The organism is Methylobacillus draconifructus, assembly GCF_045984385.1.
In the GTDB taxonomy this organism is placed as follows: domain Bacteria; phylum Pseudomonadota; class Gammaproteobacteria; order Burkholderiales; family Methylophilaceae; genus Methylobacillus; species Methylobacillus flagellatus_A.
Map to the genome: position 1 here is coordinate 57,672 of NZ_JBJQIJ010000006.1, position 56,657 is coordinate 114,328.

62 protein-coding genes (2 of these 62 cut by a window edge) are annotated in these 56,657 nt (G+C 50.3%); 9 read left to right on the forward strand and 53 right to left on the reverse strand.

Annotated features, from left to right (window positions below):
- From ACKF11_RS13000 to ACKF11_RS13025, 6 genes are all read right to left on the reverse strand, one after another.
- On the reverse strand, window positions 1-137 hold the start of the coding sequence (locus ACKF11_RS13000; protein WP_407997392.1) for a class II aldolase/adducin head domain-containing protein. Its footprint begins 424 nt before the window's first position; only the first 137 of its 561 coding nucleotides appear in the window; its start codon is at window positions 135-137; its stop codon lies beyond the left edge, outside the window.
- A gap of 89 nt (window positions 138-226) precedes the next feature.
- The gene (locus ACKF11_RS13005) at window positions 227-2,248 is read right to left on the reverse strand and encodes an ATP-dependent helicase (RefSeq protein ID WP_407997393.1); all 2,022 of its coding nucleotides are present in this window, start codon (window positions 2,246-2,248) and stop codon (window positions 227-229) included.
- Between the two features lie 175 nt (window positions 2,249-2,423).
- On the reverse strand, window positions 2,424-3,701 hold the full coding sequence (locus tag ACKF11_RS13010; protein WP_407997394.1) for a replication initiation protein: 1,278 nt from the start codon (window positions 3,699-3,701) through the stop codon (window positions 2,424-2,426).
- Window positions 3,702-4,981: 1,280 nt separating this feature from the next.
- On the reverse strand, window positions 4,982-5,662 hold the full coding sequence (locus ACKF11_RS13015) for a hypothetical protein (protein ID WP_407997395.1): 681 nt from the start codon (window positions 5,660-5,662) through the stop codon (window positions 4,982-4,984).
- Between the two features lie 82 nt (window positions 5,663-5,744).
- Window positions 5,745-7,316, reverse strand: a complete 1,572-nt coding sequence (locus ACKF11_RS13020) for a hypothetical protein (RefSeq protein WP_407997396.1) — start codon at window positions 7,314-7,316, stop codon at window positions 5,745-5,747.
- A 214-nt stretch (window positions 7,317-7,530) separates the two neighbouring features.
- Entirely contained in the window at window positions 7,531-8,115 is a 585-nt protein-coding gene (locus ACKF11_RS13025; RefSeq protein WP_407997397.1) for a hypothetical protein, read from the reverse strand.
- 391 nt (window positions 8,116-8,506) lie between these two features.
- Between ACKF11_RS13025 and ACKF11_RS13030 the strand changes: the two genes are divergently transcribed.
- On the forward strand, window positions 8,507-9,163 hold the full coding sequence (locus ACKF11_RS13030; protein WP_407997398.1) for a hypothetical protein: 657 nt from the start codon (window positions 8,507-8,509) through the stop codon (window positions 9,161-9,163).
- Window positions 9,164-9,279: 116 nt separating this feature from the next.
- Here ACKF11_RS13030 and ACKF11_RS13035 read toward each other — a convergent pair whose 3' ends face one another.
- From ACKF11_RS13035 to ACKF11_RS13085, 11 genes are all read right to left on the reverse strand, one after another.
- On the reverse strand, window positions 9,280-10,872 hold the full coding sequence (locus ACKF11_RS13035) for a UvrD-helicase domain-containing protein (RefSeq protein ID WP_407997399.1): 1,593 nt from the start codon (window positions 10,870-10,872) through the stop codon (window positions 9,280-9,282).
- A 61-nt stretch (window positions 10,873-10,933) separates the two neighbouring features.
- A complete protein-coding gene (locus ACKF11_RS13040) occupies window positions 10,934-11,278 on the reverse strand; it encodes a prepilin peptidase (RefSeq protein WP_407997400.1) in 345 nt (114 codons plus the stop codon).
- Window positions 11,279-11,280: 2 nt separating this feature from the next.
- Window positions 11,281-11,739, reverse strand: coding sequence for a dUTP diphosphatase (gene dut, locus ACKF11_RS13045; protein WP_407997573.1), 459 nt, complete (start codon window positions 11,737-11,739; stop codon window positions 11,281-11,283).
- 71 nt (window positions 11,740-11,810) lie between these two features.
- Entirely contained in the window at window positions 11,811-12,461 is a 651-nt protein-coding gene (locus ACKF11_RS13050; protein WP_407997401.1) for a hypothetical protein, read from the reverse strand.
- A gap of 150 nt (window positions 12,462-12,611) precedes the next feature.
- Window positions 12,612-13,598 carry a ParB/RepB/Spo0J family partition protein gene (locus ACKF11_RS13055; protein ID WP_407997402.1) on the reverse strand — a complete coding sequence of 329 codons (987 nt, stop codon included), beginning with the start codon at window positions 13,596-13,598 and terminating at the stop codon, window positions 12,612-12,614.
- Window positions 13,579-14,259 (reverse strand): AAA family ATPase, encoded by a 681-nt coding sequence (locus ACKF11_RS13060; protein WP_407997403.1) that lies wholly within the window; start codon window positions 14,257-14,259, stop codon window positions 13,579-13,581. Before ACKF11_RS13060 ends, ACKF11_RS13055 begins: the two co-directional genes overlap by 20 nt.
- A gap of 466 nt (window positions 14,260-14,725) precedes the next feature.
- Window positions 14,726-14,935 (reverse strand): exodeoxyribonuclease VII small subunit, encoded by a 210-nt coding sequence (gene xseB, locus ACKF11_RS13065; protein ID WP_407997404.1) that lies wholly within the window; start codon window positions 14,933-14,935, stop codon window positions 14,726-14,728.
- Window position 14,936: 1 nt separating this feature from the next.
- Window positions 14,937-16,403, reverse strand: a complete 1,467-nt coding sequence (gene xseA, locus ACKF11_RS13070; protein ID WP_407997405.1) for an exodeoxyribonuclease VII large subunit — start codon at window positions 16,401-16,403, stop codon at window positions 14,937-14,939.
- Window positions 16,400-17,200 (reverse strand): class I SAM-dependent methyltransferase, encoded by an 801-nt coding sequence (locus ACKF11_RS13075; RefSeq protein ID WP_407997406.1) that lies wholly within the window; start codon window positions 17,198-17,200, stop codon window positions 16,400-16,402. The genes xseA and ACKF11_RS13075 overlap by 4 nt, the downstream gene beginning before the upstream one ends.
- 73 nt (window positions 17,201-17,273) lie before the next feature.
- Window positions 17,274-17,888, reverse strand: a complete 615-nt coding sequence (locus ACKF11_RS13080; protein ID WP_407997407.1) for an ankyrin repeat domain-containing protein — start codon at window positions 17,886-17,888, stop codon at window positions 17,274-17,276.
- 56 nt (window positions 17,889-17,944) lie between these two features.
- A complete protein-coding gene (locus ACKF11_RS13085; RefSeq protein WP_407997408.1) occupies window positions 17,945-20,842 on the reverse strand; it encodes a hypothetical protein in 2,898 nt (965 codons plus the stop codon).
- 169 nt (window positions 20,843-21,011) lie between these two features.
- Between ACKF11_RS13085 and ACKF11_RS13090 the strand changes: the two genes are divergently transcribed.
- Window positions 21,012-21,989 carry a recombination-associated protein RdgC gene (locus ACKF11_RS13090; protein WP_407997409.1) on the forward strand — a complete coding sequence of 326 codons (978 nt, stop codon included), beginning with the start codon at window positions 21,012-21,014 and terminating at the stop codon, window positions 21,987-21,989.
- Window positions 21,990-22,077: 88 nt separating this feature from the next.
- Here the strand turns inward: ACKF11_RS13090 and ACKF11_RS13095 are convergent, their stop codons facing one another.
- The 4 genes from ACKF11_RS13095 to ACKF11_RS13110 form a co-directional block, all read right to left on the reverse strand.
- Window positions 22,078-22,947 (reverse strand): hypothetical protein, encoded by an 870-nt coding sequence (locus tag ACKF11_RS13095; protein ID WP_407997410.1) that lies wholly within the window; start codon window positions 22,945-22,947, stop codon window positions 22,078-22,080.
- Between the two features lie 19 nt (window positions 22,948-22,966).
- Window positions 22,967-23,881 carry a hypothetical protein gene (locus tag ACKF11_RS13100; RefSeq protein WP_407997411.1) on the reverse strand — a complete coding sequence of 305 codons (915 nt, stop codon included), beginning with the start codon at window positions 23,879-23,881 and terminating at the stop codon, window positions 22,967-22,969.
- Complete coding sequence (locus tag ACKF11_RS13105) at window positions 23,881-24,279, reverse strand: hypothetical protein (RefSeq protein ID WP_407997412.1); 399 nt, start codon at window positions 24,277-24,279, stop codon at window positions 23,881-23,883. Before ACKF11_RS13105 ends, ACKF11_RS13100 begins: the two co-directional genes overlap by 1 nt.
- A 104-nt stretch (window positions 24,280-24,383) precedes the next feature.
- Window positions 24,384-25,184 (reverse strand): hypothetical protein, encoded by an 801-nt coding sequence (locus tag ACKF11_RS13110; RefSeq protein ID WP_407997413.1) that lies wholly within the window; start codon window positions 25,182-25,184, stop codon window positions 24,384-24,386.
- A gap of 116 nt (window positions 25,185-25,300) precedes the next feature.
- Here ACKF11_RS13110 and ACKF11_RS13115 point away from each other — a divergent pair, with 116 nt between their 5' ends.
- Window positions 25,301-25,996 (forward strand): CatB-related O-acetyltransferase, encoded by a 696-nt coding sequence (locus tag ACKF11_RS13115; protein WP_407997414.1) that lies wholly within the window; start codon window positions 25,301-25,303, stop codon window positions 25,994-25,996.
- 94 nt (window positions 25,997-26,090) lie between these two features.
- Here ACKF11_RS13115 and ACKF11_RS13120 read toward each other — a convergent pair whose 3' ends face one another.
- The 8 genes from ACKF11_RS13120 to ACKF11_RS13155 form a co-directional block, all read right to left on the reverse strand.
- On the reverse strand, window positions 26,091-26,333 hold the full coding sequence (locus tag ACKF11_RS13120) for a hypothetical protein (RefSeq protein ID WP_407997415.1): 243 nt from the start codon (window positions 26,331-26,333) through the stop codon (window positions 26,091-26,093).
- A 396-nt stretch (window positions 26,334-26,729) separates the two neighbouring features.
- Complete coding sequence (locus tag ACKF11_RS13125) at window positions 26,730-27,698, reverse strand: hypothetical protein (protein WP_407997416.1); 969 nt, start codon at window positions 27,696-27,698, stop codon at window positions 26,730-26,732.
- A gap of 124 nt (window positions 27,699-27,822) precedes the next feature.
- Window positions 27,823-28,455, reverse strand: coding sequence for a hypothetical protein (locus tag ACKF11_RS13130; protein WP_407997417.1), 633 nt, complete (start codon window positions 28,453-28,455; stop codon window positions 27,823-27,825).
- A gap of 68 nt (window positions 28,456-28,523) precedes the next feature.
- Window positions 28,524-29,375 (reverse strand): hypothetical protein, encoded by an 852-nt coding sequence (locus ACKF11_RS13135; protein WP_407997418.1) that lies wholly within the window; start codon window positions 29,373-29,375, stop codon window positions 28,524-28,526.
- Window positions 29,376-29,402: 27 nt separating this feature from the next.
- Window positions 29,403-30,239 (reverse strand): hypothetical protein, encoded by an 837-nt coding sequence (locus tag ACKF11_RS13140; RefSeq protein ID WP_407997419.1) that lies wholly within the window; start codon window positions 30,237-30,239, stop codon window positions 29,403-29,405.
- Window positions 30,236-30,769, reverse strand: a complete 534-nt coding sequence (locus tag ACKF11_RS13145; protein WP_407997420.1) for a hypothetical protein — start codon at window positions 30,767-30,769, stop codon at window positions 30,236-30,238. Before ACKF11_RS13145 ends, ACKF11_RS13140 begins: the two co-directional genes overlap by 4 nt.
- A gap of 11 nt (window positions 30,770-30,780) precedes the next feature.
- On the reverse strand, window positions 30,781-31,539 hold the full coding sequence (locus ACKF11_RS13150) for a ribonuclease H family protein (protein WP_407997421.1): 759 nt from the start codon (window positions 31,537-31,539) through the stop codon (window positions 30,781-30,783).
- A gap of 9 nt (window positions 31,540-31,548) precedes the next feature.
- Window positions 31,549-32,343, reverse strand: coding sequence for a DUF4326 domain-containing protein (locus tag ACKF11_RS13155; protein ID WP_407997422.1), 795 nt, complete (start codon window positions 32,341-32,343; stop codon window positions 31,549-31,551).
- Window positions 32,344-32,722: 379 nt separating this feature from the next.
- Here ACKF11_RS13155 and ACKF11_RS13160 point away from each other — a divergent pair, with 379 nt between their 5' ends.
- Window positions 32,723-33,103, forward strand: a complete 381-nt coding sequence (locus tag ACKF11_RS13160) for a LexA family protein (protein WP_407997423.1) — start codon at window positions 32,723-32,725, stop codon at window positions 33,101-33,103.
- Complete coding sequence (locus tag ACKF11_RS13165) at window positions 33,081-34,373, forward strand: Y-family DNA polymerase (protein WP_407997424.1); 1,293 nt, start codon at window positions 33,081-33,083, stop codon at window positions 34,371-34,373. Before ACKF11_RS13160 ends, ACKF11_RS13165 begins: the two co-directional genes overlap by 23 nt.
- A 23-nt stretch (window positions 34,374-34,396) precedes the next feature.
- Here the strand turns inward: ACKF11_RS13165 and ACKF11_RS13170 are convergent, their stop codons facing one another.
- The gene (locus ACKF11_RS13170; protein ID WP_407997425.1) at window positions 34,397-35,308 is read right to left on the reverse strand and encodes an adenine nucleotide alpha hydrolase family protein; all 912 of its coding nucleotides are present in this window, start codon (window positions 35,306-35,308) and stop codon (window positions 34,397-34,399) included.
- 203 nt (window positions 35,309-35,511) lie between these two features.
- On the opposite strand from ACKF11_RS13170, the gene ACKF11_RS13175 reads away from it, so the two are divergent.
- Window positions 35,512-35,787, forward strand: a complete 276-nt coding sequence (locus ACKF11_RS13175) for a hypothetical protein (protein ID WP_407997426.1) — start codon at window positions 35,512-35,514, stop codon at window positions 35,785-35,787.
- Window positions 35,777-37,171, forward strand: a complete 1,395-nt coding sequence (locus ACKF11_RS13180) for an ISL3 family transposase (protein WP_407997427.1) — start codon at window positions 35,777-35,779, stop codon at window positions 37,169-37,171. Before ACKF11_RS13175 ends, ACKF11_RS13180 begins: the two co-directional genes overlap by 11 nt.
- A 159-nt stretch (window positions 37,172-37,330) precedes the next feature.
- Here the strand turns inward: ACKF11_RS13180 and ACKF11_RS13185 are convergent, their stop codons facing one another.
- From ACKF11_RS13185 to ACKF11_RS13225, 9 genes are all read right to left on the reverse strand, one after another.
- The gene (locus tag ACKF11_RS13185) at window positions 37,331-37,690 is read right to left on the reverse strand and encodes a hypothetical protein (protein ID WP_407997428.1); all 360 of its coding nucleotides are present in this window, start codon (window positions 37,688-37,690) and stop codon (window positions 37,331-37,333) included.
- Window positions 37,691-37,842: 152 nt separating this feature from the next.
- The gene (locus tag ACKF11_RS13190; protein ID WP_407997429.1) at window positions 37,843-38,256 is read right to left on the reverse strand and encodes an ADP-ribosyltransferase-containing protein; all 414 of its coding nucleotides are present in this window, start codon (window positions 38,254-38,256) and stop codon (window positions 37,843-37,845) included.
- Window positions 38,257-38,262: 6 nt separating this feature from the next.
- The gene (locus ACKF11_RS13195) at window positions 38,263-38,703 is read right to left on the reverse strand and encodes a hypothetical protein (RefSeq protein ID WP_407997430.1); all 441 of its coding nucleotides are present in this window, start codon (window positions 38,701-38,703) and stop codon (window positions 38,263-38,265) included.
- A 56-nt stretch (window positions 38,704-38,759) separates the two neighbouring features.
- The gene (locus tag ACKF11_RS13200; protein WP_407997431.1) at window positions 38,760-39,332 is read right to left on the reverse strand and encodes an ankyrin repeat domain-containing protein; all 573 of its coding nucleotides are present in this window, start codon (window positions 39,330-39,332) and stop codon (window positions 38,760-38,762) included.
- Entirely contained in the window at window positions 39,329-40,132 is an 804-nt protein-coding gene (locus tag ACKF11_RS13205; RefSeq protein ID WP_407997432.1) for a hypothetical protein, read from the reverse strand. Before ACKF11_RS13205 ends, ACKF11_RS13200 begins: the two co-directional genes overlap by 4 nt.
- Window positions 40,133-40,151: 19 nt before the next feature.
- Window positions 40,152-40,652 carry a hypothetical protein gene (locus ACKF11_RS13210; RefSeq protein ID WP_407997433.1) on the reverse strand — a complete coding sequence of 167 codons (501 nt, stop codon included), beginning with the start codon at window positions 40,650-40,652 and terminating at the stop codon, window positions 40,152-40,154.
- A 31-nt stretch (window positions 40,653-40,683) separates the two neighbouring features.
- Window positions 40,684-41,034, reverse strand: coding sequence for a hypothetical protein (locus tag ACKF11_RS13215; protein ID WP_407997434.1), 351 nt, complete (start codon window positions 41,032-41,034; stop codon window positions 40,684-40,686).
- Window positions 41,031-41,468: a hypothetical protein gene (locus tag ACKF11_RS13220; protein ID WP_407997435.1), complete on the reverse strand. Its 438-nt coding sequence runs from the start codon at window positions 41,466-41,468 to the stop codon at window positions 41,031-41,033. Before ACKF11_RS13220 ends, ACKF11_RS13215 begins: the two co-directional genes overlap by 4 nt.
- 12 nt (window positions 41,469-41,480) lie before the next feature.
- Window positions 41,481-41,732, reverse strand: a complete 252-nt coding sequence (locus ACKF11_RS13225; RefSeq protein WP_407997436.1) for a hypothetical protein — start codon at window positions 41,730-41,732, stop codon at window positions 41,481-41,483.
- Window positions 41,733-41,874: 142 nt separating this feature from the next.
- On the opposite strand from ACKF11_RS13225, the gene ACKF11_RS13230 reads away from it, so the two are divergent.
- Complete coding sequence (locus tag ACKF11_RS13230; protein WP_407997437.1) at window positions 41,875-42,330, forward strand: hypothetical protein; 456 nt, start codon at window positions 41,875-41,877, stop codon at window positions 42,328-42,330.
- On the opposite strand, the gene ACKF11_RS13235 is transcribed toward ACKF11_RS13230, so the two are convergent.
- The 3 genes from ACKF11_RS13235 to ACKF11_RS13245 are packed head-to-tail and all read right to left on the reverse strand — an operon-like array spanning window position 42,322 to window position 44,233.
- A complete protein-coding gene (locus tag ACKF11_RS13235; RefSeq protein ID WP_407997438.1) occupies window positions 42,322-42,633 on the reverse strand; it encodes a hypothetical protein in 312 nt (103 codons plus the stop codon). The genes ACKF11_RS13230 and ACKF11_RS13235 overlap by 9 nt on opposite strands.
- Entirely contained in the window at window positions 42,633-43,439 is an 807-nt protein-coding gene (locus tag ACKF11_RS13240; protein ID WP_407997439.1) for a hypothetical protein, read from the reverse strand. Before ACKF11_RS13240 ends, ACKF11_RS13235 begins: the two co-directional genes overlap by 1 nt.
- The gene (locus tag ACKF11_RS13245) at window positions 43,436-44,233 is read right to left on the reverse strand and encodes a hypothetical protein (RefSeq protein ID WP_407997440.1); all 798 of its coding nucleotides are present in this window, start codon (window positions 44,231-44,233) and stop codon (window positions 43,436-43,438) included. Before ACKF11_RS13245 ends, ACKF11_RS13240 begins: the two co-directional genes overlap by 4 nt.
- Window positions 44,234-44,566: 333 nt before the next feature.
- On the opposite strand from ACKF11_RS13245, the gene ACKF11_RS13250 reads away from it, so the two are divergent.
- Window positions 44,567-45,160, forward strand: coding sequence for a hypothetical protein (locus ACKF11_RS13250; RefSeq protein ID WP_407997441.1), 594 nt, complete (start codon window positions 44,567-44,569; stop codon window positions 45,158-45,160).
- Here ACKF11_RS13250 and ACKF11_RS13255 read toward each other — a convergent pair.
- From ACKF11_RS13255 to ACKF11_RS13305, 11 genes are all read right to left on the reverse strand, one after another.
- On the reverse strand, window positions 45,157-45,798 hold the full coding sequence (locus tag ACKF11_RS13255; protein WP_407997442.1) for a hypothetical protein: 642 nt from the start codon (window positions 45,796-45,798) through the stop codon (window positions 45,157-45,159). The genes ACKF11_RS13250 and ACKF11_RS13255 overlap by 4 nt on opposite strands.
- 156 nt (window positions 45,799-45,954) lie before the next feature.
- Complete coding sequence (locus ACKF11_RS13260; protein WP_407997443.1) at window positions 45,955-46,473, reverse strand: DUF262 domain-containing protein; 519 nt, start codon at window positions 46,471-46,473, stop codon at window positions 45,955-45,957.
- Between the two features lie 16 nt (window positions 46,474-46,489).
- Entirely contained in the window at window positions 46,490-47,527 is a 1,038-nt protein-coding gene (locus ACKF11_RS13265) for a hypothetical protein (protein ID WP_407997444.1), read from the reverse strand.
- A 181-nt stretch (window positions 47,528-47,708) separates the two neighbouring features.
- A complete protein-coding gene (locus ACKF11_RS13270; protein ID WP_407997445.1) occupies window positions 47,709-49,652 on the reverse strand; it encodes a DNA cytosine methyltransferase in 1,944 nt (647 codons plus the stop codon).
- Window positions 49,653-50,156: 504 nt separating this feature from the next.
- A complete protein-coding gene (locus tag ACKF11_RS13275) occupies window positions 50,157-50,543 on the reverse strand; it encodes a hypothetical protein (protein WP_407997446.1) in 387 nt (128 codons plus the stop codon).
- An 11-nt stretch (window positions 50,544-50,554) separates the two neighbouring features.
- Window positions 50,555-51,817, reverse strand: a complete 1,263-nt coding sequence (locus tag ACKF11_RS13280; protein ID WP_407997447.1) for a DNA methyltransferase — start codon at window positions 51,815-51,817, stop codon at window positions 50,555-50,557.
- Window positions 51,789-52,187, reverse strand: coding sequence for a hypothetical protein (locus tag ACKF11_RS13285; RefSeq protein ID WP_407997448.1), 399 nt, complete (start codon window positions 52,185-52,187; stop codon window positions 51,789-51,791). The genes ACKF11_RS13280 and ACKF11_RS13285 overlap by 29 nt, the downstream gene beginning before the upstream one ends.
- Before the next feature lie 130 nt (window positions 52,188-52,317).
- The gene (locus ACKF11_RS13290) at window positions 52,318-52,857 is read right to left on the reverse strand and encodes a hypothetical protein (protein ID WP_407997449.1); all 540 of its coding nucleotides are present in this window, start codon (window positions 52,855-52,857) and stop codon (window positions 52,318-52,320) included.
- A gap of 66 nt (window positions 52,858-52,923) precedes the next feature.
- On the reverse strand, window positions 52,924-54,441 hold the full coding sequence (locus ACKF11_RS13295; RefSeq protein ID WP_407997450.1) for a hypothetical protein: 1,518 nt from the start codon (window positions 54,439-54,441) through the stop codon (window positions 52,924-52,926).
- Window positions 54,441-55,970, reverse strand: a complete 1,530-nt coding sequence (locus tag ACKF11_RS13300; protein WP_407997451.1) for a DUF6878 family protein — start codon at window positions 55,968-55,970, stop codon at window positions 54,441-54,443. The genes ACKF11_RS13295 and ACKF11_RS13300 overlap by 1 nt, the downstream gene beginning before the upstream one ends.
- Window positions 55,967-56,657, reverse strand: partial view of a hypothetical protein gene (locus ACKF11_RS13305; RefSeq protein WP_407997452.1) — the 3' portion only. 116 nt of this gene lie beyond the right edge of the window; 691 of the gene's 807 nt are visible here — the last part of the coding sequence; the start codon falls outside the window, past its right edge; its stop codon occupies window positions 55,967-55,969. The genes ACKF11_RS13300 and ACKF11_RS13305 overlap by 4 nt, the downstream gene beginning before the upstream one ends.

Consider the following 56,657-nt stretch of genomic DNA (forward strand, 5'->3'; position numbering starts at 1 on the left):
TAACCTGTCACATCAGGCATATTTTCCTTGGACTTGTCCAGGTTCTTCCATAGGGTCAAACCAACATTAGCGTCACCCGCTTTGATGCCAGCAGAAGAGCTCAAAAAAGGAGCTGCGTTTTTAGCGCCATTAGCCATTTCCATACCTCCAAATTAATTGATGGAACAATCAAGTGAATACCTACTAAACGCTTATAGTATATCACATAAGCATTTTTTTGGATATGTTACATCCTTGGGCCTGATTTCCTGAATGCTGCCAAGCCTCCGCCCTGCTGCACCTTCTTGGCATGATCTGGCAAATCAAACTTCCTCATCCTGCAGGCCGATTCAGGGATTTCCTCGATAAACCTTGATGGATCCCTTTCCTCGTTTTTTCCAAAGATATAGCGGTTGTTCGAGAAGCTGGCCACCAGGCTCTTTTTGGCGCGCGTGATTGCTACATACATCAGGCGGCGCTCTTCTTGCAGCCCACCGTCTTCACCCAGGGCGTTCTTGTGAGGCAGGCTGCCATCCTCTACACCATTCAGGAACACATGCTCGAATTCCAGGCCCTTGGATGCATGGATTGTCATCAGGGTAACGGCCTTCTTGCGGTTTTGCTGTCTTTCCTCTGCCGGAGCATCTTCCAGCGTAAAGGTGGACAGGAAACTGCCCATGATTTCCCGGGCACTCTCAGGAATAATATTGAGCTCATCCTCAAAGCGAGATGCCAGGCTGACCAGCTCCATCATGTTATTCAGTCGGTTTTCGCTGTCCTCTTCATTCTCATAGAATTTCAGCAGCCCAGACATCTCAATGACGTATTCAAAAAAATCAGGCAGGCTCATCTTGCCCATGGCCATATTAAATTCCATGATCAAGTCAGTAAACTGCGCGATCTTTTCATTGCCTTCATGCGCCTGGTCCATGGCCACATCCATATAGCTCTGCTCAGATAACTTGGCATACTCATAGATTGGCTGAAGGGACTTGGCGCCTAGGCCACGCGGTGGATGGTTGATCACACGATAGAACGCGGAGTTGTCTTCAGGCTTGAAGGCCATGCGAATGTAAGCCAGCACATCCTTGACTTCCTGCCTTTCAAAGAACCTTGTGCCTCCATGAATGACATAGGGAACCGCCATTTCGAGCATTTTCTTTTCCAAAGATGCCGACTGGTGATTCGAGCGATATAGCACCGCAATTTCACTATGCTTGACCCCACTATTCAGCAGATCCTTGATTGACCTGGCGATAAACTTGGCTTCCTGTTGATCATTGTGGAATTCAACCAGGCTAACTTGTTCACCTTGCCCTTGGTCGGTACGCAAAGTCTTACCAATCCGGTTGTCATTATTCGATATGACCCCGTTGGCAGCCTCCAAGATATTCCCGGTAGATCTGTAGTTCTGTTCCAGCCTGATGATATTGCCCGAGGCAATATTCTTCAGGTACTTGTTCATGGACTGTGGATCAGCCCCGCGGAACGCGTAGATGGATTGATCATCATCACCCACGGCGAATAGCTCAGCACTCTCCCCCTTAATGAGAGAAAGCCATTTGTATTGCGCTGGGTTCGTGTCCTGGAACTCATCCACCAGGATATGACTGAATCGGGCGCGGTAGTAATCAGCCATGCCGGCTGTATTCGCAGACAACGCCTCATTCGTCTTCATGAGCAGATCTTCAAAGTCCATGGCGCCTTCCTTCTTGCACGCAGCCACGTACTTCACATAGACCTCTTCAACCAGATCGCCTTTGCGATTGGTTAAACGTCCACCGTGTTCTTTGATTTTCGAGATCTGCGCCACAATCCCACCCAGCGTCTCCTGGCGGATTTTAAGATCGTCATTAGTGACGTTCATATCCTTGAGGATGCGTTTCACCAGAGACTGCTGATCAGTAGCATCCAGAATGTGGAAATCGGGATTGATGCCGATCTTCATGCCAAATTGCCTGAGCATCTGGTTACAGATGCTATGGAAGGTCCCTACCCACAGATCCTTGGGAGGCTCACCCAGCATCGTGGCAATACGCCCCTTCATTTCCTTGGCCGCTTTGTTTGTGAACGTCACAGCCAGGATGTCGTTTTGGTCCACGCCTTTCTTGATGTTATAGGCAATGCGACTGGAGAGAACCTTAGTCTTACCCGATCCAGCGCCAGCCAACACCAACATGGAGCCAGGCGTGACAACCGCTTTGTATTGCTCGGGATTTAAGCCAGTCAGAAGATCTTCAATGCTGGGAACAGGCGTGGTAGTCATCATGATGAAAGACCGCTATCTAGTATTAATTGCTTATATTATACCACATAAGCGACATACCGATTTTGAGCAGTGTTTAGATGGGCATTTGCCCGGGTAAAACCAAATCATCACATGATAGAAAAGGGGAATGATGTGAGAATTTGGTATGACACCAAATCCTCACACAATGACAAGATCAAACCAGACCGTGAGAGATGATGTATTGGCGTACAGCAACTTCAACGCGCTTGCTGGATAGCCCTTTAGATTTGATGTCTTTGGTCATCATGGAATTGCCGCTGTGCTCCTGGGCGACCAGGGAAAGCAAATCTGCCAAAGCTTGGGCATCAAGCCCTTCCAGATACTCTGCAGCAGCCTTGTCGGCCGCAGTCGGATTCTTCCTGGGAGCTGCTTTGGGCTGATCAAAGTCCTTGGTTCTTGCTTTGGGCTTGGATTTAAGCTCAGCTTCACTGAGTTTGTGGCCTTTCTTGATCGCTTCCAACAGATAGAGCGCTGGGTATTTAACCGTGGTTTTCTGCATGCGGTCGCGTGTGAAGTGGACTGCATCCAGTATCCTGGCATCCGTGTAGGTCTTACGGTTGGCCATGATGTCGTTGAGATTGTCTTGGTTTAGACCAAACTCCGTGACCAGGATGTCATAGACTTCTTTGAGATCGAAGCGCACGCCACGATACAGGTTCAGAGCTCCATTCTCATTCCTGGTGACCTTGAATTTAATATGGGTGATTCGCCTGGTACCTTCAGTGCACTTTGTCTCCAATGTCACTGAAATATCAGTCAGTTCATTGATTTGCTCAATGCTTGGTGTCAAAACATACCGCTTGAAATCACCATACTTTTCCAGCGTCTTGACCCCAGAGGCGCCTGCGTACTCGCGCGCGTTCTCAACCGTCATCCACTCGGTACCACCTCGGAATAGCATGGAATTCAGCTTCTCATAGAGGGTCAAGGCGTACTGGCTTGTCAGGGCTGAGGAAATCCGCAGGCTCAGCATAGTGTAGGACTCTGGGTTCTTCACATGCTTGATCACATCATCTGGGACCTTGAAAGCCACCTTGCCATTGGCAATACCCGCTGCACCCAGCAATGGGACTGAAGCCCAGCTGTCTTTATCGGACGTCTCCCCGATGACCTGAACCTGCATTGCAGACTTTTGGGCATCTCGAAGTGATTTCTTGAGGTGGCTGAGATTGTTGGATTTATCGAAGTTGATGAGCCACTTGAAGTAATCCAGTTCTACAAGGTAGGTGCCCTTCTCATCGGGATGCATAGTGCTGGCGATGTAGAGGGCAGCATTGAGAGAGCGTCTGGCAATTAACCCAAGCTCTGATAGGTCTATCAGTAGGTTGTTCTTTGCAAACGAAATATCGACGGGGCTTTCGGTAATACTTCTACCAGTTAGCTTCAATTCATCAAATATTTGGAGCGCAAGTTGTTGTGATTGCTCGGCCATAGACCGGACATTAGGCCGATTGATTATGGGAGTCAATGCCAAATACTCACATAATAACGAACCTCTTGGTTTGAGATTTTGGGGAACTTACAGCAGGGGCTAGCTATTTAAAAAAATCAGCAAGCTATTATGAGCGTGTAACCCACTGATTCTAAGTGATTATTTCTCACCAAAATGTGATTTTTTGGTGCCACTATGTGAGTTCTTGGTGTCAAAGCATACCAAAATGTGATTTTTTGGCTGCCCCATTATGTGATCGGTTGGTGGCAGTGTGTGAAGATTTGGTCAAACACATCAATATCGCTGATTTGCAGACATACTACATAGTATCAATAACTTAACAACAATTATGTGATCATTTGGTGGGCACTATGTGATCATTTGGTTTACCAAATATTCCCATCATCACCAGCTCTGCCGGGTTAAACGTGGATCCATTATGTGATCGGTTGGTGCGCAAACCCGCATGCAGCCTAGTAACCATACCAGCCTCGCTCTACCTGAGCAAGGGTACATCCAAATTACTTCCCTTACTTGCCAATGACTTAGCAACGGAGGTCTGATGCCGGGTAACCATTATGTGAAGATTTGGGGGAAAGCCACCATGAGGATGGAGATCAATCGATCATGGCTATGATGTGATGATTTGGTGAGCTGCAGGCAGTCGTATGCCAGGCCCATCAGAACCACCAGGATCATTATGTGATCTTTTGGTGGGGAAATGGATGTGAACTATCAAACAATTTACGTGAGGAAATGACTATAACCACCTGAATATAATATATCGAGGTGGCTATTATGTGAGCGTTTGGTATAGGCGTAGATGGGCATCCAACCACCAGAATTCGGCCATTATGAGACCCTTTGGTGCTGAAAATGGGCAGAAATTACGCCCATTATGTGATCGGTTGGTGCGCTTAAACCGCTCCCTGGGCACCATTATGTGATTGTTTGGTGCGTCTCTGGAGTTCTGATGGAATAGGCATTATGTGAATCCTTGGTACGAAAACGCGCCTTGAAAACCATCAAAATGTGATTTATTGGTGCGATTTCCCTCAGCCAATCTACCCAAAATGTGAGTTTTTGGTGAGTTGCAATGGATTCAGCTACAAACACTATGTGACCAGTTGGTTTTATGGTGCTCCGCAAGCGGTGGCAAGATGTGAATAATTGGTTTAGATCCTATCCTTTAATAGCGGGATGACCAGGGCTGAATTTATCTGCCTGGTCATCATGTGATTATTTGGTGTCTCTTGATGTGAGAATTTGGTGAGCCTAGCTTAAGCCACCTTGTAGCCGGCAATCATCGAACGCTCGATGACGCGCTGTTCAATGTCCGCCCTCACCTCTTCAGGGTTAGCAGCGCCAACATTGCACCAGTAATTGAATTGGGGGCCGCGCTGGAATGCCTTGGCATCCAGATACACCGCAGAATCGGGTGCATTGGTGCACAGCAGTTTCACCAGGTGATCAATAAGATTGGCGAAGATTGCCTCGCCTTTTTCCGCTTTCCAGCGTGCATACATCTTGGCCCACGAACGGCGAACATGGATATCCGCATCTAAGCCCAGGACGTTCGCATATAGCACCAGGCGATCGGTGCTCAAGAACATGAACCCATCATAAGCATCGGGGACTTCGCTCTGGAACAGCCCGGTTTTGGAATTTGGGCGGAAGAATGTTGCCGGCATTGAATCGCTGATTGCCTGTGAGATGACTGAGCAGATCAGCGCTGCAGAGTTTTCCACATTGCTGAAATCAAGGCTGTCGACACTGGTGGTTTGCGCCATGCGTTGATGCATGTCGGTGAGGCTACTTGTTAATACGGTATCATATAAGCGACTATCACTTGTATGATGAAGCTCGGCTGGAGCTGCTGCCTCGGGGGAGGCCTGAATAAGACTCAGGAAATCAATCTGCATCTGGCTTTTGAACATCATTGGTTCAGCTATCGCATTCATTTGGGCACTCCCCTATTGGCAATATTTGATAGCATTATATCCAGCCCACATTGCGAAGTCAATACCACATACGCAATTAATATCACATTCTCAATTTGGTCCTCTGTTTTGGCTGATGTTCTATGTTCTGTCTGGCTGCATGCTGCGCAACGATCGACGCGGCTAGCGCCTCGGGGATAATGTCCATGATTTCGCCCTCACGCATCCTGGTGGCCCCAATCTCGTAGAAATCACTCAATACGCGCTCTGCTGCCGATGGGTCTTCATCCATGAGTTCATTTACGGCCCTTGCTTGGGCATGCACTGCCAGCGCTAGGTCGATTGGGTAGCAATCTGCTGTAGGGAGAATGTCGTTCTGTTGGACGCCCTGCTCTGCCAAGAAGCGGCACATATCGATAGAGTCAGACGCATCCGGTATCAATGCAGCATAGTGCATCAGGCTGACTGCACCGAGGGATTCCCCCTGGACCATGCCTGGCAACAGGCTTTTCTCGACCCCCCTTGCCTCCCAAACGTCAGCAAGGGCACCATAGTTACCATTAATGCTGTGGTAGACCAGTTGATACTGATACATGGCCTCGCTGTACAAATGATCAGCAGCAGGCATTGGATTTCCCTCGGCAACACTGACATAGCTAGATGGGAAATCACCATGGATTTTCTGGATCCCATATCGATAAGCCCTGTCATCAGAAACATCTATATCAGGGTTCTTTAGTAAATCCATAGGAATTGTCATTTCAGAGTTGGCCACAAAGTAGTCGCCTGCCCCGTTAATAAAATCGATCGCAAACAAACCAAGCTGCTTGGCTTTCAGGTGGAATGGTTTTTCATCTATGGCGGCCTGGTTGATTGCTTCCAGGTCTTGCCAGCTCAGACTGAATGCCAATCCAAAATCGTAACCCGGTTCGTAGTCCAGTAACTCTATGAACCTCATTGCAGAGATGGTTTGTTCTTTGATGTGATCTTTGTACGAAATGACCGGTGCCTCTGCATCTTCATCGTCCACATCAAATTCAATGGAGGGTGCGGCAAATAGAGCAGCATTGGCCAAGAAATCTTTGGGCTGCAGGTTTTCCAGCAATGCAGTGGTGAGTTTGTACGTATTTATATTGCCATCAAAAGCGGCATACTCGAGTATCGGGAAATGGGGCAAATTGGCAGTGCTGCACAGCATCAGCATTTTTGAGGCCCAGGAGTTGTAGTCATCCTTATTAGAAGTGAAATTCAGGACTACATGTGTGTGACCCGAAATGTCGAGATTGACGCTGGGCTCATCTCCTACCTCGTAATTATTGATGGCATCATCAAGCTGGGATTCAACAACATCAGAATCGTAGTTTTCATCGTCCCCAAACTCGATATCTAGCTTTGTCATCACTTGCTTGGTGCAGATTTCGAGAATAGCGTGACGCTCATCGGCCATGGCTTCACTATGAATTTCATATAGTGCGGTCTCTACCTTCTCATAGAGCTTTCCTTCCAGGGCGTGCTTTAAAGCGGACGCATAGGGTTCATCGTTGAACTCAACCTCCACGTCAATCTCAGAATCACCCCACCGACCGAATTCATGCTGCAGTAGCTCGATTGCCCTGATGAGGTAAGCGGATTTGGTGGGAGTGGCAGGAGTGGTCATGAGCGCGGCCTTGAACATTGAAGGATGCTTATATTATACCACATAAGCACCCGTTGCGGCCTGAATGCCCCGCGCTATGGGGTCACCTAACGCTTGTAGCTCTGGGCTCCCGACACTTCCAGTGCGTCTGCTGGGTAATCAATTCCCGATAAGGGACAGCATCATCACCCAGTTTACCCTCCTCCAAGCAAAATAAAACCGCCACGTAGGCGGTTTATTGGAGATTAGTGAGTTAGTCCACTGGTTCTGTTTGGTCTTTTTGCGCTACAGCTTTTTGAGCCTTGGACTTGACGCGCTTAGCCTCGATCACAGGATTCACCCAGCGACCGTCCTTAAAGATGTCGCGTGCGCCGCGATTTAAAGATTCAACCAATACCAGGTCTCGGACTGTTTGCATCGCCTTGGCAACGCCAACTTCATCAATCAGCGAGTATACTGTATGTGCCAGGCGGTAAACGCTAGGAGATGCGCGCTTGCGGCCAGTGGTCCAGCGATTGGCCGAGGTTGAGTTGTTGCCCATTAATACCGAGAAGTCGCGAAGGGTGATTGTGTGGCCTTCATTTCTCAGTCGGGCAAGTAGCTCTTGTGGTGACTTGAATTTGGGGATGAACATCAGTTTTTCATTTGCATCAATCAAACGGCACATGAGAGCGATGGAAGCATCGCGGATTGGCAAATCCTTCTCTTTGGTGGCCATCGTGAAATAACGATTTCTGGTCGTACCGCATACAAAACACATGTCATCAACGGTGTAACCGAATTTCTGCCTGAAATCATCCAGGTCGCGGCCAATAAAGGCTCTGTCATAAGGAATCATTATTCTCTCCATTTTGCACCCCTAATGAGCGGGGCACATTGCATGCAGCTTTAGTAGCTGGTTAACAGTTTTTCTTATTCGATTTAATTACTTGTAAACACTATAACAAAACAACATTGATAAAATGCTGCAATGATTGACAAGAGTATACGATAAGTGAGAGTATTTAAACAATGATTTGTCAACTTTATTTACATAATTCATTGATCACAAATATTTACAACTTTTCCTTATGTGGCATTAGGAAAACCTGTTGAAACTACTGTAGAATCAGTGACAACGTATGAAAAGTCATTGCTCATTAATGACTGGTAAAGTTGCAATCTAGCAGGAATAGAAAATCTAACTTGATGCTTATGTAGTATCATATAAAATGTACTGAGAGGACAATATGTCTCAACAAACAACGAGCAGCATTGCTAAACTAGCTCTTATTCATTCATTTAAACATGGCGCTAAGCCCGAGGTCGTCACCGTGGGCAATGTGGATACTCCCGGCGTGGTGCTCCCTGAAGATTGCCTTGTCGGATATTACGGCTTCTCTCAGTCCCGCGAAGAAATCTCTGATTACAAGCGCGAAGCGGACGCCAGGAAAGAGTACACCAACTCCGTCAGCGTCAGTGTCGAGATTGGCGAAACAATTGGGTGGGTTTCTCCTGAGCTGCTTCCTCAAACCAGACTGCTCAACTTGATCCGCATGACCAAGTCCCTAGAAGAACAGGTTGTCCGTGTTTGGAAGCTCGCGATGAAGGAGCATGGCATTGATGAAGCTCTTGTAAATGCTGATGGTAAATACTGGAAGAAGCTCAATTACATCCACAAAAACACATCCTTGCTCGGCGAGCTGCGCAAGCATGAAAGCTTTGCTCACATTGATGCAATTGTTTTCCCTTACAACAATCCTAAGTACGAGCTGGAAGGTGGTAGCCTTCGTATTGCCCTTTTCAGCTACGATCATGTGGTCGCAGTCGAATCAGACACCTTCCCAGAAATCAGGGTTGAGCTTCCGAAGCTTGGCCAGGGCCACTCTCATACACCAAAAATGTAATTAAGTCCTGAACCAATAAAGCAAGCCATACATTTATTTTACATATCACTCAGGAGTATGTAATTTTTATATGATGCCACCTTCGGGTGGCTTTTTTGTTGTCACTACAGTTTGTTTTAAAGAGACCTGGCTCTCCTGTTGGCCATGTGCCTCTCAACTTCAGGGCTTGTTTGTTGCATATGGCTCATAGAAGCAACTTGGGCCACAAGCTGCCTAGTGATGTTGATGTTTTCATATAGGATTCTCGCATTGAATGGAAGGATGAGCTTATTCTTCGCGCGCGTAATTGCCACGTAAACAACATTGGCCTCTTCAACGTCTTGAGCGGACCTGAGCAGTTTGGGCTCACCCGATGAACCGAAATAGTGATCCTTGGAAAAGCCCTTAAAGTCTTCAGACAATACGACGGTATCCATTTCCAAGCCTTTGGACTTATGTGCTGTGGACATCAGGATCTGGGCTTCATCTTGATTTTCGGTCGTTGCTTTCTGGACCAGTTTAATCATTTCAGGCAGGTCATTGGGATAGTGTTCAACCAGGCGGCAACATGCTTCCATATCAATATCATTCACTGCATACCGCTTCAAATCCTCATAGTTTTGGAATTTGCGCAAAAATGGATCAGCCGGGATGCCCTTTTTGAAGAGCTTGTAAATGTCATCCAGGCGCGAAAAGCGGTAACTCTTGATATCACCGCAGAAGCTGATCTTCCTGCCTAGCTTTGCCTGAATAATGGCTTCAGCAAACAAGTTGAATGCACCGCGCGCCAGGTACATGATCCTCTCATTTTCGCCCACCAGATTACGCCAGGCATCCTCCCTCTCCTGGAGCAATACCTGTCCACCATTACCCACGCCGCGGATAAAGTCATCACTGCTCTTGAGCAACAGAATCCTATTGGCCGCCATCGCAATTTCAGGTCCAAACCTGAAGGAGCCAGATAGACGGTATTCAGTAGCGTCAGAGAATTGCTGCAAGGCATCTACAGCGCCACGGAAACCATAGATGGACTGGTTGTTATCCCCTACCAGGATAAATGGTGTATTTTGGTTTACCAGGATCTGCAGGGTGACAGGGTTGGCATCTTGCCCTTCATCAAAGAGAATTCTGTCATACCTGCCAATGCTAATTTTCTCCAGCATGAAAATCTTCAAGTAGCCATCGTGCAGCATCGGCACGCTATGATCGTCGGGATTGGTCATCTTGTCCCAGATCTCGTTTGCGTGTGCCAACAAGTCGAATGGCTTGAAGTTCTGGCGCTCGATGGGGTCAGATAGATTCATCTGTAGATGGGAATGCCCAATGTCTTCATCTGTAGACGCCAGGTAACGATTGATGATGTCCACAATCTTCTTGGCATAACGTGCCATGATGGGTGTAGATAGCACAAGGCGCTTATCCAGGCCCAATGCTTCAATGACTGTTTGTGGACGTAGCGAGTCAGTAAGCTTATGGCTGAAATATTTGCCGACCTCGCTCATGGCAGCGCCATGAGAGGTTTTGATGTTTACATTAGCTGGGAACCGACCATCGGCCTCTTCTTTAATCGCCTTGTTGTAGGCCAAATAAAGAATACGCTCTTTAGGGTGAGCTTTGGCATATTCAACCAAAGAGGTAGTCTTGCTGGCGCCAGCGCCTGCTTTGATGACTACCTTCCTATCGTTGGTGGAGACAATTGCTTTTTGTTCGTTGGTAAGTGTCAGGGCCATGGCAGGTATGAAAATTCACACATAAGATGCGAACATTATACCACGTAAGCGATCAAGGCCGTTAGCGGGTAAGCAGAACCCAGATACCGAGGAAGACCAGACCGGTTACGAGCTCCACCAGGAAGTATCTAAAAGGGATGCCAACTTTACAGGTGCGGCATTTGCCCCTAAGCGCGATATAGCTGATCAGGGGGATGTTTTCAAACCACCTGATCTTGTGATGGCAATGAGGACAGTGAGAAGCTGGAAAGCTAAGCGAGAACGTCTGGCCAGCTGGAGTATCTCTGGGAGGCTGCTTAATACCTAGCATGATAGGTAGTCGATAGATGACCACGTTCAAGAAGCTACCTATGCAGATCCCCGAGAAAAATACGATTGCACTCCATTCTAGCCAGCCGAGGATCATGACTATTTGCCTGTATGGCCAAAGCCACCTTCGCCGCGGGCAGTGCTGTCTTCGAATTCACTGACAATTTCGAATTCAGGTGTGGCAATAGGTAGGAATACCAGTTGTGCTATGCGGTCGCCAGGCTCGATAAAGATAGGATCTTTGCCACGGTTCCAGGCGCTGATCATGACCACGCCCTGGTAGTCCGAATCGATCAAACCCACCAGGTTGCCTATTACCAGGCCATGCTTGTGACCAAGGCCAGACCTGGGGATGATGAAAGCACCAAAACCAGGATCCTTGATATTGATCTTCATGCCAGAGCTGATGAGCTCAGGTTTTGTATCTGGCATCAAAACCAGGCGATCATTGATGCATGCCACCAGGTCAAGGCCGGCAGAACCAGCTGTAGCGTATGCGGGTGATGGGAATTCCTTTCCCAGTCTCGGGTCGTCAAGGATGACTTTGATTTTATCCAGGGACATTAGGTATCCAATACTATTAAAGATGCGAATAGTATACCCAATGCACGACCAAGATCAAGAAAATGCTAAAGTCGGCGTGAGATTTTAGGTGAGGAATCTTGATGTGTGTTGCTATAAGCTATGAGGGTTGCCCATAAGCTTTTCATGGCCTGCTCATTGACTCCCCTTGCCGCCACCCTCATCAGGATGGGCTCTGATTTATCCTCGGGGATGGCATTGTAGAAAGCATGCATGCGCTGCAACCAATCTGGATCACCAGGATTCTGACTGTTGGATCTGAACATGGACACCATGGCCGCAGCCAGCAGGTCCACATCGAGGAATTCAACCAGCTCCCCTGCCCTATCGATGTTTGGCCAATCAATTTTGGCTGCTAGCACACCAAGGGCCAGCGCATTGGCTTGTCCATCAGTGTTTAGGTATTCAAGATTGGGTCTGAGGTTATCCAGGCACAGGTTGAGTAGATCAACATTGCCATTGGATGCCCATTGGAGCATTTCTTTGATGCCGCCTGTTGCTGTTTTGGATAAGCAGGCCCCGCGCTGGAGCAACAGGCTGAATAGCTCTGTATGCTCATGATAAGTCGCGGTCGTTAATGGGTGGAAATACGTACTGTTGGCTTTGCCAGCAGTTTGATTGGGATTGATGCCGGCATCGAGTGCAATTCTTGCTGCCTCGATATCCCCAGACTCAGCAATGACACTGATGACGCTCACGAAGGTGGCCGGAGATCCACCGGCCTGGTGCATTACAGTAGGAGAGTCATAAGCTGGGCCGGCAAAGAGCCTTTCAATGCCCTCGTACCTTTCCTACTTTAGCAGCTCATGAATCTCGTACATAGCATTTAGTATACCAGATAATGGATTTTACTCTGTGATATCCATTTCCTTCTTGATGAGCTCAAGGATTTTCTTTCGTTTCTCATCGTCTTGAATTTTGACGTCCAGCACTACCCTGCCATTGCCCCAGTCCTTCAGTGATCCGCTCACGCCGGTCATCCTGGTGATCTTGAATTGGCGAGACATAGCATGCGTACGCTTTGGCTTCTCAACCAGGCGCTTCCTTTCGGCCTCAACATCACGCTTGCCCCAGCCTTCAGTAATGACGTTTCTCAGAAGCCTTTCCGTTAGGGGCTCATTGTTTTCGCTCTGCCTGAAGTATTGGACCACTTCGTATGCAACCGACTGGGAAACCTTGTCAGGATTTTCTGCAATCAGGTCCAGCAGGGTTGTAGGCAAATAAGTTAGGGAAAGGATTTTGTTGACCCAGCTCTTATGCACCATGGTGACATGAGCAATCTCTTCTTCGGTCCGGCATATACCGTCATCGATCAGCTTTTTCCAAGCCAGGGCGTTATCCAGTGGCGTTTGCCCGCTACGATGGTCATTGGCAGCGAACGATAGTTTGTATTGCTCCAGGGGACTTTCAGCATCCACGATCCTGACCAGGATTTCTTTGCTGCCGAGGTGCAATAGAGCGCGCTTACGGTAATGACCGTCAATAAGTTGGTAACGGCCATTTTTTAATTTTATGACTGTTACCGCATTGGTTTGACCATTGGCCGCTATCGATGCCGCACGTTCAATAACGATATGCTCTTGATAGATGGTCCTGGCGTTGTAAGGGTTATCGTCTACCAGGTTAATCGGAATATACGCGTGCTCAGCTGTCGACTTGTCGGTGGCTTCATCAACAGCGGCAGTTACTGGGGCTGGTGGACTGACCTTCTCAGCAACCGCTGTCTCACCGCCCTCCCCTGCCTCGGCTTTTTCCAGGCGTTGAAATCTGCCGGCTAAGGGATCGGGGTTTTTGCTGATGGATGCGCTTAACTTACTACCCAGCTTTTTTACCATTTTTCACTCCTAATATTGACAGCACCTCATCGGTCAGATGATTAACCTCATGGACGGCTTTTTCATTGCCCTCCTCAGAATGAACGGTAGTGCCATTAATGACGCTAGTTTGGAATGCAACCCGGCTTCCAAGCTTGGCTTTGAAAATGCCAACTTCTGTATCTGATTGCAAAATATCAAGAATTTCCTTGCCCACGCTACGATTGGTATGGACGTTGTTGGCCAGGTATTGAATCGTCAATTCCGGATTAAATTCTTTGGCTTCCAGCGCAATTGCTTTGGCTGCATTAGATGCCCATAGATCTGGCGGCGTGAGGTTGAGGGGAATGATTGCCAGGTCGGAAACCTTCATTGCGTTATCCGGCACCTTTGTCTTCTTGCCTGGTGGACAATCAATAATGATGAAGTCGTATTGATCAATGTATTTACCGATCTCGCGGTGCATCTTGTCGCCCATGTGCGATAAGTTGGTGACGATCGCCGGGAATTGGTTGTCATCTTCCGCTTCCGCGACCCACCTGGTGGCCGTGCCTTGGTCATCGCAATCAACAACCAATGTCTTGAATCCACGCATGCCGAGGGTGCCAGCCAGATTCATTGTGGTTGTGGTCTTGCCCGCGCCACCCTTCTCATTGAACACGGTAATAATCTTGCAAGACATATAATTCCTTTAATATTTATAGGATTGTGTTGCTATTTTAATTAAAATATTGAGAATTGCAAGGCTTGAATCAAATTGACTATAGATATTCATAGTTGATTTCTAGAATTGCCGCCAACAAATTCCTGATAACCCGGCTCATGCGCCCTCCCCTGCCGCTCTTGGGATAAAAGGCGATCATGGCAGCATAAGTTTCCCCGGGGAAACTAACTGGTATCAGGCACTTAGCTTATGGATTTAGCCGTGGCAGTATGTGCACGCCATGTGGCCTGTTTGATTGGTGGTCTTGTAAGTGATTGATATGTCGTGGTTTCCCCGGGGAAACCTCAGATAACTGCCTGGGCGAGGTCGGTGGAAGTGGTGGCTATCCAGAGAGGATACAAAGAGGGGTGCTGTAAGGTGATGAAAGATATGGGTTTCCCCGGGGAAACCCGTATTGGAGAGCCAGTGGGTGGCTGCTTGGGCACTAGGCGTTGTCAATTTCCGTGGGCAGCTTATCACCGAGGATGGCTTTGACCTGGGCGATCCGCTCTTTGCAGAACTTGACCGAGGCGAGGGCGCTGTCAACCAGGGGTACGAGTTGGTCAATATCAGGTTCAGTTTGATTTCTGATTTTCTCAGAAATACCTTTTAGATTTGAATAATGGTGTGCATAAGTTTGAGAATATGTCGTCATTTTAATTTTCCTTTATTACTTCTAATTTAACTAAACCGTCGTGCATGTCCAAACTTACGGAGTCCTGGTCTTTGATTGCCTCGGCCGAGGTAAGAGGGCGCCCAGATGGTCCGCGGACAATTGCATAGCCGCGTTCCTGCGTTTTCTTAGGCGATAGACCGATTATTTCCGCCATGGTGGTATTCAGGTATTGGTCAGCCCGATTTAACGCGCTGTGGGCGCCTTCCTGTAATTTCACGACCTGCATATCAATCTGCGATTCAGCTTTTTGAAGGGTTTGCATAGCATCTGAGCGAATTGAGCCCATGAGCAAATTCAATTTACCCTCAGTCATTGCAATTGCACGGCCAACCCCTGTAATGATGGCAAGGTAATTGTTGGCAGCGTTTTCAGCATTGGTCACGATTACGCTGGTGATGAAAGCTGAAACCTTGGAAGGGGTGTCAAAACGTCTGAAGCTGACTTCATCCAGGATCGTGTCATCAATCTGGTGGCCAATACCTGTGAAGACGGGTAGGGGCATTAGGGCAATGCCTTCAGCAAGTTCATAATCATTGAGCCAGGCCAAATCTGCTGCAGCACCACCACCGCGAATAACTACTAGGGCATCAAAGGGGTTTTTCGTGTGCTCATCTAGCATCTGCCTGAATGCGCGCCGAATGGACTCAGAGGCATCCTTGCCTTGGAAAACTGCTGAGAAGTAAGCAAATTCACATAGGCCTGCATCCTGGAGGATCGTGGCTTCCCTGGTAAAGTCAGCCAGGCCGGCAGCGTTCTCAGGGCTGATGACAGCTACGCGCGTAAAGTCTACCGGTGCAGCGTGTTTTTTGTTCTCACCATAAATGCCAGCTTTGATCAGGGCTTCCCTGATGGCTTTGACCTTGGCTTGCATATCGCCCAGGGTATAAGCTGGATCGACATCCTCAATGGTGAAGCCAAAGCCGAACTGAGGTGCAAACTCAGCTTTCAGCAGGAATAGCAGCTTCATGCCATCGGCAATGTCCGAGCCTGTGACCTTTTTAAACTTATCAAAGATTTTATTCTTTTTACTGGACCACAAAGAAGCGCGAGCCTTGGCCACTTCCTTGCCAGTGTCGTCATATTCCACCAGGTCAAAATAGGCATGCGCCGACCTGTTATTTACCTTGCTAACCTCAACCTGGATCCAGGTAGGTGCTGTGAAATGTTTGCTGATGACCTGGCCAACGGATCCAAGGAACGCTGAAAGGGTCTGGTGGTTGTCATTTGATTGAGCGGCTTGCCCATTGCCTCTGCCATTGCTTGAGATCGGGGCAGGGGAGGGTGGTGTTGCAGGCTGTTGCGCAATGGCACCAGCCCATTTTGCAAACGCCGCTTGGTCTATGCCATCAGGGACATACCATTTGCTAGCCTGGGAGTCCCATCTGGCCCCCAAGGCTTTGGCCTCATTCTTTTCGGCATAGGGTACCTGGAGGAAGAGTTTACTCATTGGGCCACCAGCGCATAAGTTGCATTGCCAACAACCTTGAACTCATCAGGGTTGAGACGCAGGGTTTGCCTGATTTTCTCGCGCCAAAACTTGGTTGTAGTAGGGCGGTTGCCTTCAATTTCACCATAGATTTGCTGCAGAGAAGCTTCACCACCAAGCATCTTGATAGCCGTTTTACATACGGTCTTCCAGATGGAGCCTACACTTGCGGACAAGGCGTCACGGTAGGGCTTTGCAAGGCGATTCTTGTCATGGGTCTCAAAGTAGAGCGCCATGCCCACCAGCACGCGCCTGGTGTCCTTTGTGAACACGCTAAACACCAATGGCTTGCTGAGGCCCGGGAAAATGTTCCTTGGGATCATTTCACTCAAAATGGACCACCTGGAGGAATACTCAGCAACGCGGCCTGCAGTCTGCAACGCATAGGCGGGCAAGATGAAGCCAACGCGGCCGTGGGGTAGCAAAATGTCATGTGCCCTTACCAGGAACTGGTCAATCACATCGAGAGAGAAGGGCGGGTTGCCAATAATCAGCGAGGGCTCGAATGGAATGTCGACCTGGCTAAAGTCGCCCAGGATTACCTGGCGGCCAGTATGCTGAGAGGCAAGCGCTGCTAGTGCAGGATCGATTTCAACGCCTACAACCGGGACTTGGCTTGGCAGCACGGATAGAAAGCTACCAGGTCCACACGAAGGCTCTACAATGCCGACCTCGGCATCGATATTCGGGAAATATCGCTCAAGAATTGCTTCAGCTGCCCAAGTGGGGGTGAAGTATTGGCCTAAATCTGGATTCATCGGGTTTGGGCATGTTGTTACAAATTGCGTTTAATATACCACAAACACGATTAAAAGTCAATTCATATTGGCGCTACGGATGCATTCTGGAACGAGGTTTTTGCTCATCAATCCCATGCCCAGCCGGATTATGCAGGGATTCTTGAATGCAACGAATGGTAACGGTTGAAGCCATTGGATGCCTGGCTTTGAGATCATCAATTGTGGCGCCATATTTGGCCAGCAAATGGAGCATTTGTTGGTCATCATAGGCTGTAATGAATGAATGCGGCATGTTGATGTTACTGGCATTGGGATCAGCGCCTGCATCCAGGAGCATTTTGACCGTTTCGTGTTGGCCAAGATTGACTGCAGCGCCCAGGGCAAACAACTTGCTATCATAGGGGCCGGTGCTCTCATTTACCCTGGCGCCAGCCTCTACCAGCTTCCTGGCTGCATTTTCTTTGCCTGCCTGGATTGCTGCCACCAAGGGAGAAGCTTTGCCACCGCTCCATTGGTTGGCTAGCTGATATCCCGCCATCTTGCGATCGTGCTGCAAGTGGGATAGAGCATAGGATTCAACAAAGCTATCAAATTCTTGCTCGAATAGATGATCGGGGCACCGGCTAATGAGTGAAAGAATGTCTTTGCGCTCATCGCCGGGCTTGTAGAAGTTTTCCAACAATTGACGTGCGTTGTGGCCACTCATGACGTTTGCCCCGATTGTACAATGCATACATTATACCACATAAGCGATATATGGTTTCAGGGTCGTGGGCGGTTCACATTTTTTGATGAAGTTTGTAACTCTGGACCCATGACACAGCTTTCTACTGTATACATCTTTTCAATCAGATCCTTCAGAGTATCAGCATCAAATGTGCTATCTGCAGCAAGGTAGCTTTCGTTTTTCGGCCTTATGTCCCGGCTTAATAGCATCAGCCTGTCACCATCCTCATTCTCTACCAGACGAACCTTATCATTCAGATCGAGGATGCTGACAGTCACGGTCCCATGTCTCAGCTTGCCATTAGATTCAGTGAGCATGCCCCTATGGAAATATTGGGCGACCTCTACCTGCAGCACAGCCATATAAATTGCACGTGACTCACCTTCATCATGGTGGAAATGACTCCGGGAAGTGCACAAGGCTAGTGGAATGGCAACATGTTGATATTCCCTACCAATGTTTTCACCGAGCTTTTTGTTAAGTTCCGACAAGGCAGCTTCCTGTTCCTCACGGCTACCCAGAGCGCGCGCTTCTTCAAGCTTTGTGGTGAGCCAGTCGTACTTTGACAGGTCTTCAAACAAAGCCAATGCTTTGCTTTTGGCTCCTGGGCGGTAGTTGCATGTACCCAGTTGCATTGATTGCCAATGCGCATACAGCTCGGCATCAACATGCAATCGTAATTGAGCGAGATCCGCTTTCGGCAAATATGAAATCTCAGGTTCAGAATCCAGGTTGCCTACATAGCGCAAGTTCTCGTTGTCATCCAGCAGCACATCGTTTCGATCACCTTCAGCCTTGGTGGAATAAATGGTCAAAACGCCCATGCCGTCACACTCAACCAATACCAGGCTCTCTTCACGCTGTTCTAACGTGGACGCAAAGGTTCCGTTTTTGACGGCCTCCAGGCCCTCAGCAAGCCCACCAAAAGAGCGCTTCAAGGAATCTTTGTTAGCAGGGTTGATCGTGAGCTTGATACCAGGATTAGCAATACGCCAAGAGCGAATCTGGTTGCGTACCAGCTTTGAATCATTCAGGACACCCATGCCCATGGCAGTAGCCATCGCATAAAACTCAGCGTGCTCACGTTCATGCGCAAGGGCATGATCCCTGGCCAACTTAAAGACCTCGATGTATTTGCTGTAACCCTTTCTGGATTCGCGGTGACCTATGTATGTCGTAAGCTCTTCAGGCAACACAGCATCAAGATTCAAGAATGGAATGCCAGACCCATAACCACCGACCTTATCCATGAATACAGTCGAGTTCTGGATGGTATCTCGCCATTCATGCTGGGTTTCCACCTTGGTGATGAGCTCGCCATTTGCCGTGAGGACTTTGCTCACTCCGAAAATCTCGGTAGGCCTACGCCTGAAATGACGGCGCCTGTCACCTTCCCACACTACAGCCGAAGGTGTGCTATCTGGACACATGAGCTCATTGGCGTTCCAGGCGATGCTATGGCCTGCAGCCGTATGCTTGTTTACGGCAAGGGCATATTCACGGAAAGTGCTGATTTTCTGGCCTGGCAGCATGTCATTGCCATCCAGATCATGAACGAACTTCATGTACTTGTTTTGGGCGCCTTCGCTAACAAAAGCCAGGGCATCGCGATCGGAGCAGATCGGGCCAAATATTTTGTGCCTGGTCTGCAAGCCACCCAACAACACTAGCAAGCGCTTGTAGACCGTGGCGATCTTTTCATGCTGCTTCACTGCCTTCGTGTAGGAGAGGTCACGGAAAGTGATGGTCGCACCACTGTTGTCCGCGGCATAAATCTTGTCGATCTGGCTTTTTGTGGGATACAGGGAAGGCAGTACCTTGTGTGGCCAGAGAGGGGAGTCCACCACGAACAGATTTTCGCCATCCTTGATCAGCAGGAAGCGCTCATAATTGGCAAGATTGACCTGCATGTTTACCAGGCTGTCACCAAAATCCAGTGAGTCTTCGCGCATACAAACTGCGACTACTCCGCGCTCAGCTGGAATCATGGCTGACAACAATTCAGGTTTTTCATTGATCGCTTTAACGAACTGTTGGAATTCGTTAATGCTGAATTGGTTGTGGATGCGGAAGAACTGAGACATTTCAGGCGCTACCTGTAGCACCTCCTGGTACACATGAATGGGAATAGAGGGGTCAGCAGATCTGCCCTCACGGATGGTGTAAATTTCCACACCCTTGCCAATCCAGAGATCCAGGGTTTGAACGCCATCCATGATGATGGCAGCATTACTGGTGCTTTCACTGACCTTGGCGATAGCCACATTAGCCAGCTCTTCGTAATAGGGAGTCAAGTTCTTGACTGCATCTGACAACTTATCTGCCAGGCCTGTGATTGTCGTGGCAGCAAAGGTGATGAGATCCTTGCCGGCCTCAACCTGGCGCTGGAATTGTTCGATCTCTCCACTTTGAATGGCGCCAGTAACATCAGCGACGATACGGCCAGGCATAACCAAGGCAGGCAAGGTCTTGCCTTCGGCCTGCTGCTTGAGCATGTACTGGCGCTGAAACTCGCTTGGGTTTTCCTGAAGCATGCGCATTTCATCCTGGATCTCGGCAATGCGCTTCTCAGCCTTGGCGCGCTCCATAAGACGAATCTCTTCTGCATCCATGGAAAATTCGAAGCTGGCAGCAAAATCATCTATGAGGAATTTGATCTCTTGATCAATCTTATAGCCGCGGTAATTATAAAAATTGATCCAATCGGGGTGCGGCAAGAAAATGACAGTGTGCGGTTTTTGATCGATGTGATGGACATCGGCCACCAGCATGACGGTTCCTTCTGGTATCACCTTGGGATGACCCGCTTCCCCAAGAGTGTGAGAGAGGCGGTCTGAGATGTCGATGTCATGTTTGGCACGGAAATACATGCCCGCCTGGACTATGCCGTTCTCGGATGTTATTTCGCTTGAGTTGGTCCGCACGTTGGTCATCAATTTGCCCCGCTATATCAGAGTTGGTATTGGCTTCCAGGCGTAATGTCCTGTCTGCCAGCTTAAAACTGCGAAATCTTAATGTCCACATAGGAAATTTGAGATTCATGTGGATAATCTAAAAAAATGCGAATATAATACCACATAAGCAATTACAAGGATTAACAAAATGATCAAGAATTTCATTGCAATCAAGCTCTCATCCATCCTGACGGCTTCCATGGTGAACGAGTTAAACGATGCTCTCGAAAATAAGCATTTCGTGCCATGTGGGGCCAATGATGAGTTCGCTTTTGGCTTCCTACCCCACCCGGATTCAGAAAAGTACCTGCGCACAATCACGCATCTGCACGTGATCAATTTTGTATTCGAAAAAAAGTCAGTGCCAGCCAAGCTGATCAACACCACGGTTGAAGAAATGCTGCTGGAGTACAAAGAACGCTCCAACGGTCGTGATCCATCCAAGGAAGAAATCAAGGAAATGAAGGTGCTGGCCAAGGCCAAGCTGCTGCCTCGCGCATTCCCCAAGCGCACTGATGTCATGATGTGGATTGATAACAAAACCGGCTTGATCTTCATTGAAGCTTCATCCGTGAAGACTGCGGAAGTGGCCATGGCCTCGCTGCGCAATGCTTATTCCAGCCTGCCAGCAGGTACATTCCTCAATACCCTTACCACGCCTTCAGCCCTGATGACTAAGTGGATCCTGGATCAGGATATCCAGAACTTCACCGTCGATGACCGCTGTGAAATGGTGTTGCCAGTGGATCGCAAACCCACCATCAAATATGTGAACCACACCCTGAGCGGTGAAGAGATCAAGGACTTCATTACCGATGGGCGTACGGTCGTCAGCCTGGGCCTGACTTACCAGGACAAGGTGTCCTTCCAGTTCACTGACAAGTTCATCTTCAAAAGCATCAAGTACGGTGAATTCCTGTCACGCCAGTTTGCGGAAGATGGTACTGATTGGGCTGGCCAATTCTTGGTGCTGTCTGCAGACCTGGCCGCAATGCTCGACTCGCTGATCCTTCACATGGGTGGTTTGCTGTCTCAGCAGGCTGAGGATGCCCTGGGCGGTGATCAAGGTGGTGGTGAGCAAGGCAATGGAAATGAAGACGACACCGAGTTTAAGGATGCCGCCTAATTAGCCCCAGAGGCTATAGCGCCTTGGAGCCTATAGCCTCATTCTTCTGGTTTTATTCTGCAGTTCGCTCTCATTTTGGATTGCCTGCTCACATCCTTCTCCTGGGTGACCCACCAGCCGTAGCGTCTTGCTTGTGATCCAAACTAGCAATGGTGGCCAGAATGGCTCGTATCGTATTTTCCTTGTGGTGCTGGGGAATATTGATCTTGAGTATGGCTTCAGTCAGTGCCTGGCCTTTTGGATCTTTGTATTCCGCGCCCAGCGTGATCAACGATGGAAAGCAATCCAAAAATTCAGTGAGCCAATAAGGATCGCCGTTGAAGTCCCTTTTAAGCGTGCTTAGGATGCAATCGAATGGACCTACGTTAGTTCGCATTGGCAAGCTGAACCAAGCTTTCCTGGGGCCATCAGGGATGACATCCAGTATCCTTGAAAGAATGAACGCATGGAAAGGCGCTTGCTTGAGGTAATACCCAAAGTAGTTCGATGGGAAGATTTTATGCAGGTCCTGCTTTTGCTCCCAGAGCAAAGCAAGCATGGAGCGCCTGAATTCCAGATCCTCGCCATCCCAATTGAAATCTTTTGGGTTACTCCACTGGGTAATGTGGTTCACGGCATTGGAGGACAGCAGGAAAAGCTGAACACCAGGTGCAGACTGCGTATTTCCTTCAGGGAATAGGCTGGCTCCCGCATCCAGCATCAACCTGGCAACAGCTATACGCTCGGGCAGGGGGTGAGCCTGCCTATAGAGCAATGAGGTCAATGCAGGAATTAGGTTGTTTGGGCGCTTACTCACCAGGGATGTCGCCATCTCGCCGGCATGCCCTTGGAAGGCTTTGCAATCAGAGCTCACCTTGGCGTTTACTTTGGCACCCATATCGATCGCCTTGGCTACGACCGCAGGCTCACACCTGGCAATGCCATCTTCCAACAAGGTCTGCTCGAATGGTGTTTCCAAAAAACTGCGCTCCATTTTGTTAAGGCTTGGGCACGCTACGTACAGGCTTGCCCAGCAGGTTGGCATCTTGCAGCAAACGGTCGCTGACTTCCACCGGCATAGCTGGGGATTTGTGCTTACCTGCAATCATGGCCACCACCTTGCCATCGTCTACTGCCATTACATACGTGGCATATCGACCCTTGCCCTGGTGTAGCGTGGAATTAGGATGGACCTTTTTTACCAGGCTCAGATTCTGGGCGTCAAATGCGAATGGCTTATTGGGCATCCAGGCGGTATTCGATTCAGTAGTGTGGCCTAGCACCTCAACTTCATCTCCAAACTCAACCACCAACTCGAATTGACCGCTATCGGAGTTGCGATTGGTTTTATTGATCACTTCTTCCAGAGTCTGGAACTTGTGTTCGTTTTTGGATGGTTTAAAGCCAAACGTGTCATGCAACAGCATGAGGTGCGCATCTCCTACGAAGCGGCGGCCATTGATCAAAGGCGCATCGGAGACATCCGTGACCCTGCCTACTTTCTTAGGCAAGCCAGGGAGCAGATCCACTTTGGGGTCACGCTTATAGAGGTAGTCATGGAATATGCCACCGTTGTCCAGGTAAATCGCCTGGCGGTGCCTGAGCTCCAGCTCATCCCAGCGGTCTACCAGGTCATCCCATTCTGGGGATACTTCACGCATCAGGTTCAGGTTGGCTTTGAACTCTGGGACGGCTTTCAGCAATTTGAGGCAGCGGTGGAAATCGCTACCGTCGTGTGGGTGACTACGGTTGCCGTTCTGCAGGTTGAGCATACGCGTGACGATCGCACTAGAGGATGCGCCGACATGCTCACCGGTTAACCAGCCGGTAACGCGCTGATAACCATCCTGGCCTAGCTTTACAAGCGGTTCTGGGACCAGAACAATGCCATGTTCAAGTGTGGTTGTAGTCATTATGGTTTCAATCCTTTCTTGGGTGACGGGATGAATTGGCTAGCCAGACCCCATGCTTGGGCGCCAGCCTGTTGGAATTTCTCAAGGAAGCCATCCAGCGAGCGCTGGTGGGCGCCTTGTCGCAATGGCTTAAAGTCGACCGTGACCTGATCTAATGGCATGCCGCGGGTGATGTTGGTGACCAGCTCATCGAAATAGCCTTCGCTGTCCACCTCGATCCAGGTGGCACCCACGGCAGCCGGCAACTTCTCGGCCACCAGGTGAATCGCCTTCTCGACGGTATTGGTGAGGGAGGCGCCTTTATTGCCTGCCTGCATATCAATCAGCAACACCAGATTGTCGCCAAGATGATCGATGTGAATTGCCGTAATCCATTCTTCGTCCACGGCTGCAGACATAGGATTTGGGAATCCAAATTGCAGAACGTGGGCAGGAATTGCGGTCCTGGAAACAATTGGAGATGTCATGAAAAAAGCACTCTTGTTAGAATGCTTATATTATATCACAAACGCGATATTGGCTTTTTGGGTGCCGAGCTGACAAGCAGGTCCTGGGCATCCATTTTTCCTGCAGATACGGCAATCAACCTGGCGATTTCTTCATGGCCAAGGTTACCGACCAGGTATTCATGAATAGGCTTCCGGTCGACATAATAGGGAAGCTTGATATCACAACTGATATCCAAGCCACCCTGTACCAGGTAGGACATTATGTCCGAGAGGTTTCTAAGATGGCCAAGTGAAGCTTTGTAGAGAATGTAGCCAAGTGTCGAAACATGGGAGTGTTCCTCAAAGGGCAGTTCAAGAAGCATCGCTTCTGTCACCTCCGCTGGATCCAGATGATTGCTTTTAAGCACATAGCCCAGCGCATCCATGTTGTATCCGTCAGCAAGCCACATCAGGAATTTCGGCATACTTTCCCATTGCGGGTGTACAACCTGGGCGCCATGATCCATCAGCAAATTAAAAGCATCAACATGCTTAAGCCCAAAGTCGACCCTTGAGCCCAATACCAGGTCAACACAGGACATTTTGCCGCTTGGTGTTTGGGCTCTATAAGTGTGCAGCTGATTAACGTCCGCTCCCTTACTGATTGCAATCCTGCAAGCCCACAAGATCTTCCATGCACTCACTGATGACTCACCATTATCAATAGCTCGTTGAATCATGAAATGAAGAATAGGCGCATTCGAAATTTTGAAATGTCCTATGGAGTCATCAGCCGCTTTCAATGCTAGGAGCATTTGATCGCTGCTTGCGTGGGAGAGCAGGGTCGCCAGTTTTCCGGGTGTAGCTATGGTCATTGTTTGCCTTGGTATCGATGCAAGCCACGTCGAATATGGCTCAGCGGGAGTTTTACCCTCGCTATTTGGTTAACACTAATTTACAATTTTAAGGACATGAAGAAAGGAGCCTCCCCATGTTGACGCGCTTTTGGCAGATCCCGTTCTGGCGCCGTCATCTAAAGCAGCACAATATCAAGCTTGGAAACCTACCCAACAAGTTGGATTCCAAAAGCTCCCTGGTGCTTGAAGACCACGCCTCCCTTAAGTCAGCGGATATCACTCAAGCCAGCTTGCACCTTGGAGCCTTCAGCTACATCCGTTCAGATGCCTTCCTCACCGGCAAGATCCAGATTGGCCGTTACTGCTCGATCGGCAACCGGGTGACCATTGGCATTAACCCGGCACAGCACCCGTTGGATTGGGTGTCTACACATCCCATCAATCGCCACCATGAAGCTGAGTACGCTAAAACCGTCACGCCACTACCAACCGTGATTGGCAATGACTGCTGGATTGGCCACGGCGCCACCATCATGTCAGGCGTCACCATCGGAGACGGTGCGGTCATAGGTGCCAGCGCACTGGTCACCAAGGATGTACCACCCTATGCGATTGTCGCCGGCAACCCAGCCAAAATAATCCGGTACCGCTTTGCCCCTGAGCTCGCTGAAAAACTCACTCAGCTCAGCTGGTGGGGCTGGATCGCGATTTTATCGGTGATTTACCCCTGGATAACCCTGAACGTTGTATCGCTCACCTGGAGGGCGTGGCGCATACCGCACCCAAGGCCGACTATGACAAGCTCCTGGTCACCAGCAAGGGCATCATAGAAATCTGAATTTAAAAAGTTTCCCCGGGGAAACCTGAACCAAGAACGCCTGCGCAGGTCACCTCCAGACTATTTCTCCGGTCGGTTTTACCAACCTACATCCTTAGAGCTGGGCGTTTAGACTGGTTGAATTCAAACCCCTCCGCTTCAATCTTTTGGACTGTACTGCGCGCGAGCATGTCAGGAGGGGGAGAGTAGGTATCTCCCAGTCTGTTTCTGATCAGCTCAATTCCATTCCCTCTTGGCGTTTCCCACAGCAAATTGATGTCGAATTCTTCGCATTGCTCATAGAACAGGGGTAGGTCACTGATCCGTAGCCCATTGATCAGTTGTTCCATGATCGTCCTGCTATCTACCTGAGTGAGCATAGTCTGAGCGATGTCACTGGCTGGTACCAGGCCAGTACGGAGCAGATCGTGCAATTGAACAGCTCATGAGCTGGTGAGTATTTTGTCTCTACCTGGCGGTTTATATCATCCTCATACTCAAGCAGGAGTTCGAATACCTCCCTCACCTCTGGAGTGCTAGCGCACTCTCGTAACTTATTCGCCGCATAGAAGAGTAATGACTTTTCCCCATCCAGGTGGATAGGGGAACTTGCTTGTATATGTCCACGGACGGATTCAACATCTTGGGAAAGTACCGCTTTCCTGAATGAGGTATAGCTTGAGTCTGACGAACGTTGCATTGAACAACCTATAAAGTGACCGGGAGGGGGTTTGTCGGGGTTTCAGTTAAAAGCTGGGGCCGCGCCTTGCAGGCCTGACAACGAGCTCACCTGAGTCCATCCAGAACGCGTGCGAATCGATGACATAGCCTTTTTCATCAAAGTCGACATGGAATGAGATCTTGCTGGTGTCTTCCTGGCCTTCAACTTCAGCATAGGCCACCAGGATCAGGTTATTGCCATCCTCCTGCCAGCCATCGCGGGCGACAATCTGCACATCTTGGAAATCAAAGCCTTCAAATACCTGGTCAGCCAGCGTCCTTTTGCCAGTTGCCAGGGTGGGGGTGATATCCATGATCGTCATGAGTAAGCCTTCAGCAACCAGGTGGGTGTTACCCAGCGGGAGATCAAATTTAAGGTTGATGAATTCAGTGCCTATGGTTTCATAGTCACTCAGTACCGCGCCATGGCCTTTGGCCAGGAAGGAAACCTGGGAAACCAGTGCCGAGATGAATTCCGCGTGCAATGCAGGGTCCTCAGGGCGATTCAGCAGGGGATGGGATACCACCAGCTCGGGTAGGGTGTAAAAACTTTTGATCCCGTGCTGCGCGAGCTGGCGCTCCAATGCAGCGGCTGGCTTGATGGCCACGCGATCGGGGATATCCAGCTCAGCCTTGTAAGCCGCCTGCAGAGAGGCATTATCAAAGACATCCAGCTCGAACTTGTCAGTCAGCATGTTCGTGAACTGACCCACAGTCATCATGGATCCAGCCTGAATCTTGGCCAGCCTGTCAGCACCCAGGTTTTCCGCCAGCACCAGGTCATCAGCAATCACATCAGCGAGCACGCTGGTGGATGCGTGCCTGGCCAACATTGGGAGTAGGGTGGATGCAGATTTTGGCTGCGCGCCCTGGATCACCGCCTTGGCTTCATCCAGCAGGGCAGCAGCAACATCCGGCTGGTCATTGGCCGCCTGTAGCGCCAGGGAGGACATGCGGATTTTCAGGTGATCAAGGTTGGCTTCAACGGTGGGCATGAGCGTGCTTTCAGGCTTTATGGTAGTTTATATTATACCACATAAGCGACATGCCATTTTGGATGGTACGGACGCAAAAAAACCGTTACCACAAGTGATAACGGTCAAGTTGCTGCTCGGAGAATTACTGGGTGACGGTACGCAGCTGGCCTTGAGCCATTTGCTGAGGTTGTGCCTGGCGTACAAGCGCTTGAGGCTGTTGGGGTGCATATTGTGGCTGGGCCATTGGATGCACTTGCTGTTGAGGCTGGGCGACCTGTACCGGCTGGTGAACCTGGGCAGGCTGCTCAAAATAACTCATAGGCTCAGGCTGGTACTGTTGAGGCTCTGGCTGGGCTTCCTGGGCATACGCGATTTGCTGGCGATTCTGCGCAGCTGCAGCGTTGTTCAGGCGGTTGTTGGCATGCTTCACAGTCATGAACAGCTCGGCCTTGGCTGTCAGGAGGTTGCGATCACGATCAGCGTTCATCTGGCTATCAATGAAGCTCTCGATCTTTTCCACAATGGGACCATACTCATCGTAGGTGATCTTGTTGTCAGCACTGGCCAGGCGGACAATTTCATGGATGGGACCACCTTCAGGTTCCATCTTGATGGCCTGGTTGATCACATCGTAATAGCTCTGCGCGATTTCAGCAGGCTGGCCCTTGAGATTGGTTTCAGTATGCTTGGCACCGGCACTGAATGCGCCATACAGTGCAGCACCAATTACAGTCACTGCCAAAACGCTATAAATACTCTTTTTTGCACTGCTCATGATGTCACACCTTTGCTTAAGAAGTGCGAACAGTATACCACATACGCGATTAATGTCAATAGTAGTTGTTACATTCTGCGCAGAGTGGATTTTTTCTCAAGCTGGTGTTTGCCCTGGGCACTGGCGACCAAAGTAGCCAAACGTGCGCTAAGCACGCCAGGGTTCCTGGATCTGGTTTCCAACATTTCAAGGATGGTGGCCGGATCTGCACTTGGCTGGCAGATGAATTGGAATGGTTTATCGATGGGCACACCCATCTGGACCGCGCGATTGATCACGTAGAAAGCACTGCCCGTTACTGGCGCCAAATGGTTTAACTGAGTCAATGTCTTGTACAGAATCTCAATGGCAGAAAAACCATGGTCGTTGGGCGTCATCCACATGCTCAACTTCTCTTCAGCGGGTAATGAATCAACCCAATCAAGATAGGCTTTCCCAAATTCATCGCCCTGGTCTTCATTATCCTCACCCAAAACGGCACCATGAAGGACGGTGTCCACAAAATAATGGAGAGGGATGACCTTCTGGGTTACCAGAGGCTCACTAGCATTGAGGTGACTCAGGTCGACATCGTAAAAAGTGGTTCCCAAATCCACCAGCCCCTGAATGACGCGGTTTGCATTCGCGTGATGAATGGCACGATAGATATCAAGCAGCCTCAGCGGGCCTTGGCCTTCATGGTCGGAAAATAACGGGTCTCCGCCAGCTTTCACCATCTTTTCAATGATGGGAAGGGCATCAGGACCAACTTTCTGGCCAAGGTATGCAATCAGATTGGTAAATTTGCCACCAACCAGGACGGACACATTGGCTGGCGCCCCAGCATCGAGTAAATCTGAGATCAAAGGCAGGCTGGCTTTTTCAGCCGATAAGATCATCAGTTTTTCCAGGGACTCACGTGTAAGTTGAGGTTTGGACAAAGCTCGGGACTCCGAAAGTAGGGTGGGTTAAATCCGTGGCTTGCGCGGAGGCGCAGCTGAAGGGGTATTTTGGGCAGCAGCAATCAGAGCGGCTGTTCTGCTGGCAATGCGATTCAAGCCACCCGTTCTCGCTTCCACAACCTGAATTAATGAGCTTTCTTCAGGTTTCAGCCAATGAAGCCTAACAAGTGGTTGATCTATGGGTATCCCCATGCTTGCAGCGCGCACCAGGATGGCGAATCCTAGATCGGATAATTGTTTACCTATGACGCCATCTTTCGCCTGGATAATCTGCTCAAGGACGTTGGTGTTATAGCGGTCATTGCTGTGAGCCCTTTCGGTCCACATGGTGTAAACCGTTTCCCGTGGCAGGGTATCCATCCAATCCATGAGCGCCTCTCCGATTTGTTCGGTGGTGGTCATTTTGGTAATGGAGACCATTACAACGCTCGCAAAATGAAACAGAGGCGATAGAGGTTCGGTTTTACGGCTACCCACCTTAGGCACATTGCGGGTCTCAAAGGTCAAACCACTGTCGACTGCAGCGCGCACCATGGCGTTTGCATAGTTATCTTGGATTTTGGAGTACGTATTGAGCAACGCGATCGCCAGTGCCGTGCCACCATCACCAAAGTTCACATTGGCGCCAGCATCAAGCATGGGCTGGAAGCATTGATTGAGCAGGTAGGGCGACTCTTCACCAACATGTGCAATGAACGGCACTTTTAACGGTGTGAGAAAATCAACTGGGGCACCTGACTGCAGCAATTTATTGATGGTCTCATGCTTCTGTGCTTTAGCGGCATCCAGAAGCAATTCCTGGGCAAGACTCTCGCTGATCTTGATTTGACGTTTTGTGGTCACAGCCTGGGCCTGGTTGGTATCCTGGTTAGCGCATGCTGAATCGCCTGCGCTGGCAGATCCAGTTTGCTCTTGATGATTTCCATAAACTCGATAAAGCCTGGAATCAATTCTGCCAATTCCTCGGGTTTGCTGATTTCATCCTCAAGCTTACCAACTGCACTCAAGATTATGTAGGCTTTCCTGGGGTCAAGATCACCCTCAGCCTGTTCCGGGTAGGAAAAGAATTCCTTGGCGTAATAGAGGGACGGGGTAAAGCTGATATCACAGCCACACTGCCCACAGCTACGCTCGGTATCTGACTGCTCAACACCTTCAAAAACGTAGCTATATTTCGGCAGCGAACCGGTGCTGGTCTTGTTGAGGTCCTCACATTTGCCGATAGCGCATGATTCGCAGAATATATCGCCCTCGACATCCTCCATGCCATCCCAAACCGTATGGGCATAGCTGCCCTCACCATCATTGCCCGGGCCGTCACCGGCAGCAATGATTTCCAGCTTGGCCTTGATATCAGGATCTAGGAGATTCATTGCTAGCCAGCTTAGGGGGCCAGGCTCTTGGTTTTATTGCTCAGCTGATCCAAAGCCAGATTACGCAGGCGCTTGATCAGTTGAGTTTGGTGGCGATCCAGCTTCTTGATCAGGTCGGGTTGATTCATGTTCTTGGCATCCGTCGCCGAGATGATGACCGAACCAGTTTCAATGTAGTTGGCCCATAGCATCAGCGAACGCATGATGAGCTCGTTGTCGCTCATTTCATCCTCACCCAATACCTGGGCTTCAGGCTTAGCAATGGGCTGAGCAGCAGGCTTCGCAGCAGCCACAGCGGGCTGGCTGATAGCCTTGGGGTTGGTGACGCCCATGTTGGCCAATTCATCCGCGCGTGCGTTGCCCTTGGCCAGGAACGTTTCATTGTCCTGGTGACCCTTTACCCACTTGATTTCAACATGGCGGTTTTGTTTCCATAGCGCGTTCAGCTCCATCCACAGATCTTTATTGAGGACTGGCCCACCAGCAGAGGTTTTCCAGTTCTTCTTGATCCAGCCGCCAATCCATTGTGTAGCGCCTTTGACGACATATTCCGAATCGGAATAAATGGTCACCTTGGTGCCACTATGCGCACTGCAGAGCTTCAGCGCTTCAATAAGGGCTGTCAGCTCCATTTGGTTATTGGTAGCAGCGGGGGAGCCCCCAAATTTGCTGCCAGCCTCTACTTGGCCCTTATAGAGCACCACACCCCAGCCGGCACGGCCAGGATTCCCTTTGCTTGCGCCATCGGCGAAGAAAACAATATCAGTCATGATTGGGTCCTAGAATAATTTGGGTTGAGGGTTGCGTGGCGCTTCTGGCTGCACTGTGGGTTCCTGATCAAAATCAGGGCTCATCCCATGAATCAGGCGCCAGGCACGCTCAACTGCTGCGGCCGCAATCACGTGCCCATGACAGGGCTTGGGCGCACACCAGCAATCCAGGCAAACGTTTTCACCGCGAACCAAACGGTCTGCCAGGTTTTGGACTTCCTGCAGCATTGGCCCACCAGCCAGCATGTCTGCATATAATTTCGATGAGAAATTGTCGATTACCTTGTAGCGCTCGCGATCATCATTCACGTTCTTGAGGATGAATGGGTTGCCCAGCACTGGGTTGGAGCGATCAACAGCGATCAGCACCTCATCGGCATCCGGGCGCAGGCTGCTACCAGCACGCTTATTGGTGACCCTGACAAAGCCTTCGATATCCAGCAGCATGATGCTCTGGCGAATCTCCCATAGCTCTGTTGCCTGACATGCACTACCTGGCTGGCCAAACATATCGGATAACCCGCGCGCTGAAAGCAGCTCGGGCACCAGATCAGGGTTTTCTTTGATGTATTCCTGCCACAGCGTGGAGTACAGCGCCCGCACCTGCATGATGTTGACGGGGCGTTTACTCTTGGCCTCACGCCAGTCCAACCCGGTGGTCCCATCTTCAAAGACCTTGGCGGCCTGGTAGATGGATTCGATGGATTGGTTACCACGGGCCTTGATGCGAGCCTGGAATGCGCTGAATCTGGCATCACCCTTGCTGCTGCATTCAAGATAAGCAGGAAAGCCATGTTTAATCATGTAGCGCCTCTACAAAGCCAGGATAACCCTCAGTCAATTCTAAGGATGCCTTGGAGTTAGACCATCCATTTAGATCTTTGTGGTAGTACCAGCCGAAAGCTGGGCAAACTGAACCACCCCATTAACAAATGCTTATAATATATCACATAAGCATGCCATTGTCACTAAAAGTTCCCCGGCTAAGGGAGGTAAGTCGGGGCCGAAAGCATCCTATTAGCATACCCTGGAGCCAAGTAAAGGCAAGGGTGCCAAATGGTTTGGTATCAAAAAATGACATAGTTTGTAGTACACTGTACGAACGTACACTATAATTTCACCCATGAGTAATTGCCATTTTATTGGGGCATCACACCTCAATCTAGTTTACCTACCTTTACCCTTGGCCATCCAGGTTAGGGCTGGCTTATCACATTTCCCAAGTCCTGCGCAGGACTACGAAAAGAACAAGGTTGACCTCAATCTCAAGCTGATCAGGCACCCTGCAGCTACCTTTCTGTTTGAAGCGGTGGGTGACTCCATGATGGGTTCGGGTATTTTCTCTGGCAGCGTGCTGGTGGTCGACAAAGCCGTCAAGGCGACCAATGGTTCCATTGTGATTGCTGCGTACAATGGGGAGTGGCTGGTCAAGCGCCTGCAGATACTCTCAAATGAGGTGAGGCTACTCTCTGAAAATCCTGCATTTGAACCCGTGGTGCTAAAGGAAGGGGAAGAACTGCAGGTATTCGGAAAGGTGATCCATGTCATCACTACCCTTGGGTAAATCTGTCTATGCGCTCTGTGACGCAAATTCCTTCTACGCCTCATGCGAGCAAGTGTTCAGGCCTGACCTGAAGGGTAAGCCCGTTATCGTGTTATCGAATAATGACGGCGCGATCGTAGCGCAGTCCAAGGAAGCAAAGGAGCTGCTTGAGATATGGATGTGTCGGCCATACTTTGAAGTGGAAGAAGAAGCCAAGAAACTAGGCGTGGTCCACTTCAGCAGCAACTATGAGCTCTATGCTGATATGTCCAATCGCTTTACTGAAACCCTACGGCAATTCACTGACCGCGTGTCCGTATATTCAATCGATGAATCATTCCTGGACGTCAGTGGCATGCGGGGTAGTTATCTCGATCTGGGCCGCGAGATCAAAGACCGTGTACTGCAATGGACAGGCTTGGGGATAGGAGTTGGCTTTGGCCATACCCATACCCTGGCCAAGCTCGCGAATCACTGTGCCAAGCGCGTGCCTGGCTTCGATGGCGTATGTGACCTCACCACCATGCCGCTGGCAGAGCAGAAGCGCATATTCGAGGTCATGCCAGTGTCCAAGGTGTGGGGCGTTGGATCTAAGCTGGAGGAACGCTTAAACGCCCTGGGGGTGAAGGACGTGTGGCATCTCATGCGGGTGAATCCAAAGCGCGTCCGTGATGAATTCGGGGTGGTGCTGGAACGTACCGTGAGGGAGCTTAAAGGCGAGCCTTGGGTTGAGTTCGGTGATTTCCATCCTGAGGCGAAACAGGTGATGTCCAGTCGATCCTTTGGGCAGCGGGTAACCAGTCTCAAGGAAATGCAGGAGGCCGTGGCCTTTCATGCGTCCAATGCCGCCCAGCGCATGCGCAACAAGGGGCTATTCACCAGTGCGGTCTACGTGTCGATCGCAAACGGGTACCATGACCAGGCGGAGTTCTACCATGGCGGCCGGTACGTCTCTTTGCCGTCGCCAACCAACTGCAGCATGCAGATCACCAAAGCTGCGCTCTGGATACTCGGTACCGTGTACCGACCTGGCATCTATTACGCGCGCGCCGGCGTCATGCTCGATGAGTTGGTTACCAGTGAAGGGCAGCAGCGGGATCTCTTTGGCTTCTCCAGCCAGGATAGCAAGTCCATCACCCTCATGGATATGGTCGACAAGATCAACAGCAAGTATGCCCGGGGCACAATCAAGCTGGGGTCAGAAGGGATGGAGCAGGGGTGGGCAATGCGCAGGGACTTCAAAAGCCCCAATTACACGACAGATTGGGATGACATGCCCAAGGCCAGGTAACCCCAGCCTGACATGTACCGAGGTTAGAACTTGTTGGCACACAGGTGCCCGTGGGACATCCTGTATTCTTCCAGCTCGGCCATGGTCATGTGGCCATACTTTTCCTTGGCTTCAGCCAGTACCTGGGCAAGCAGCTTCTTGCCATTGACCCCAAAATTGGATTCATCAGGGGTACCCTTGGCGCGCCAGGTTTCAATCTTGTTCTGTTCATGCTGTTCCCACTCGGCGTACTGAGCCGGGTAGGCGTGATGGGTCCAAAGGATCTCGATCTGGCTTTTGAACGGGCAGAAGATGCAGTTGCTGGGAGGCGGTACCGGCTCACCTATTGCGCGCAGGTAATCCTGGCAGTCGCCGCGGTTGAAGCCAATATCGATGAGGGGGTATTCCTTCACCAGCGCTAGGCGCTGCCACACCTGGGGATCTTCACCACCAACACGGCGCTCTTCGCCACGGGCAATGCCCAGGAGCACGCGGATCTTGCCCACCTGAGCGGCCAATTCCTTCAGCCCCTTCTTGCGGGCAGCAGCAAAGCCATAGTGCTTTTCGACATAGTCTTCTAGGAAGCGGTATATCGGCTTGATCTTTAGGTTGTCAGTGCAAGTCTTGTTGTACGCCTTGGACGCGATGTTGCCCTTGCTGGAGAAATAGAACTGCAAGGTTTGCCAAGGGCCAGAGTGGTAGCCCTTATCAGCATCCAGGTGGACATACTCAATGCCATGGCGCGCGCAGAATTGCTCGGTATAGCGTTGATGTTCGTAGGTATCAGGGTGCTCGTTGCCAGTGTCAGCAGAAATCACCAACAGGCGGCCAGGGGCGTACTGTTTGCGGAAAGCCGGATCAAGGGCAAGTTTGACCAGGATCGTCCAGCTATCCTGGCCAATGCCGTAGGACAAGACAGTGAGAGGCTGGTGGTCAACAGGAGAAGCATCGCACATTTGGGGAATCCAACTTGCCAAAAGATGCGTTTAGTATACCACATAAGCATTCGTGGTCAAGATTTAGGGTATTCGTAAAAGTGGGTTGTAGAGCGCCCTGCTGCCCGTCGATGCGCAAGCATCAACATTCGTAAAAGAGTGTTGCTTTCTACTGAAAGACGGCGTATAGTTATACCATCAAAAATCGCAAAATGGTGTTGGTCATGAGTGCAGAAATCAAGTCTCTTGTTCTGGATACTTGGGCAGGCCGCCGCTATTACGCCGTCGAACTGGTTGGCCAGACTCCTAAGAAAGCGCGAGTTCGTGTTCTCACGCCGGGCGGCGTCATGCTGCCCGGTCGGCGCTACGTCAATTGTGGCGAGACTGTTTTGGTTCCCAAGCACGCAGTTGTTGATCCCCCCAAAGATGCTCACAAGGTCGAACAGGGGTACTACGACGGCCATTTAAATGGCTATGGAGGCGTGGTTGATGCCCGCTAATATCCTGAACCTCCCGCAGTACCGCGTGCTGCGGGTTGAGGAAACCGACCACGATTACCACGTCACCGCCGAGCCGGCGGACGTGTCATCAAGCTGTCCGCACTGTCAGTCCGACCGCCTGACCTCGTGGGGCACCCGTCAGCAGGTGTTCAAGGACTTGCCCATGCACGGCAAGCGCGTGGGCATCTACATCGACACCAAGCGGCTACGCTGCCAAGCCTGCGGCAAGACCTTCTCCCAGGCGCTGCCAGTGCTGGCCGAGAACCGGATGATGACCGACCGGCTGGTGAAGTGGATCGGGCAGCAAGCATTGAAACGCACCTTCACCTCGCTGGCCGACGAAACCGGCGTGGTCGAAGGGACGATCCGCAACATCTTCCGCGACTACATTAACGAGCTTGAGCAGACCGTCCGCTTCGAGACGCCGAAGTGGATGGGCATCGACGAAATTCACATCATCAACAAGCCGCGCTGCGTCGTCTCGAACATCCAGAACAACACCATCGTGGACATGCTCCAAAACAGGAACAAGGACACGGTGGCGAAGTACCTGTTCAAGATGCCGAACCGGGACAAGGTGCAGTATGTTGCGATGGATATGTGGACGCCCTACCGCGATGCGGTGGGCGCGGTGCTGCCAGACGCCACCATCGTCATCGACAAGTTCCATGTCGTCAGGATGGCGAACGATGCGATGGAGAAGGCCCGCAAGGGGCTACGAGGCGATCTGACTATCAAGCAGAAGCGCGGGCTGATGCACGACCGCTTCGTGCTTTTGAAGCGCGAGCGCGACCTGAACGACCAGGAGCGGCTGCTCATGGACGGCTGGACAAAGAACTATCCAGCTTTGGGAGAAGCCTACCGGCTCAAAGAGGACTTCTACGGCATCTACGAGGCCGGGACGCCAGAGGAAGCCATGCGGCGCTACGAGGCGTGGTACAGGGCAATATCGACCGAGATCAGACCCTACTTCACCGACCTGATCCGCGCCTTCACGAACTGGCAGCCCTTCATCCTCAACTACTTCGAGCACCCCGTCACCAACGCCTACACCGAGAGCCTGAACAGCCTGATCCGGGTGATGAACCGGCTGGGGCGCGGCTACTCGTTCGAGGCGCTAAGGGCCAAGATTCTCTTCACCGAGGGCATCCACAGCAACAAGCAGAAGCGACCACGGTTCGAGCGCAAGCGCGAGGCGGAGCCGGTCGAAATGGGATATGGACTGCCGGACGATGCCATTGGCTACGGGTTGCCGGTGATGGAGAAAGTGCGCTCGATGCGTCCGCCCGAAGTCTACGACCCACACAAGCACGAGAAACGGGAGAAGAACTACGGGGCGGACATTTCAACACTCATCCGCATGATCGAGGCGGGGGAGCTTTGACCCCCGTTCCAACCCGCTTTTACGAATACCCGTTTTTTCTTGCTTGCTTGGCTTTAGGTTCATCAGGATTCAATGTATCCAATGCTCTAGTTGCATCATTAACAATGTGTTAAACAGATATAAATATGTATATTGACTACATAAATATGGTTTTTGAAATCAATTCCAATCGATGGATTGAATGATCCCAGCCAGGTCTTTGCAGGAGGCAGAATGCACAACTGCGTCATCAACATCCTTAGCAGCCTGGAAGCGCTCCAGGAAGTATTCAGCATATGCCTCAACGAGCGGCTCTTCTTCAGCAGAAAAAAGGCTGACCAGTAGCTCTTTAGCTTCCTCAGACAGCTCGCCAGGCGCATTGAGATCCAGGGATAGGGTAATGTCACCAAAGCAGAAGAGTTTGCCGTCCAGCACGATAGATTGGACTTCCAGGCCCTCATTGCTTTGCTCAATCGCAACTGGATGCTTCAGCGATTGAAGATACTCGATGACAACCTTATGTTTGATTTCTACGTTCATCTGGATATTTTACCCGGATACCCGGCTTATGGCTGAGGTGTAGCATTCAAATTTAATAACCCGGGCGGCTTGCTAAGTGTTCCCGTGTGCGTTGCCTCCAGCTGTAGGATGATACTTCCATTCGCCCGTAAAGTATTTGCCAGCCTTCAGTTTCATGGTTTGCGCCTTGTAGGGGTACATATTTCCCTATTCATGATCACAATGGGCAGGGCGTCTGGTGTGGTCAAAGGATCAAACATCACGTATTGTTCAGGCTGGCCTGGTTCTTCGAGTGCACGATCTGGCTTGATTGCCTCAACGAGGATGCTGTCAAAACCCTGCGCGCGGATCTGGTCGACAATCGCACTGGCAGGCATGGAAACCGCCATAAAATCCAGTTCTCGCCTGGTAGTCCGATAGGGCTTTGTGAAATTGAGCTCGCAAGTTAAGACTGTGGAGCCGTACTGCCTTGCGTCATCCTTGGAGGATGTAAACCAAAAACCGATCGCAGCCCTGTCCGCCATTTGATTAATGACTGGCTTCTCAAAGGAATCAAAATCGTGATCCGTGCCGTGGTATGCGATCATGGTCTATCAGGCTTTCTTGTTTTGGCCCCCCAAGGGCTTGCAGAAATCATACTGGGCATCCATGTAACCCGACTTTTGAGCGTCACATGGGTTCTGCTTGGGTTGCCAGGCAGTATCCCATTCAAGCGAAGCTTGGAAAACATCCCGAGCAAAACTGGCGCCATTAGTTGCTTTGGCTTGCGAGATGGCATTGGCCATGCAGACCCTGTGATCACCCAGCGCGCAAGGCACGAAATGCTCGGAAGCAAATTGGTAAGCATCACCCTTGGCGGCAAAGGCCTGGAGTTGATCTTTCATGTAGCGCTCATTGCCAGACAGCAGCTGTGCTTTACCGGCCTGTGGCGCCGGAGGGAATGCCATGGTCAATGGCTTGAGAGCGGCCCAGGTAACCATCATGGAACCCAGGAATACGAGTGCTGTGTTGCGAACTTTATGCTGTAGCTGCATAGATAATCCTTTATCAATATGCTTATATGGTATCACATACGCATACATTAGTCACCTCAGAGCCTGCGGAATGGGGTTTTGTCCCGTTCTGATAAGTCGTGATTATGGTTTGAAATCTCTGCAATTACCTCTGCATAATCTTCTAGCTCCATATCCTTTTCAAGGATTGTCATGGGTCCCACACCGAGCTTATTGGGGCTGGATAAATCAATCCCACGCTCCTGGAGGTATCGCATCCAGGATATGATCTTTGGCGCATCGAAATTCAATCCGCTGAACTTGTTGTGCAGCTCCTGGGCTGCATAGTGAGCCACGGTGTTGCCATCAGTATCCCGGGCATTGAAGTCAAATCCGGCCTGACCCAGGTATTCCACCATGTCCATGCGTAAGTTTTTACCGGCTAGCATCAGCAGGGTGATGTTCTGCACCCGGTGCCCTTCGGTTGTCTCGGAAAAGAATTGGGTTTGCCGCAGCAACGACCCTTGCCGGCGCGCAGCTTCCAGCAGGATCTTGTTGCCAGCATGCGCAGCAGCAACGATGAGATAGCTGTTATGCCAGTCATCCTGTAGAGACATCCATGACTGATAGGCCACCAGCCTCAGACGATCTTTGGCAGCCTGCAGCATCATGGCCGTGGTCTTGATTGATTGCCAGCCAGTAAGCCTTGGATCTCTGATTCCAATGCCGCTTTTCCGGTCTTCCATTCCGGAGAGGCCAGGTATTCCGCCTTTCCTTTCTGGAATGCAGTCAGGCTGCCGAAGGCATCAGCCGGTAGCATGGCATCCAGGCGCCTGCCCAGCTCATGATTCATGATGAACTCAACCCGACTATCCATGCCGGGCTGGTGGGCTTCAATGGCGGCCATATTCATGACAGGGCGGAAGCCATCTTCTATCAGCGTGATGGCCAGGCTGTGCTTGGCAATGATCCCATGACCCAACACTTCGTCCCATTGTTTGCCGCGGGCACGCCATTCCGCTTCAGGCACATCATCAGGGCGGTCAGAGGATGTCCAATAGCTGTAGTCAGTGAAACCTTGCTGGTCATCCAGCATGCTCATGACCTGCTGGTTCTCTGCGAATGGGATTACCAGGAATTCCTGATCGTTGACCGGGAACAGGGAAAGGGAGCAACCCCAGTCAATCTCAGGATCACGCGAGCCCTTATCCTTGATCACCTTGAGCCTGTTACGTACGTCGCCAGCAGCTTCTGCCATGGCAGCTTCAAGTGTAATGGGCTGCATATCACCATGGACTGACTCCCAAATTGCGATGTCATGCAATTTGTAAGCAGCATGTGCGATGGTTTCCTGGGCAATGTCAGTGACCTTGGGACGCATCGCCTGCCCCAGGCAAACCAGGTGTTGCAGCGTGCCTTTGATACCAAGGCCTAAGTCGAATTTCCGGCCATAATTTATTTCGGTCGACATTAGGGTACCTTGGGATATCTTAGGGTTTTGGTGCGCCTGGGGTAGGCTGGTTTGAGAAGTGGGCGAGCAAGTCAGCCGTGGTGGCGTCGACATCACCAGCACTCACCCCATGCAGGGTAATCAAATGCCGCTTACCATTGACGATGGCGATATCGTCATCATCATGGCCATCACAGTCGGCATCCAGTACCACGACATCCACTGGCATATTGCTGGAGACAACTTCAACCACGCCGCCCTCTACAAGCACGGACACGGTTGGCACTAATCTATCCTGCAGCTCGACATCGAAATCGACGCCACCAGCTTTCGCTATCATGTCCGCAAAGGACATTTGCAGGGTGCTAATGTAATGGGCCAGTTCTGGTGGGCTCATCCCCTGGTATGGCTTGGCCACCACTTGCGTTTCATGGTCAATGTTCTTGTAGATGCTGCCCAGGATTCCCTGAAAGCTCATGGATCCAAAACCAGCATGCTCTGCTAGCACCTGGGATATCGCTTGGTATTCAGATAATTTCATCGTGGCGCCTCGAAATGTGGGGTAGCTGGTTTTAGAGGGAAGGCGAGCGGGAGTGCTGCTTGGCTTCTATCTGGGACTGTACGCGGCCATACACATCTTGCTCAGCCGATTGCAGGGCATCGCTCAGCAGGTCTAGTCTGCCGTTAATGCGTTCAAGCAAGCTTGCGTCGCTTGTCTTGTGGTACTGGCTGACCAAAGCGCTCACCTGCTCCTTGAGGCTTTTGGCATCTACCAGGTCAACGGGCAGAAAATCCAAAATCATTGACTTGGTGCTGGAGTGCGCCTTGATGATCTCACCAGACTTGATGATGGTCAGCACGCCATACAGTACAGGATCTTGGCCATAAAATCTTATCGACCGAGGCTGGGGTATTGATTTCATAGTTTCATCCTCCTAGGTGCGTTTCTGTGGTTCTCCGGCACCATGCGTTCCGGGATATCCACTTCAAGTCCCAGCCTGGCTTCTACCAGGCAGCGGATCACAGCAACGTGTAAATCAGGCGCCTCAGTCACCACCAGCTGGTTATCTGCAGCACTGAGCATCGAGCAGCGGACAACAACAGGGACGGTCTGGTCTATTGAAATGCGACCATTAGCAATGAGCTTAACCAGCTCATCGCCATCCATTGAAGGCCAATAAGTGCCAATATTCAGCAGCGTGATGCTGGACTGGCAGGTAATCATCCTGACCCCTGCATCGGTCATCACTGCAACCGAACCAGGTGATCCTTCAAATTCGCCTGAGGGGAAGCCCATGGCCTTGGCGGCAGCATAGTCAAGCATTCTTCCGGTCAGGGTGTTGGTCAGTATCTTCATACGTGGATCAGCTTAGAACCTGGGGGAGGGGGCTGGAGTTATTTCAGAGTCGGTACCACCCGTGTCTAATATCAGCTTCTCGAACACGCCTTGCGCTGCCTCGATGAGAGCGGTCACATCCTCACTCTCCATATTTGAGTAAGGCCCGTATATCAGGACATCGTCATGATCCTCTTCAACCGCGGTCAATACTTCGTCATAAGACATACCTTCCGGGAATTGGGACAGGTGTTGGCGTATTGCAGCATTCTCAGAGTGTTTCATGACATAACCCCATCATTAAAGATGCGTATATTGTATCACATAAACGATAGTAAATTATTCAGGATCAGGCACATGGTAGGCGGTTAATTGACTTTGACATGCGTTTAGAGTATACTAAACGCAATTATTGAGGAATGCGGATATGCACGAAGTGATGACGATATGGCAGGCAAGCAAGCAGGTGCCACATACAGAGGCACTCATGGCTTCTTTGCGCAAAGCCAAACTCCCACTCGCCTATGCAGGTCAAGAAGGACCGGAGGAAGGTTCTGAGGATAGCCGGATCGTTTGTATCGCCTCGGTTAGCACAACAGGCATTGATGCTTTGATTGTCAGCCCGTCAGGACTGGCATACAGGTTGACCGATGAAACCTTGGATTTGGATTTCTGGAAGTTCGCCGCCGAGTATTACTACCTGGTGACCGGCAACATGGGAGATCGTCAGCATATTGCCGAACTGGTTGGCATTGAAGCCAAGGTGATCAAGGGTAAAACCCTCGCTAGAGGGAAGGGTGCTGAATTAAGCGCTCTGGATCTCGAAGATATCCTCGACCAGCTGAATACCTCGCTCAACACCTCTCAATCCAGTTTATTCTGATTTCTTCCCCGGGCTTGGATCTGGCATTTGGAAGACAGTAAGGATGGTCTCAGGCTGCTCAACCACAAACACGATCCTTTCCCTGGTGACCTTGTAATACCGACCAGCAAAACCGTCCGCCATCCATCTGGCATATGGCCCCGGGCACAGCAGCTTGATCTGCTTTCTGAATTTACTATGCTGGCCCACGCGCTTGGCCAAGACATACTTGCTATCGAGGTCTACGCCAGGGAATCGCTCCTGGGCTTTTTGGCGCGCATTCTTGGTCCACTTGGGAGGGGTGTTGGCATCTCTCACCATCATTACATCTTCAGCGATGATGAGCGACTGTCGGCCTGGCCTTTGACGATTTTCGCAATATGCTCTTCGCGGATATCCACCAGCTCTTTAGGCATTGACCCTGCAGGAAACACCAGGCCAGCATCATGCATTTGCCTTAAGAAATCCATAAAGTCAGGATCGAACGTAGGTTGGCCGTATTGAAGAAGGGTTGGGCTCCGGAGGGCCACGTATCTGGCATCCTCGCGATCCATTTCGCCAAGGGCGACCGCCAGCTGCAACATCGACACCATGCTCACCTTGCTTTGCCCGGCCGGGGTCATTGGATATAGGGCATAGGTTTCCCCATTGTTCCTCTCCCATACAGGCTCCCTTAACACCAGGTCGGCCGAGCTACCCAAGGTAGGCACAGGCGGATCGACCATTTCAAATCCACCACGGGGGCCAGACTTAAACCAGTGATCAGCCTTCAAGTCGTGCCCGCAAAAGCTGGAGCCTTGGTTGCAGCCATACAGGATGTATTCATTCGAGTCTGGAAATTGTTCCATCAAGCGAACGTGCGTACCCTGGCTGGGCTTGAATGAATTCCAGGACTGGCTTTGCAGGCGATCCGCAACAGACTGGTGATCAGAAAACGGCTTGACGTTCTCGCCACCCTGGATGGGGTGCAAGACAAGATGGCCAGTCGGGTAGACGTTGAGCAGAAAGTGATCTCCATCCTTGGCTGGCATCTCCTTTGGCAAAGTCACAAGACCTGTCACCAGGTAAAGATTATTCGAAAGGACCCGCGCCAAAAGCTGCGCATGTATCAAGGGTGTCAATTTGTTCATTTGGTATCAGCCTGGCGGATATTCATGTTCCGGGTAACCCTGGTCATAATGAGCTGGCTTGCAGCGCTGGTGGGCAAGGGGCTCAATATGAGGCCTTCATTCTGGATTTCAGCATGCAGCTTGTGATTGCCGAGCTGCAGAGCGAATTTCACGGCGCCCTTGAAATGTTTGGATTGGCACATTTCCTCGAAGTCAGCCTTGCTTATGACGCCACTGCCAACCAAGCCGCTGATCAAGGTCAACGCCTCAATGTTGTTCCTGGACGACCTGGATAGAAGCGTGATCGTGGTCGGGTTTCCCGCGGGATCTGGCCAGATAGCCTCTTCACAAATCTTGAAGGCTTCGCTTTCAGTGGGATTCCTGGCACTTGCCGGTATGTTGGTAGCAGGGGAGTAGCGACCATTCTCAGATATATCAAAATGGTTCCAGGTGCGATCGACGGGGTAAGCCTTCATGAAAAGAAACGTGGCGCCAGAGCGATTGCCACTGATCACCCAAGATCGTTTATGGTTGAATGCCTGAGTCACCCTGACCAGGATGTGCTCTGAGGAAATGTCGGTTTTCTTGTCATTCCCGACGTAAGATTCCCGTGTGTATTCGGGAGGTGGAGAGGGCTTCTTGCGGGTACCAATCAGCACAACGCCATGTTCTTCGGTAGACAGCATGTAAATGCCGTTCTCCGTGAGGTCGACATCCTTTTTGAAATGGATGATGCCAACGACTGTGCCCGATATGCTGGTCCATTTGTTATAGGCAATTCTGCCGCCAACAGGAATGAACTCGGGGGATGCCATGGTGAGTTAGCGCGCTTCAGCGATTAAATGCAATCGCAGCAGGCTTCCAGATAGCGGCTCATTTGCTCGGTGGGCACAACAAGCGCCTTCACATCAGCATAGGGATGACAAACTTCGCTACCTGGTAGTGGTGTTGCCGGGGCCAGGTCTTGTGATTGGTGATCCATTGTTGTCTCCAAGGATGTTGGGAATCGAGCTTTTGTCTCTGTATGCATTCAGTATACCACATAAGCGATTGTTAAGCTTTGCCCACTGAGCTGACATTTGCCACCAGCAGTGCATTCGGCGATGATCTCAACCTAAACCAATAAACAAGAAAACAAGCGGGACAACATGAAAAGATTATTGATGGCTATAGCTGCTATAGCCTTGGGGACAGGATCAACGATAGTGGTTGCTGAAGAAAAGCCTTCCTTACTGCAGCCACCAAAATTCTACACTTATGACAATGACGGTAGCCCCAATGGCTACATCCTCATGCTGCATACCTGCCAAAAGGTGAATGGGCAACCCACACTGGCTATTGACCCCACCATCTACCAGCATGCCGTCATGGTTCCAAAGGAAGGGATGCAAAAGCTACAAACTGCGGTGGATGGTATCGCTGAAGAAGCGCTGTCCCAGAACGATGAATACAAAAAAAGTTTTGCCAAGATCGCGCAATTTGAGGATGAGGGGAAAATTGATGGGATGCGCTATTGGCAACAGAAGCGCGCCAATATCAAGTCAGAAGTGACCGCTGCATTGACGTTTAACTTCTTCTCCAAGTTTGCACAGGGCATGGTCGAAAAACCCGACAACAAAGCCCCTTTCTACCATACTCGGGGCATTCATGACCCTGTCAGGGCTGCTAGCTTTGAAGAGCTTGTGGCCAAGACCAATAACGACTGCATCAAGGGCATCCCACTCTTCAAAAAGCCTAATTAATGTGGATCGAAGTAGGAAGCTGGCAGGGTGTCTTCAATGCCCAGTTTCCTGCAGAGGCCACGTAGATAATTGGGGTTGACGTTGCCCAGGCTGTCTGTGCCCAACTCCTGGCAAAGCCTGTAATCAACCCACTTCTTGAGCAGCCTCGGTAGGTAGGAGGCAAGCGCGGTTTCATGGGTGTGCAGATGTTGATTGCATACGCCGATGGAAGCATAGTTCTTACCGGTACGCACCAAAGATGGCGCTGGCGCCTTACAGATCGCGCATGGTTGTTTTCTGAGCCAATTGTCGTAATCAGCTGTGGAACCGATCGCTGTAACTACCTTGCGATTGAAAAACCAACCTGAGATATGAAGTTGCTTGGCATGGGCCCCAAATGGTTTTTGGGCTGCCTCTTTGACAGGAGTTTCCTGGTCATCCAGGAGCACCATCACCACCATGTAGCGCTGACCTGGAGTTTTGCCGTTCTGTGTGGCCATTGACCTGAAGGGATGCTCAGCATCATCCTCTGCCAGCCTGAATGTCGCGGTACGACCATTGCGGCTTGTATCGCTCCAGGCTGTCAGCATCATCTCGCCTTGCCAGGCTACTGGCAGGGCTGGTTGATCACTTTCAATTTCGAGATTTGTTGTGGTCACACCATGCTCACTTTGAATGCTGAAAAGTGCATATAATATACCACATACGCAGTCATAAGTCAAGATTTTGGGGTGATTGCAAGTCCCGATTAGGGTTTAGGCAGTAGAGGCCATTCCGAATCCCAGCAGCAGTTGTGGGAGTATTGGCTTCCAGCCTTATAGTGATAACCTCGCACGGTCTTGCTCGGTGTGATTGGTACCACCAAAATTCATGCGATCGTAGAGATCCTGGAACAAGGTCACGTCAGGCGAGTGAGGCACTTCGTAGCGCGGAAATGGATATCGCAAGAAGCGCTTTAAGCGGACCACAGGATCTATTTCAGAGAATTTGATCCCATCAAAGATCTCAATCTTGTCATCCATGAAATCCCTGATGGCTGACAGACGTTGCTGACCATCCAAGAGCCAGGCAGAGTTGGGCTTTACGCCCACATTGTCCCAATCTGCCTCGACCACCACGTAATAGCCGATATCCAGGCCAAGAAAGATGGACTCGATAAATCGGCTTTTTTGGGCATCAGTCCAGACCTCATCCCGCTGCCAGGGTGGCAAAACGAGATTCAGTAATACGCGCTCATCAGGATGAGTCGGCGTGATTGCCGGAATGGTGATCAGGGCATCAAGCGTGAATTCACGCCTGTTGCCACGGTAAAGCTGGTCTGGAAGTGTTTTCATTTGGAGTCGCTTGGCTCTAATGGCCCATGGATGGACGTAGGCTGGTACCAGGCAAAGGTGAGTCCTTTGGCTTGGAAGCATGTTTTTCACGGATGCGAGCCATCATGTTGGGATCACCAACACGGATGAGTTCTGCGTCACCAGCGGCGTTCATGTCCAAATTGTTGGCATTGGCGAAGCCGGCAAGGGTGAGCATGACACCGCCCAACTCTTTTTCCACCGTCCCAGCAGGGCGAGAGAAGACATGGTCCACCAGCGCCAGCACATCATCCTTGGTCATAGCTGCTGCCTGTGCCAATTCCAGGAACTCTTCAGTTGCGCGGGCAAGACGTTCCTTGCTGTCAAAGGCGACCTGGTGACCTAAGCATGCCGTCATCCAGGGGAGTACACGCTCCTGGTATGAACCTTCATGCAGCGCAACATATGCGGGCTCTTCATTTGTGGGGAGTGTCAGGTCTTCAGCGTGATTTGCTTGGGCTTCTCTCATCACTCCTGCCCATTCTTCCTGGGTGGTGCGGGTGCAGCCTTCAAATTCAGCTTTGAAATCAGCACAAGGCCCAACTACTTCATAGTCCTTTTCACGATAGCTTTGTGCAACAGCCTCAACATCGGGGAACCAAATGGCAAAAGGACCTGATGGGTGCGGGTAAGACAAGCCACAGGATGCGAAGCCAAAATCGACTGCAGCCGAAGCGTGGGAAGTGTCACCAGGGCGCTTGTAATCAATAATGGCTGGTATTTTGAATGCTTCCCCAACCAAAAAGTCCATATTGGGCAGTGGCTCCAGCAGCGCCAGCTTTTCAACCCACTGGCTGCCTTTTTTCGGGCGTGCATAGCCCTCACTATCCGGTTTGGTGAAGCCTGCAGGGACCGCAGCGGAGTTGAACCTAAGGAATGAGACATGGCCATCATCCGAAATCCTGAACGAAGTGACACCCGGAATCGTCATGAGGTACTTTTTAATTGCACGTTGGCGTTCGTGCCTCAGTTGTGCGAGTTCTTGCACTTTGGCGAGGAAAGGGCCTGATTCAACTTTTAACAAAACTTTCTGCATTTATCTTTCCTTTACTATTGGATAGCGTTGCCGCTACCCTGTTTTGCCTGTTATTGCCAGGTAGGGTAAATTTTTATACTTGGCCAATTATGACCAACACTTACCGAAAAATAGATTTCTTGCTCCTATATCACTTTGTTAGGTTTACAGAATAAAGCGAGTTCTGTAGGCCACGTAATAACTATGCTGCTCTCCTGATAAGCAAGTCGTCATGCTTGTGGCATTCACGGAATAGTGCTGCTGCTGGATATGGAGAAACGGAATTTCCGCACATCAGAACCTGCTTGCTCTTACTGAACACACGACCATCATGTCCATGAGTGATGATGTAACTCTCACGGAAGCCCTGAGCTGAATATAGTTCGGGCGGCTCCAGCATGCGAAGCGTGATATCCACAATCACAAACGGTTCACCCTTGTGGTATACGGTGACCAGTGCCAAACGGTCCCTGGTAGTGATAGTCGGCATTGGCTGATCAAGTCCGCTCATATTTTCTGTGCCGTAATAGCTGATCAAGAATGCTGCCACGCGAAGCGCTCGCGCCTCATCATCTTTAGATAACTCGCATTGAATCAAGCCATGATGCCCACCGCCGCAAGTCATGGTTTTTACTGGCAGTTCAATGTCGGCGCCATCCATGTTGTTACGCATGGTGACAAGGCTGGCACTTACAAGACCGAGTGAGTGAGGGGCGCCAGCAGGCCGCTTTGATTTTCCGCCAGCCGTAATGGTTGGGATTGGATCAGCCATATCCGCACCTACATTATCGAACTTCATCCGGGCTAGATAACTTGCTACTAGCGCTTGCTTGCGGCCTTGCGCAGTAATGACACCTTGTGGCTTCTCCATGTCTGGCACTCGTGGTTGTTGGTCTGGAGCTTCGCTGACCCCCATCTGTACCAAGTTTGCCATGGCGATTGATTGCCCATTACTGGTATGGATTACCCCAATAGGATCATTAACTGACTTCGAACCAATGCCCCAGCGTTTAGACTTACCTGGCTTTCCTTCACCGTGCCCGGCCTGAACCATAATTGCTGCCCCAATGGCTATCTCTCCACGGTGAGCAGCAGTAATAGTCCGCAGAGGATCTGCTGGATTGTAAACTCGATCAGCACCCTGGTGCGTGAGAGGCAATACAACCGGACTAGCTACCGCAAACTCAGACCTTGTGGTTGTGGTACGCAATGGCTCATCCGCATCAAACACCAGCGATCCATTGGCCTTAGTGTTGGACGTCTGAACGATAAATGGCCTAGGGTTATCCAACACAAACTTCTTAATGCCCTTGGCAACGCGACGCAAAGTGGCTTCAGCCAGCGGTTTCTTGCGTTCAAAGATCGAGCGTGCCGGCAGGCTGAAATCAATATGCTCGTGTGCAGAACTCCATCTCTTTTGTCCCTTGGTAGGATTCTTGAAGTGGGTTGGCTCAGGGAAGGTAACAGGCAGTCCGTCATTACGGGCATGCATGAATAGTCTGTCTCGTGTGGTACCAGCACCATAGTCAGCTGCCACCATATTCTGTACGGCAACGTCATAACCCATATCCCTCAGCATTTGGATAAATCGCCTCCAAGTTTGCCCTTTACGTTTTGGATCAGGCACTAAATATTGAAACTCGCGCGCTACTCTTTCGCCTGGCGCTGCAACAGTGCCATCTAGACGCATTACTCGACCAGTCACCTTGCAGCGCTTGGCAATTAAAGGCCCCCACTGCATTACCTGGATGACGTTTTCTAAGGTGATTACCTGTGGCTTGACCTGCCCAGCCCAGCGGATGACAACCCACGACAATGCACGCCGTTTTTCATTCCTAGGCTGGCCACCAGCGGCTTGGCTATGATGGGTGCAATCTGGTGATGCATGCAGATGGCCAATGAGGCGTCCTTGGGTAACAGATCGAGGATCAACCTCAAACACATCTGCGATGAAATGCTTAGTGTCTGGATGATTCACGCGATGCATACTGAGAGCGTCCGGATTATGGTTAATGGCAATATCTGGGTTACGTCCAGAAGCCATGTATATCCCCTCAGAAAACCCGCCACCACCGGCAAACAGATCAACGATAAGTTTTTGGTGAATGTCCAGGTTCTGCTGTAGAAATTCTGGTGCTGGTTTCATATTCAATATCCTTTGGATGTCTGGATCGCTGAGTAAAAATGCGAAAGATATACTACATGGGCATCTAATTAATTATTTCTTTAGCTTGTAAGCCAATTTTTTAACATTTTCGATAACAGATCTTTTTGCACTATGGAATAAACCACTGCACTTGGATTTAAAGGTCCTACGCCCTATGATCCATCTTCCGTTTCCCAAAATCCGCATGCCTCCACTGTCATCCACCCTGGCCAATACGTTAGTGCCTAGCCTGCAAGTGGTGCATATGCCGATCATTTCGCAGGAAATCTCTGCTTCACTTTGAACAGTCAATACACCGCGCAGATTTTCACCTTTAAGGACCACATTGCATTCGGCACAACGACTGGTGATACATGTCACTCTGTACCCATTTGGAAACCGGTATGGCAGCTGGCTTTCAAGCGATGGACTTGCCACCAGAAAATTGTCCCGCTCAGACAATTGCCGCTTTGCAACCTGGGATGACGTAATTGTTCCCATCAATCAGACTAATTCAGTAGACCGGAATGATGTTTCCGCGGGGAAACTTAAATTCGACCGGATGAAGAGTGCATATGGTCCATTTTCATGATCATAAATGCTAGCTAGGGTCCATTTACCGTCCTGTCCGCCATCTGGTGCCTCAGGTATCCAGGCACTGACATCGGAATGTTCAATGTAGGCAATACCTAATTCAGACTCTTCATCGATGTCGTCACAAAAACTTACGAACTTGCCTTCAAGGCCACGTGCTTCAAGCCAGGGTTTCACAGAAGCATCCCCTTCAGGGTTACCTTCAATGAACTGTTGTATCAGCGGAATATTGCCCCAGCCCTTGTCGTCCCTGGTCATGGTGCAATCGAATTTTTGGTTCAAAGTGCTTGCGGTCATTATGTTTCCTTTCAGGCAGCGTATTTGAGGTGGTTTTGGTATCCCATGAATTCCTTGAACCGAAGGGCGCCACCAAGCACATATTCGGCAACCAGCTCGGTCGCCATCCATGCGCGGCCCAGCAGCTCGGCAGCCAGTGGTGTGGTGAATGATCCGCCGAACGGATCTACAACCACTTCCCCTGGTTTAGTCAGGAACTCAATCAGGAATTTGGCCAGCTTCAATGGCATTGGGGCACCATGAGCGGGTAAGCCATTGGCAATAGCCATGCGCTTGTAGGCGCGCTGGCTAAAGTCCGCATTGCCAATCTTGATCACATTGCGAGGAATCTTGCCCTTGGTTTCAGCGCTATAGCTGCCTGGCAGGTGAACATAGGCACCATTGCTGCTTTCATAGCGGTGCTTCTGGCCACCAGCGGCAATGAATTTCTGGTGCTCTTTGCTATGAGGCTGCAACACGCGCCTGTTGTCAGAGGCAACCAGGCTTGGGTCATTGGTCAGCCAATACACCGGCTCATAGGCAACATTGAGCTGAGTACGCGTCTTGCTGGCCCAGATGGCTGGCCCTGGCGCCTTATTCGACTCCCAGATCAGCTCATCCATCTTGTACAAGCCCAAGCGATCGTGCAGGGCAAGGATCAGGCGTTCACGATAGAGCGACCTGGCAGGTAGGCCCTTGATGAAGATGTCATTGGAAATATTCAGGCAGATGCTGCCACCGGGCACCAGATTCTTAACCACTGGCTCCAGCATGCGGCACATCCAGTCAACAAATTCAGCTTCACTTGGGTTGCCGTAGTCGCGCGAATTTTGAAGCGGGTAGGGCGGCGAAGTGACCACCAGGTGAACCGGCGTATCAATTCGCTTGAAGAACGTCTCACAGGAGCCCAGGATAGCCACGCCGAGCCTGGTGGAGAACCCCAGGACAGAGAGTGTGGTGTCAATCTGGTTCAGTTTGTCCTTGTTTGGCTGGGTGAGCTTCCAAAGCCCACGTTTGCCAGGGATGCGTTCGATCACACCTGCAGCCTTCAAGGTCTGCTGGAACCAGCGTATTTTCCTGGTCATCAAGTTGTGGCCGTGGGAACCCCCAATACTGACCCTGGCATCAAGGACGGACTCTGGTAGGCCGGCTTGCTTTACAGCCATGCGATACAGGGTCTTATTATCTAGCGGCGCATCATCGTTGGCAGCATATGCAGCCAGGATCCCGGTAAACAGGGCAAGCTGGTGGGTGTCAGCGGGACGACTAGGCTTGGCGTGAACTGTCATGCTCATTGTCTTCCATGATGGCCAGGCCCAAATTCAGGAGAGCAGCCAATGTTTTAGGGGAGCGGCCACCGCCGCCAAAGGAAGTGCAGAATTCAATACCAGCTCGGGTGCCTTCTTCATCTATAATTTCTATGCAGACATCGCCATCGTCCTGGCGGAATAGCTGGATGCGGCCATTGGCGCTCATGTCTTCCTTGCGGCCAATAGAAACATTCATTGGCATGATGGGCGCTCTATTTTCGTCGTTGGCCAGCTGGCGAAGGAAGGCAATGATCTTTGCGCCTTCGCGAGTGTCTTCAAATTTTGTGCCACAGGAAAACTCAAAGCGAGCCGCTTCATCTATCTCGAAACTGTTCGGGGCAAAAGCGGTAGACATGGCTGGGAATCCGTGTGGTCAAAAGATGCGTATATTATACCACAAAAGCGATATTTGTCAAGGTTTCCGTGTGTGAGGTGCGTGAAAAAGCCGCATCGAAATGCGGCTGATGTAGGGGTGCAAGGCCGCGTTAATCTATGCTCACAATGACATCCGGATATTCTGCATCCAGTCGCTGTTTACTTGCCTTCAGCTCGCTGAGTTGCCGAGTAACTGTCGCCAATCTGTTCTCCAGATCTGCTTTCGTGGATTCATAGGACTGCAGGCCGTATAAGTAGCTGGCTTTAGCCTTCTTGACCGCATCAAGTTTATTCTCGAAGTAGGTATTGTCATACATGAGTAGGCCATCAACGGTAGTGTTCGGCCAACCAACCTGCACGCACTGGACTTCAATAATCGCATCGTCAGTGTATGTATAGGCACTGATGAGACTGTCGTGTTGATCCTCCTGCTGCAGCAAAGTGGTAAACAATACTGGATCAGCAGTGATGTCCCGAGTGTACCTGGTGAGTTCGGCATCGCTGTTGTGGTCAAACTCCCTCAGTAGCTTCCCGGTTGGCGAGAAGATCAGCATGTCATTGATGAAGCCGCTGCCAATACAAAGTTTGCCCTCTTTGATGTGGACGATATGCCTGATGTTGTAGTGTTGCTTGACCGCTTTAACGCCCATAGCTTACCTCGGAAGTCTGTAAAAACTGCAATTAATATACCTTGTAAGCAACCAAGCCAGCAATACTCAAATCCTCATTTTACGAGGTTGCAACTCCTGTTGATCTTGGGCTTGCTCAGCTGCAATCTCGGCAATCAGCGCGGGAATCAGCTGTTCAAAATCTTGCTTCAAAAGCGGATTCACTGAATCAAAACAGGTTCTGCCATATTGATCCCTGGCATCCACCGGGATTTTATCGAGAATGGCTTGCTTCATTATTGGTTGCAGATGCCCATACTCAGCACCCCTGAAGTTTTCTGCCAGCCCAAACCATACGTTTTGTCCTGCGTTGTTTACTGGTGTGACCACCGCACCTTGGTTGAAGGCCTTAACAGCGTAGGCAACCTTGCGGTTATTGAGTAAAGCCTGAATTAGACCATTGCCAAATTCATCAACAACACCCGGCTCATTAGCCTCAATGTATGCTGAAAGGGCAAGGTCAGCATTATGGTAGCTATTGGAGTTTTGAGACAGGAAGCCCAGGCATTCAGGCATTGTTGTGCTGTCTTTCACATCCAACAGGCGCGCATGCATTTCAGTGCCAGGCTCAATAGGCTCACCATCAGTACCAATCCACTGATTATCACTCTTGATTGCGGCAAGCCGAGGTATCGGGTTTTTACCTACATGATAAGCAGCCAGCGGCCCTTTCATGACCAAAGGATCTGTAGGCAGGGCAATTTTCTTCAGCCTGCCAAATTTGATTTGGTCTTGGGTAACCTCAGGCTCATTCACCGTTTCATAGATCGTAAGTTCAAACAGATCGCCACCTGAGTTATTGATAATGAGCTCAAGGCTTGCTCCGCTTAAATAGCCAAAGTCCGCAGTGTCCTCCACATCACATTCCAACCAGGACATATCAGCATTGGCCAACACCTGAAGAAGGTCCTCGCGTAATGCTGTGTATTCAGGGGTGCCAAATCCAAGTGAGCATTTTAGGTAACTGAAAGCTCCAAGATTGGCCTCAAACTCATGTGAATCGAAGTCGGTTTCGAGGAATATCTCAGTTTCACCATGCAGAATCATGGCATTTTTCAAACCATCAAATAATGCCTGCGCGCGCGCCTCTGCTAGTTTGAATCCATCTGGTGTCTGGGTTCCGGAAAATACCAAGTGGAGATTAGGTTCAGTCTCATACTTGTCTTCTTCAAGATCCATCGCAATGCCCTTGCTGGTGATCGTGAAAGTGCCGCTGCCACCATTGCCGTCACCATAACCTTGCATATCAAAAATTCTCAGGCATTCACGATAAATGTCATGGGTGAAGCTGGAGAGATTGGTAAGGCTTCCTGAATAGTCAACGGGGTGTGTGCCGCCAAACGAGTTCTCCGTAAGGTGCGTAACGTAGTCATAGCTGGAAGGTGCCAGCATGAGTATGTTAGACGCATCAACCATGACGCGCTTACCATCTTTTTCAAACCAATAATCCGTCATTTCGCCAGAGTCGCCCCCACCTGAATAGGAAATAAACAACGAATCAGCGCCAACTTCGGCCAATTTGTCGAGCATGATGAACATCAGGGCATTCGGTTTTTTTGCCATCATTACATCCTTGGGCCTGAGCTGCGAGACTGGCTGTGCTGAATATCCTCAACTGCTATTTCAGCGCTTACAGTTTTGGCCAAATCGCTCAGCGAACTGCCAGTTGTGGGGGGCATATACCCAAATACCTGCTTGCCGTTTGAATCCAGTACGTCTGGCGACAGATCGTTGAGAAGCAAAGTTCTTATCACTTTCGAGGGATGATCTTTGCCATGCCAATTCGGCTGCCACTTGCCCATGGAGAACCAAATATTCTGGCCTGCTACATTCACTTTGTTCATGTGACCCATATTGGGATGCAGCTGCATTTGCTCTGCAGCAATCTGGAACCTAGTATTGAATAGCAGGCTCATCATGGTTGAATTGCCCGCGAAGTCAGTCATGTCTGCCATATGGCCATAATGCTCGGTCGCAAAATCCAATCGTTCTTGAATGGAGCCAAATGACTTGTGGCAAAGCGCCAAGGTAAATTCTTCTACTGATGGCAGGTAGGGCATGGCAAGGAATTCCTCAACCTTTTCAGGCGGGGCTTCATGGAACTTGCCTTCCTGGTCGCGGATATACCATGTTGATCCATTTTTATCTTTGGATGCGTAGATATGAACCTGGTTGTCAGCATCTAGCCAGGTCACAGTGTTAAAGCCGGTTCTTGTAAGCTGATCTGGCTTAGGCAGGGTTTTTACGAGCCCTGGCCCTTCATCAATGAGGTCGATAGACTGAGGTTCAGCTTCTTCTGTGGTTTCCAAAGAGGCAAGTACAGTCAACCTGATTGATGGGTTGTCATCAAAATCACTGAGCTCTGCGAATATTTGGGCGCCAGTGAACTCATTTTTCATAGAGACATGCTCTACAAGCCAGTCGAAATTGTAATTTGCCAATATGGAAGCAACTTCAGCATCCAGCTCCACCCTGATCTTGGTACCATCATTTTTCTCACCAATAATAGATTGGACATTCCCCAGGTGGTCATCAAAATGACTGTATTCCATGCCGGTTATGATGTTGACTTTGGTCAGATCATTGGCCTCCATTAGAATTTTGAGATCATTGAATAGGCTGATAGCCACCAGGTCGTTTGGATCAGAAGATGTCTCTAGGAGCTGCAGCTTGAAAGTTTGATCGGCAATTTCGACGTTGTCATAAAGGTTGCTTGTAAATTCAAGGGTGGCTACGTCTTGAGTAATGGTAATGACCCCACTGCCACCATCACCGTTCTCATAACCATCTCTGCCACAATCACTCATGATTTCATTAGTCACATCCAGCAGGAAATCGTGCAAATTCTGAATGCAAGCATCATGGGTTACAACTTTCCCTTCAACAGCGGCATCAATCATGGCATGGGTATAGTCCCTCATTGTTAGGCTCTGCACATGGATTGAATGCTGATCAATCTCCAGGGAGGGATCCTTCATGATCAATGTCACATCATTGATGTCCCCGGAGTCACCTGCGCCTGAAAATTCAACATCTATTTGCTGCACGCCATACGTGGCCATGAATAAACGAAGATCTGAGTAATGTTGGCTCATATGACGGCTCTTTTTTCCATGAAAGTTGAATAGTGCTCTTCTGAGAAGATGATGGTTTCCGGTCCAATGAATGGCACCCATTCAAGCCAGAATTGATTGTCCAGGCGATCGATACCTACGTGCTGGTCGTGCTGCCCATCATTCTCGGATAGGTGGACTTCCAAGCATCTGCCGCTTTGCAGCATTTCCTTGACCAGGTTGTGATCAAAGTAACCGTTCCGCTCACCTAGAATCTTGATGTGGGAAAAGTCCAGAGCGAAGTAAGCATCGCCCTTAAATAGGGCCTCATACTCGCGCCAGGTGGACAGGAAGTAATGCTCCCTGGATGGATACATACCTTCGATCGCTACCTTGGCGCCCAGGAGATCCTGCAGGCGTGCAGCCTGGTTTGTTAGCCAGGAGATGGGCCTGCCTTTTCTGGATCCTGGATGTAGAGAGTAAATTGGATGCCCCAGAGCTGCCTGGCAAGCCTTGAGGGCTTCCAAATACGCGCCTTCCTCCATGATGGTATCGAGGTCGATAATCCGGAGCTTATCAAGCAGGTGCACATTGGCATGCAGCCTAAACACGGTGTTTGGGAAAGCTTCGCGTAGATGGTTGATGACATATGGATTCACCTGGCCACGATTCTGAGGACAGATCTGCATGTGGGCGGCGCTGAAGGGGAATTGCCAGTCCGCCGAGGTG

Coding starts and splice junctions, on each gene's coding strand:
- ACKF11_RS13005 (WP_407997393.1), bottom strand. CDS start 2,248: ATGATGACTACCACGCCTGTTCCCAGCATTGAAGATCTTCTGACTGGC.
- ACKF11_RS13010 (WP_407997394.1), bottom strand. CDS start 3,701: ATGGCCGAGCAATCACAACAACTTGCGCTCCAAATATTTGATGAATTG.
- ACKF11_RS13015 (WP_407997395.1), bottom strand. CDS start 5,662: ATGAATGCGATAGCTGAACCAATGATGTTCAAAAGCCAGATGCAGATT.
- ACKF11_RS13020 (WP_407997396.1), bottom strand. CDS start 7,316: ATGTTCAAGGCCGCGCTCATGACCACTCCTGCCACTCCCACCAAATCC.
- ACKF11_RS13025 (WP_407997397.1), bottom strand. CDS start 8,115: ATGATTCCTTATGACAGAGCCTTTATTGGCCGCGACCTGGATGATTTC.
- ACKF11_RS13030 (WP_407997398.1), top strand. CDS start 8,507: ATGTCTCAACAAACAACGAGCAGCATTGCTAAACTAGCTCTTATTCAT.
- ACKF11_RS13035 (WP_407997399.1), bottom strand. CDS start 10,872: ATGGCCCTGACACTTACCAACGAACAAAAAGCAATTGTCTCCACCAAC.
- ACKF11_RS13040 (WP_407997400.1), bottom strand. CDS start 11,278: ATGATCCTCGGCTGGCTAGAATGGAGTGCAATCGTATTTTTCTCGGGG.
- ACKF11_RS13055 (WP_407997402.1), bottom strand. CDS start 13,598: ATGGTAAAAAAGCTGGGTAGTAAGTTAAGCGCATCCATCAGCAAAAAC.
- ACKF11_RS13060 (WP_407997403.1), bottom strand. CDS start 14,259: ATGTCTTGCAAGATTATTACCGTGTTCAATGAGAAGGGTGGCGCGGGC.
- xseB (WP_407997404.1), bottom strand. CDS start 14,935: ATGACGACATATTCTCAAACTTATGCACACCATTATTCAAATCTAAAA.
- xseA (WP_407997405.1), bottom strand. CDS start 16,403: ATGAGTAAACTCTTCCTCCAGGTACCCTATGCCGAAAAGAATGAGGCC.
- ACKF11_RS13075 (WP_407997406.1), bottom strand. CDS start 17,200: ATGAATCCAGATTTAGGCCAATACTTCACCCCCACTTGGGCAGCTGAA.
- ACKF11_RS13080 (WP_407997407.1), bottom strand. CDS start 17,888: ATGAGTGGCCACAACGCACGTCAATTGTTGGAAAACTTCTACAAGCCC.
- ACKF11_RS13085 (WP_407997408.1), bottom strand. CDS start 20,842: ATGACCAACGTGCGGACCAACTCAAGCGAAATAACATCCGAGAACGGC.
- ACKF11_RS13090 (WP_407997409.1), top strand. CDS start 21,012: ATGATCAAGAATTTCATTGCAATCAAGCTCTCATCCATCCTGACGGCT.
- ACKF11_RS13100 (WP_407997411.1), bottom strand. CDS start 23,881: ATGACTACAACCACACTTGAACATGGCATTGTTCTGGTCCCAGAACCG.
- ACKF11_RS13105 (WP_407997412.1), bottom strand. CDS start 24,279: ATGTCTGCAGCCGTGGACGAAGAATGGATTACGGCAATTCACATCGAT.
- ACKF11_RS13110 (WP_407997413.1), bottom strand. CDS start 25,184: ATGACCATAGCTACACCCGGAAAACTGGCGACCCTGCTCTCCCACGCA.
- ACKF11_RS13115 (WP_407997414.1), top strand. CDS start 25,301: ATGTTGACGCGCTTTTGGCAGATCCCGTTCTGGCGCCGTCATCTAAAG.
- ACKF11_RS13120 (WP_407997415.1), bottom strand. CDS start 26,333: ATGGAACAACTGATCAATGGGCTACGGATCAGTGACCTACCCCTGTTC.
- ACKF11_RS13125 (WP_407997416.1), bottom strand. CDS start 27,698: ATGCCCACCGTTGAAGCCAACCTTGATCACCTGAAAATCCGCATGTCC.
- ACKF11_RS13130 (WP_407997417.1), bottom strand. CDS start 28,455: ATGAGCAGTGCAAAAAAGAGTATTTATAGCGTTTTGGCAGTGACTGTA.
- ACKF11_RS13145 (WP_407997420.1), bottom strand. CDS start 30,769: ATGAATCTCCTAGATCCTGATATCAAGGCCAAGCTGGAAATCATTGCT.
- ACKF11_RS13150 (WP_407997421.1), bottom strand. CDS start 31,539: ATGACTGATATTGTTTTCTTCGCCGATGGCGCAAGCAAAGGGAATCCT.
- ACKF11_RS13155 (WP_407997422.1), bottom strand. CDS start 32,343: ATGATTAAACATGGCTTTCCTGCTTATCTTGAATGCAGCAGCAAGGGT.
- ACKF11_RS13165 (WP_407997424.1), top strand. CDS start 33,081: ATGTCATCACTACCCTTGGGTAAATCTGTCTATGCGCTCTGTGACGCA.
- ACKF11_RS13170 (WP_407997425.1), bottom strand. CDS start 35,308: ATGTGCGATGCTTCTCCTGTTGACCACCAGCCTCTCACTGTCTTGTCC.
- ACKF11_RS13175 (WP_407997426.1), top strand. CDS start 35,512: ATGAGTGCAGAAATCAAGTCTCTTGTTCTGGATACTTGGGCAGGCCGC.
- ACKF11_RS13180 (WP_407997427.1), top strand. CDS start 35,777: ATGCCCGCTAATATCCTGAACCTCCCGCAGTACCGCGTGCTGCGGGTT.
- ACKF11_RS13185 (WP_407997428.1), bottom strand. CDS start 37,690: ATGAACGTAGAAATCAAACATAAGGTTGTCATCGAGTATCTTCAATCG.
- ACKF11_RS13190 (WP_407997429.1), bottom strand. CDS start 38,256: ATGATCGCATACCACGGCACGGATCACGATTTTGATTCCTTTGAGAAG.
- ACKF11_RS13195 (WP_407997430.1), bottom strand. CDS start 38,703: ATGCAGCTACAGCATAAAGTTCGCAACACAGCACTCGTATTCCTGGGT.
- ACKF11_RS13200 (WP_407997431.1), bottom strand. CDS start 39,332: ATGATGCTGCAGGCTGCCAAAGATCGTCTGAGGCTGGTGGCCTATCAG.
- ACKF11_RS13205 (WP_407997432.1), bottom strand. CDS start 40,132: ATGTCGACCGAAATAAATTATGGCCGGAAATTCGACTTAGGCCTTGGT.
- ACKF11_RS13210 (WP_407997433.1), bottom strand. CDS start 40,652: ATGAAATTATCTGAATACCAAGCGATATCCCAGGTGCTAGCAGAGCAT.
- ACKF11_RS13215 (WP_407997434.1), bottom strand. CDS start 41,034: ATGAAATCAATACCCCAGCCTCGGTCGATAAGATTTTATGGCCAAGAT.
- ACKF11_RS13220 (WP_407997435.1), bottom strand. CDS start 41,468: ATGAAGATACTGACCAACACCCTGACCGGAAGAATGCTTGACTATGCT.
- ACKF11_RS13225 (WP_407997436.1), bottom strand. CDS start 41,732: ATGAAACACTCTGAGAATGCTGCAATACGCCAACACCTGTCCCAATTC.
- ACKF11_RS13230 (WP_407997437.1), top strand. CDS start 41,875: ATGCACGAAGTGATGACGATATGGCAGGCAAGCAAGCAGGTGCCACAT.
- ACKF11_RS13235 (WP_407997438.1), bottom strand. CDS start 42,633: ATGATGGTGAGAGATGCCAACACCCCTCCCAAGTGGACCAAGAATGCG.
- ACKF11_RS13240 (WP_407997439.1), bottom strand. CDS start 43,439: ATGAACAAATTGACACCCTTGATACATGCGCAGCTTTTGGCGCGGGTC.
- ACKF11_RS13245 (WP_407997440.1), bottom strand. CDS start 44,233: ATGGCATCCCCCGAGTTCATTCCTGTTGGCGGCAGAATTGCCTATAAC.
- ACKF11_RS13250 (WP_407997441.1), top strand. CDS start 44,567: ATGAAAAGATTATTGATGGCTATAGCTGCTATAGCCTTGGGGACAGGA.
- ACKF11_RS13260 (WP_407997443.1), bottom strand. CDS start 46,473: ATGAAAACACTTCCAGACCAGCTTTACCGTGGCAACAGGCGTGAATTC.
- ACKF11_RS13265 (WP_407997444.1), bottom strand. CDS start 47,527: ATGCAGAAAGTTTTGTTAAAAGTTGAATCAGGCCCTTTCCTCGCCAAA.
- ACKF11_RS13270 (WP_407997445.1), bottom strand. CDS start 49,652: ATGAAACCAGCACCAGAATTTCTACAGCAGAACCTGGACATTCACCAA.
- ACKF11_RS13275 (WP_407997446.1), bottom strand. CDS start 50,543: ATGACCGCAAGCACTTTGAACCAAAAATTCGATTGCACCATGACCAGG.
- ACKF11_RS13280 (WP_407997447.1), bottom strand. CDS start 51,817: ATGAGCATGACAGTTCACGCCAAGCCTAGTCGTCCCGCTGACACCCAC.
- ACKF11_RS13285 (WP_407997448.1), bottom strand. CDS start 52,187: ATGTCTACCGCTTTTGCCCCGAACAGTTTCGAGATAGATGAAGCGGCT.
- ACKF11_RS13290 (WP_407997449.1), bottom strand. CDS start 52,857: ATGGGCGTTAAAGCGGTCAAGCAACACTACAACATCAGGCATATCGTC.
- ACKF11_RS13295 (WP_407997450.1), bottom strand. CDS start 54,441: ATGATGGCAAAAAAACCGAATGCCCTGATGTTCATCATGCTCGACAAA.
- ACKF11_RS13300 (WP_407997451.1), bottom strand. CDS start 55,970: ATGAGCCAACATTACTCAGATCTTCGTTTATTCATGGCCACGTATGGC.